Annotated in this window: 56 protein-coding genes and 1 pseudogene (1 of these 57 cut by a window edge); 37 read left to right on the top strand and 20 right to left on the bottom strand. The window is 71.0% G+C overall.

All coding sequences use genetic code 11. The features are described from left to right. Window positions 1-88: pseudogene (locus tag ACFTXQ_RS13545) on the top strand (lytic transglycosylase domain-containing protein); the annotation flags it as partial. Window positions 89-180: 92 nt separating this feature from the next. Here ACFTXQ_RS13545 and ACFTXQ_RS13540 read toward each other — a convergent pair. Next, window positions 181-1,299, bottom strand: coding sequence for a nucleotide disphospho-sugar-binding domain-containing protein (locus ACFTXQ_RS13540; RefSeq protein WP_382639747.1), 1,119 nt, complete (start codon window positions 1,297-1,299; stop codon window positions 181-183). Window positions 1,300-1,922: 623 nt separating this feature from the next. Between ACFTXQ_RS13540 and ACFTXQ_RS13535 the strand changes: the two genes are divergently transcribed. From ACFTXQ_RS13535 to ACFTXQ_RS13505, 7 genes are all read left to right on the top strand, one after another. Then, complete coding sequence (locus ACFTXQ_RS13535) at window positions 1,923-3,410, top strand: xanthine dehydrogenase small subunit (protein ID WP_382639744.1); 1,488 nt, start codon at window positions 1,923-1,925, stop codon at window positions 3,408-3,410. Further along, window positions 3,407-5,818 carry a xanthine dehydrogenase molybdopterin binding subunit gene (gene xdhB / locus ACFTXQ_RS13530; RefSeq protein ID WP_382639741.1) on the top strand — a complete coding sequence of 804 codons (2,412 nt, stop codon included), beginning with the start codon at window positions 3,407-3,409 and terminating at the stop codon, window positions 5,816-5,818. Before ACFTXQ_RS13535 ends, xdhB begins: the two co-directional genes overlap by 4 nt. A 1-nt stretch (window position 5,819) precedes the next feature. Then, complete coding sequence (gene xdhC / locus ACFTXQ_RS13525) at window positions 5,820-6,629, top strand: xanthine dehydrogenase accessory protein XdhC (protein WP_382639738.1); 810 nt, start codon at window positions 5,820-5,822, stop codon at window positions 6,627-6,629. Window positions 6,630-6,797: 168 nt separating this feature from the next. Beyond that, on the top strand, window positions 6,798-7,856 hold the full coding sequence (locus ACFTXQ_RS13520; protein ID WP_382639735.1) for a VWA domain-containing protein: 1,059 nt from the start codon (window positions 6,798-6,800) through the stop codon (window positions 7,854-7,856). 193 nt (window positions 7,857-8,049) lie between these two features. Then, entirely contained in the window at window positions 8,050-10,395 is a 2,346-nt protein-coding gene (locus ACFTXQ_RS13515; protein WP_382639733.1) for a PA14 domain-containing protein, read from the top strand. 284 nt (window positions 10,396-10,679) lie between these two features. Further along, window positions 10,680-12,014, top strand: a complete 1,335-nt coding sequence (locus tag ACFTXQ_RS13510) for an NAD(P)/FAD-dependent oxidoreductase (RefSeq protein ID WP_382639730.1) — start codon at window positions 10,680-10,682, stop codon at window positions 12,012-12,014. Window positions 12,015-12,116: 102 nt separating this feature from the next. After that, on the top strand, window positions 12,117-12,665 hold the full coding sequence (locus ACFTXQ_RS13505; RefSeq protein WP_382639728.1) for a hypothetical protein: 549 nt from the start codon (window positions 12,117-12,119) through the stop codon (window positions 12,663-12,665). Between the two features lie 50 nt (window positions 12,666-12,715). Here ACFTXQ_RS13505 and ACFTXQ_RS13500 read toward each other — a convergent pair whose 3' ends face one another. Beyond that, a complete protein-coding gene (locus tag ACFTXQ_RS13500; RefSeq protein ID WP_382639725.1) occupies window positions 12,716-13,363 on the bottom strand; it encodes a hypothetical protein in 648 nt (215 codons plus the stop codon). A 161-nt stretch (window positions 13,364-13,524) separates the two neighbouring features. Then, the gene (locus ACFTXQ_RS13495; protein WP_382639722.1) at window positions 13,525-13,992 is read right to left on the bottom strand and encodes an RICIN domain-containing protein; all 468 of its coding nucleotides are present in this window, start codon (window positions 13,990-13,992) and stop codon (window positions 13,525-13,527) included. 149 nt (window positions 13,993-14,141) lie between these two features. On the opposite strand from ACFTXQ_RS13495, the gene ACFTXQ_RS13490 reads away from it, so the two are divergent. After that, window positions 14,142-17,942, top strand: coding sequence for a hypothetical protein (locus ACFTXQ_RS13490; protein ID WP_382639713.1), 3,801 nt, complete (start codon window positions 14,142-14,144; stop codon window positions 17,940-17,942). A gap of 107 nt (window positions 17,943-18,049) precedes the next feature. Further along, the gene (locus ACFTXQ_RS13485) at window positions 18,050-18,556 is read left to right on the top strand and encodes a DinB family protein (RefSeq protein ID WP_382639710.1); all 507 of its coding nucleotides are present in this window, start codon (window positions 18,050-18,052) and stop codon (window positions 18,554-18,556) included. Here ACFTXQ_RS13485 and puuE read toward each other — a convergent pair. Then, the gene (gene puuE, locus ACFTXQ_RS13480) at window positions 18,553-19,470 is read right to left on the bottom strand and encodes an allantoinase PuuE (protein ID WP_382639708.1); all 918 of its coding nucleotides are present in this window, start codon (window positions 19,468-19,470) and stop codon (window positions 18,553-18,555) included. The two genes, ACFTXQ_RS13485 and puuE, sit on opposite strands and share 4 nt — an antisense overlap. A gap of 44 nt (window positions 19,471-19,514) precedes the next feature. After that, complete coding sequence (locus tag ACFTXQ_RS13475) at window positions 19,515-19,943, bottom strand: VOC family protein (protein WP_382639706.1); 429 nt, start codon at window positions 19,941-19,943, stop codon at window positions 19,515-19,517. A gap of 278 nt (window positions 19,944-20,221) precedes the next feature. Between ACFTXQ_RS13475 and ACFTXQ_RS13470 the strand changes: the two genes are divergently transcribed. After that, the gene (locus tag ACFTXQ_RS13470) at window positions 20,222-21,160 is read left to right on the top strand and encodes an NAD-dependent epimerase/dehydratase family protein (protein ID WP_382639704.1); all 939 of its coding nucleotides are present in this window, start codon (window positions 20,222-20,224) and stop codon (window positions 21,158-21,160) included. Window positions 21,161-21,173: 13 nt separating this feature from the next. Further along, window positions 21,174-22,049 carry an aldo/keto reductase gene (locus ACFTXQ_RS13465; protein WP_382639702.1) on the top strand — a complete coding sequence of 292 codons (876 nt, stop codon included), beginning with the start codon at window positions 21,174-21,176 and terminating at the stop codon, window positions 22,047-22,049. Window positions 22,050-22,191: 142 nt separating this feature from the next. On the opposite strand, the gene ACFTXQ_RS13460 is transcribed toward ACFTXQ_RS13465, so the two are convergent. Further along, complete coding sequence (locus ACFTXQ_RS13460; RefSeq protein ID WP_382639699.1) at window positions 22,192-22,593, bottom strand: RidA family protein; 402 nt, start codon at window positions 22,591-22,593, stop codon at window positions 22,192-22,194. Between the two features lie 97 nt (window positions 22,594-22,690). Between ACFTXQ_RS13460 and ACFTXQ_RS13455 the strand changes: the two genes are divergently transcribed. Continuing rightward, window positions 22,691-23,689, top strand: coding sequence for a helix-turn-helix transcriptional regulator (locus tag ACFTXQ_RS13455; RefSeq protein WP_382639698.1), 999 nt, complete (start codon window positions 22,691-22,693; stop codon window positions 23,687-23,689). Window positions 23,690-23,713: 24 nt separating this feature from the next. On the opposite strand, the gene ACFTXQ_RS13450 is transcribed toward ACFTXQ_RS13455, so the two are convergent. The 3 genes from ACFTXQ_RS13450 to ACFTXQ_RS13440 form a co-directional block, all read right to left on the bottom strand. Next, the gene (locus tag ACFTXQ_RS13450) at window positions 23,714-24,181 is read right to left on the bottom strand and encodes a MarR family winged helix-turn-helix transcriptional regulator (protein ID WP_382639695.1); all 468 of its coding nucleotides are present in this window, start codon (window positions 24,179-24,181) and stop codon (window positions 23,714-23,716) included. Between the two features lie 123 nt (window positions 24,182-24,304). Further along, the gene (locus tag ACFTXQ_RS13445; RefSeq protein ID WP_382639761.1) at window positions 24,305-25,006 is read right to left on the bottom strand and encodes a 2-phosphosulfolactate phosphatase; all 702 of its coding nucleotides are present in this window, start codon (window positions 25,004-25,006) and stop codon (window positions 24,305-24,307) included. Between the two features lie 46 nt (window positions 25,007-25,052). Beyond that, a complete protein-coding gene (locus tag ACFTXQ_RS13440) occupies window positions 25,053-25,535 on the bottom strand; it encodes a MarR family winged helix-turn-helix transcriptional regulator (RefSeq protein ID WP_382639693.1) in 483 nt (160 codons plus the stop codon). A 112-nt stretch (window positions 25,536-25,647) separates the two neighbouring features. On the opposite strand from ACFTXQ_RS13440, the gene ACFTXQ_RS13435 reads away from it, so the two are divergent. Genes ACFTXQ_RS13435 through ACFTXQ_RS13425 form a run of 3 tightly spaced genes read left to right on the top strand, consistent with a single transcriptional unit; the run spans window position 25,648 to window position 27,336 of the window. Continuing rightward, entirely contained in the window at window positions 25,648-26,379 is a 732-nt protein-coding gene (locus ACFTXQ_RS13435) for a dienelactone hydrolase family protein (RefSeq protein WP_382639691.1), read from the top strand. Between the two features lie 58 nt (window positions 26,380-26,437). Further along, entirely contained in the window at window positions 26,438-26,740 is a 303-nt protein-coding gene (locus tag ACFTXQ_RS13430; RefSeq protein WP_382639689.1) for a hypothetical protein, read from the top strand. Further along, a complete protein-coding gene (locus ACFTXQ_RS13425) occupies window positions 26,737-27,336 on the top strand; it encodes a hypothetical protein (protein WP_382639686.1) in 600 nt (199 codons plus the stop codon). Before ACFTXQ_RS13430 ends, ACFTXQ_RS13425 begins: the two co-directional genes overlap by 4 nt. Window positions 27,337-27,357: 21 nt before the next feature. Here ACFTXQ_RS13425 and ACFTXQ_RS13420 read toward each other — a convergent pair whose 3' ends face one another. Continuing rightward, the gene (locus tag ACFTXQ_RS13420; RefSeq protein WP_382639683.1) at window positions 27,358-28,263 is read right to left on the bottom strand and encodes an NAD-dependent protein deacetylase; all 906 of its coding nucleotides are present in this window, start codon (window positions 28,261-28,263) and stop codon (window positions 27,358-27,360) included. A gap of 21 nt (window positions 28,264-28,284) precedes the next feature. Further along, window positions 28,285-29,841 (bottom strand): class I adenylate-forming enzyme family protein, encoded by a 1,557-nt coding sequence (locus ACFTXQ_RS13415; RefSeq protein ID WP_382639681.1) that lies wholly within the window; start codon window positions 29,839-29,841, stop codon window positions 28,285-28,287. 109 nt (window positions 29,842-29,950) lie between these two features. Between ACFTXQ_RS13415 and ACFTXQ_RS13410 the strand changes: the two genes are divergently transcribed. Beyond that, window positions 29,951-30,286: a YnfA family protein gene (locus tag ACFTXQ_RS13410; protein ID WP_382639678.1), complete on the top strand. Its 336-nt coding sequence runs from the start codon at window positions 29,951-29,953 to the stop codon at window positions 30,284-30,286. Here ACFTXQ_RS13410 and ACFTXQ_RS13405 read toward each other — a convergent pair. Then, a complete protein-coding gene (locus ACFTXQ_RS13405; protein WP_382639675.1) occupies window positions 30,280-31,470 on the bottom strand; it encodes an alpha/beta fold hydrolase in 1,191 nt (396 codons plus the stop codon). The two genes, ACFTXQ_RS13410 and ACFTXQ_RS13405, sit on opposite strands and share 7 nt — an antisense overlap. An 84-nt stretch (window positions 31,471-31,554) precedes the next feature. Here ACFTXQ_RS13405 and ACFTXQ_RS13400 point away from each other — a divergent pair, with 84 nt between their 5' ends. The 9 genes from ACFTXQ_RS13400 to ACFTXQ_RS13360 all read left to right on the top strand — a co-directional run bounded on the left by ACFTXQ_RS13400 (window position 31,555) and on the right by ACFTXQ_RS13360 (window position 37,102). Continuing rightward, complete coding sequence (locus tag ACFTXQ_RS13400; protein WP_382639672.1) at window positions 31,555-32,532, top strand: ArsR/SmtB family transcription factor; 978 nt, start codon at window positions 31,555-31,557, stop codon at window positions 32,530-32,532. A 65-nt stretch (window positions 32,533-32,597) separates the two neighbouring features. Next, window positions 32,598-33,239 carry a class I SAM-dependent methyltransferase gene (locus ACFTXQ_RS13395; protein ID WP_382639669.1) on the top strand — a complete coding sequence of 214 codons (642 nt, stop codon included), beginning with the start codon at window positions 32,598-32,600 and terminating at the stop codon, window positions 33,237-33,239. A gap of 292 nt (window positions 33,240-33,531) precedes the next feature. After that, window positions 33,532-33,960 (top strand): hypothetical protein, encoded by a 429-nt coding sequence (locus ACFTXQ_RS13390; protein WP_382639667.1) that lies wholly within the window; start codon window positions 33,532-33,534, stop codon window positions 33,958-33,960. Next, complete coding sequence (locus ACFTXQ_RS13385) at window positions 33,957-35,186, top strand: NRAMP family divalent metal transporter (protein WP_382639664.1); 1,230 nt, start codon at window positions 33,957-33,959, stop codon at window positions 35,184-35,186. Before ACFTXQ_RS13390 ends, ACFTXQ_RS13385 begins: the two co-directional genes overlap by 4 nt. Further along, entirely contained in the window at window positions 35,186-35,614 is a 429-nt protein-coding gene (locus tag ACFTXQ_RS13380) for a hypothetical protein (RefSeq protein WP_382639662.1), read from the top strand. The genes ACFTXQ_RS13385 and ACFTXQ_RS13380 overlap by 1 nt, the downstream gene beginning before the upstream one ends. Next, window positions 35,601-35,978 carry a PRC-barrel domain-containing protein gene (locus ACFTXQ_RS13375; protein WP_382639659.1) on the top strand — a complete coding sequence of 126 codons (378 nt, stop codon included), beginning with the start codon at window positions 35,601-35,603 and terminating at the stop codon, window positions 35,976-35,978. Before ACFTXQ_RS13380 ends, ACFTXQ_RS13375 begins: the two co-directional genes overlap by 14 nt. Before the next feature lie 53 nt (window positions 35,979-36,031). Beyond that, complete coding sequence (locus ACFTXQ_RS13370) at window positions 36,032-36,574, top strand: nucleotidyltransferase domain-containing protein (RefSeq protein WP_382639657.1); 543 nt, start codon at window positions 36,032-36,034, stop codon at window positions 36,572-36,574. Next, window positions 36,571-36,717, top strand: coding sequence for a hypothetical protein (locus ACFTXQ_RS13365; RefSeq protein WP_382639654.1), 147 nt, complete (start codon window positions 36,571-36,573; stop codon window positions 36,715-36,717). Before ACFTXQ_RS13370 ends, ACFTXQ_RS13365 begins: the two co-directional genes overlap by 4 nt. Before the next feature lie 43 nt (window positions 36,718-36,760). After that, the gene (locus ACFTXQ_RS13360) at window positions 36,761-37,102 is read left to right on the top strand and encodes a hypothetical protein (RefSeq protein WP_382639651.1); all 342 of its coding nucleotides are present in this window, start codon (window positions 36,761-36,763) and stop codon (window positions 37,100-37,102) included. Window positions 37,103-37,950: 848 nt separating this feature from the next. Here the strand turns inward: ACFTXQ_RS13360 and ACFTXQ_RS13355 are convergent. Further along, window positions 37,951-40,308: a macro domain-containing protein gene (locus tag ACFTXQ_RS13355; RefSeq protein WP_382639648.1), complete on the bottom strand. Its 2,358-nt coding sequence runs from the start codon at window positions 40,306-40,308 to the stop codon at window positions 37,951-37,953. Between the two features lie 366 nt (window positions 40,309-40,674). Between ACFTXQ_RS13355 and ACFTXQ_RS13350 the strand changes: the two genes are divergently transcribed. The 3 genes from ACFTXQ_RS13350 (at window position 40,675) to ACFTXQ_RS13340 (ending at window position 41,794) form a co-directional block, all read left to right on the top strand. Next, on the top strand, window positions 40,675-41,007 hold the full coding sequence (locus ACFTXQ_RS13350; protein ID WP_382639645.1) for a hypothetical protein: 333 nt from the start codon (window positions 40,675-40,677) through the stop codon (window positions 41,005-41,007). A gap of 80 nt (window positions 41,008-41,087) precedes the next feature. Further along, complete coding sequence (locus ACFTXQ_RS13345) at window positions 41,088-41,573, top strand: DUF2975 domain-containing protein (protein WP_382639643.1); 486 nt, start codon at window positions 41,088-41,090, stop codon at window positions 41,571-41,573. Continuing rightward, window positions 41,573-41,794 carry a helix-turn-helix transcriptional regulator gene (locus ACFTXQ_RS13340; RefSeq protein ID WP_351719112.1) on the top strand — a complete coding sequence of 74 codons (222 nt, stop codon included), beginning with the start codon at window positions 41,573-41,575 and terminating at the stop codon, window positions 41,792-41,794. Before ACFTXQ_RS13345 ends, ACFTXQ_RS13340 begins: the two co-directional genes overlap by 1 nt. A 115-nt stretch (window positions 41,795-41,909) precedes the next feature. Here the strand turns inward: ACFTXQ_RS13340 and ACFTXQ_RS13335 are convergent, their stop codons facing one another. Next, window positions 41,910-42,251 carry a PRC-barrel domain containing protein gene (locus ACFTXQ_RS13335; RefSeq protein ID WP_382639639.1) on the bottom strand — a complete coding sequence of 114 codons (342 nt, stop codon included), beginning with the start codon at window positions 42,249-42,251 and terminating at the stop codon, window positions 41,910-41,912. Between the two features lie 131 nt (window positions 42,252-42,382). Between ACFTXQ_RS13335 and ACFTXQ_RS13330 the strand changes: the two genes are divergently transcribed. From ACFTXQ_RS13330 to ACFTXQ_RS13320, 3 genes are all read left to right on the top strand, one after another. Next, window positions 42,383-43,294 carry a YihY/virulence factor BrkB family protein gene (locus tag ACFTXQ_RS13330; protein ID WP_382639637.1) on the top strand — a complete coding sequence of 304 codons (912 nt, stop codon included), beginning with the start codon at window positions 42,383-42,385 and terminating at the stop codon, window positions 43,292-43,294. An 84-nt stretch (window positions 43,295-43,378) separates the two neighbouring features. Continuing rightward, window positions 43,379-43,888 carry a hypothetical protein gene (locus ACFTXQ_RS13325; protein ID WP_382639634.1) on the top strand — a complete coding sequence of 170 codons (510 nt, stop codon included), beginning with the start codon at window positions 43,379-43,381 and terminating at the stop codon, window positions 43,886-43,888. A gap of 108 nt (window positions 43,889-43,996) precedes the next feature. Next, window positions 43,997-45,094: a MerR family transcriptional regulator gene (locus tag ACFTXQ_RS13320; protein WP_382639758.1), complete on the top strand. Its 1,098-nt coding sequence runs from the start codon at window positions 43,997-43,999 to the stop codon at window positions 45,092-45,094. Between the two features lie 101 nt (window positions 45,095-45,195). Here the strand turns inward: ACFTXQ_RS13320 and ACFTXQ_RS13315 are convergent, their stop codons facing one another. The 3 genes from ACFTXQ_RS13315 to ACFTXQ_RS13305 all read right to left on the bottom strand — a co-directional run bounded on the left by ACFTXQ_RS13315 (window position 45,196) and on the right by ACFTXQ_RS13305 (window position 48,331). Then, window positions 45,196-46,749, bottom strand: a complete 1,554-nt coding sequence (locus ACFTXQ_RS13315) for a carboxylesterase/lipase family protein (protein WP_382639632.1) — start codon at window positions 46,747-46,749, stop codon at window positions 45,196-45,198. 89 nt (window positions 46,750-46,838) lie between these two features. Beyond that, window positions 46,839-47,192 carry a VOC family protein gene (locus tag ACFTXQ_RS13310; RefSeq protein ID WP_382639630.1) on the bottom strand — a complete coding sequence of 118 codons (354 nt, stop codon included), beginning with the start codon at window positions 47,190-47,192 and terminating at the stop codon, window positions 46,839-46,841. Next, complete coding sequence (locus ACFTXQ_RS13305) at window positions 47,189-48,331, bottom strand: Glu/Leu/Phe/Val dehydrogenase dimerization domain-containing protein (RefSeq protein ID WP_382639627.1); 1,143 nt, start codon at window positions 48,329-48,331, stop codon at window positions 47,189-47,191. Before ACFTXQ_RS13305 ends, ACFTXQ_RS13310 begins: the two co-directional genes overlap by 4 nt. Window positions 48,332-48,408: 77 nt before the next feature. Here ACFTXQ_RS13305 and ACFTXQ_RS13300 point away from each other — a divergent pair, with 77 nt between their 5' ends. Continuing rightward, window positions 48,409-48,867, top strand: coding sequence for an Lrp/AsnC family transcriptional regulator (locus tag ACFTXQ_RS13300; protein ID WP_382639624.1), 459 nt, complete (start codon window positions 48,409-48,411; stop codon window positions 48,865-48,867). A gap of 223 nt (window positions 48,868-49,090) precedes the next feature. Then, window positions 49,091-50,410, top strand: a complete 1,320-nt coding sequence (locus tag ACFTXQ_RS13295; protein WP_382639622.1) for a hypothetical protein — start codon at window positions 49,091-49,093, stop codon at window positions 50,408-50,410. An 88-nt stretch (window positions 50,411-50,498) separates the two neighbouring features. Here the strand turns inward: ACFTXQ_RS13295 and ACFTXQ_RS13290 are convergent, their stop codons facing one another. After that, window positions 50,499-51,020, bottom strand: a complete 522-nt coding sequence (locus tag ACFTXQ_RS13290) for a MarR family winged helix-turn-helix transcriptional regulator (RefSeq protein WP_382639619.1) — start codon at window positions 51,018-51,020, stop codon at window positions 50,499-50,501. Between the two features lie 35 nt (window positions 51,021-51,055). On the opposite strand from ACFTXQ_RS13290, the gene ACFTXQ_RS13285 reads away from it, so the two are divergent. Then, window positions 51,056-51,469 (top strand): carboxymuconolactone decarboxylase family protein, encoded by a 414-nt coding sequence (locus ACFTXQ_RS13285; RefSeq protein WP_382639616.1) that lies wholly within the window; start codon window positions 51,056-51,058, stop codon window positions 51,467-51,469. Between the two features lie 46 nt (window positions 51,470-51,515). Here the strand turns inward: ACFTXQ_RS13285 and ACFTXQ_RS13280 are convergent, their stop codons facing one another. Then, window positions 51,516-51,929 carry a hypothetical protein gene (locus ACFTXQ_RS13280; protein ID WP_382639613.1) on the bottom strand — a complete coding sequence of 138 codons (414 nt, stop codon included), beginning with the start codon at window positions 51,927-51,929 and terminating at the stop codon, window positions 51,516-51,518. A gap of 402 nt (window positions 51,930-52,331) precedes the next feature. Between ACFTXQ_RS13280 and ACFTXQ_RS13275 the strand changes: the two genes are divergently transcribed. Continuing rightward, complete coding sequence (locus ACFTXQ_RS13275) at window positions 52,332-52,535, top strand: hypothetical protein (protein WP_382639610.1); 204 nt, start codon at window positions 52,332-52,334, stop codon at window positions 52,533-52,535. A 301-nt stretch (window positions 52,536-52,836) separates the two neighbouring features. Here ACFTXQ_RS13275 and ACFTXQ_RS13270 read toward each other — a convergent pair whose 3' ends face one another. Further along, the gene (locus ACFTXQ_RS13270; protein ID WP_382639607.1) at window positions 52,837-53,427 is read right to left on the bottom strand and encodes a TetR family transcriptional regulator; all 591 of its coding nucleotides are present in this window, start codon (window positions 53,425-53,427) and stop codon (window positions 52,837-52,839) included. 106 nt (window positions 53,428-53,533) lie between these two features. Between ACFTXQ_RS13270 and ACFTXQ_RS13265 the strand changes: the two genes are divergently transcribed. Further along, window positions 53,534-54,460: the 5' portion of an aldo/keto reductase gene (locus ACFTXQ_RS13265; RefSeq protein ID WP_382639605.1), read on the top strand. It continues 69 nt past the right edge of the window; 927 of the gene's 996 nt are visible here — the first part of the coding sequence; its start codon is at window positions 53,534-53,536; its stop codon lies beyond the right edge, outside the window.

Below are 54,460 nucleotides of genomic sequence, written 5' to 3'. Positions count from 1 at the left end.
GATCAAGTGGGGCCTGGACTACATGAACGAGCGCTACGGCAGCCCCGTCGACGCCTGGAACTTCTGGTCCGCCAACCACTGGTACTAAACCGCCGACAGGCACAGCAGCAGACGAACGGAAACGCTCGGCCGGGAAACCCCGGCCGAGCGTTTTTGCGTATGCGGCCCTGTTGCCCCGTGTTACCGGAGGGTCTCGAACGAAGCGACGAGGTCGGTGGGGGAGGGGAGGGCGTTGATGTCGGCCTGGGTGGCGGCGGCGCCCTTGCGGAGGTCCTCGTCGGTGACGAGGCGGCTGAGCAGGGCGGCGTCCACGCTGTCGCCGCTCGCGCGGAGGGCGAAGCCGAGGCCCGTCGCGGCGTCGACGTTGATGAAGTGGTCGGCGCCCTGCGGGAGGATCAGCTGCGGGACGCCCCGGGCGGCAGCGGTGAGCATGGTGCCGGAGCCGCCGTGGTGCACGATCGCGTCAGCGGTGTCCAGCAGCTGGGCCAGCGGCACCCACGGCAGCGCGCGGACATTGGCCGGAAGAGTGCCGAGCGGGCTCAGGTCGGTGTCGCCGACGGCGAGCAGGAAGTCGGCGTCCACGGAAGCGGCCTCCGCGATCACGCGGCTGACCGGGTCGACACCCGCGTAGGCCGTCACCACCGTGCCGAGGGTGACGGCGATCCGCGGCCGGGAGCCGCGGGCTATGAGATCGCGGGGCACCGTGCCGCCACCGTTGTACGGCACGTACCGGACCCGCCAGCCGGTGCCGTCACCGCCGAGGGAGGCGGGTACGACGTCGAGGACGGTGTGGGTGGCCGGGCCCTCGACCTCGCGAGCCTGGTACTCGTCCGCCAGGAAGCCGGCGAGCCTGCCGATCATGTCGAAGCCGGACATCACGCCGAAGTTGTGCACGACGGCGGGTATCCCGAGGGCCGCCGAGACCAGTGGCGCGGCGGCCTGGAACGCGGCGTGGACGATCACGTCCGGCCGCCAGGCCTTGGCGACCGCGAGCAGGTCGTCGATGGTGCCCCGGCTGTGCTCGGCGAAACCGGCCGCGGCCAGCTGCCACATGTCCTCCGGGCTGTTGCCGTCCGTGACGAACTCCGGATCGGTGCCGTTCGAGGCGCGCCGGAACGCCTCCATCAGCGACGAGCCGTCTCCGATCTCGACGGTGGGCAGGCCGGTCTGCCGCAACTGGTCGAGCGGGGCCGAGCCGGCGAACAGCACCTGGTGCCCGGCGGCCTGCAGGGCCTGGGCGGTCGGCACCATGGGGAACAGGTGACCCGCGGCGGCGGGGCCGGTGAACAGTACGCGCATGGCGCTACTCCTTGGATGGAGCTCCTTGATTCCTCTGACAGATCATCGAACGTATCTGCGGTTTCGTCAGTTTCCTTCGGTGGGGTCGAATTTCGGCCATCCTGAACGGGCGCGAGGGTGTTCCGTCCGGTGCGTCAACCGTGCGCCGGGGAACCCGGCCGGCTCAGGGGACTTCGACCGGCTCTCGAAGGACCGGGGCCATCCCCTTGACCTGCGCGGATCCAGCCGCTAATTTGCGGTAGACGTTGACCCGAAACAGCGAAAGGAGGCGACCGGCAGATGTACACCTGCTCTGATCTGAGTCGCCTCGCCCACCTCACGGTCTGGGTTCCGGGTCGCATCGCACACGGCTGCTGAGCAGGCCGTTCGCACACGGCTGCCGAGCACGCCGTTCCAGACGCCCGTCCGTGGCGCATTCCGTAACCGCTGCTGAGCATGCCGCTCTGATCCGATGTGCCCGTCCGCGGCACTCTCCGGGTTTTTCCTCACCACTTTCCGGCACGTCGCTGTTGCGTGCCGTTTTGCGCCCACTCCTCTAACGTGGCGCGTCTGAACACAGAAAGCTGTCTGAAATTGGCGAACATGATGCATCGACCGCTCACGCACCGAAACGAAGGCCCGTCATGGTAGCGGCACGGATCACGGTCAACGGGAAAGAGACACCGATTTCGCCGGCTGCGCCGCACACCACAGTGCTCGACTTCCTGCGCGAGCGTGGCCTCACCGGCACCAAGGAGGGCTGCGCCGAGGGTGAATGCGGCGCCTGTTCGGTCCTCGTCGCCCGCCCCGGGGTGAACAAGCCCACCGACTGGGTCGCGGTCAACGCCTGCCTGGTTCCGGCCGCGGCGCTCGACGGACAGGAAGTCATCACCTCCGAAGGACTCGCCACCGCCGGCGAAGCCGGCACACCGCCCACCCTGCACCCGGTGCAGGAGGAGATGGCGGTCCGTGGCGGCTCCCAATGCGGTTACTGCACACCGGGATTCATCTGCAGCATGGCCGCCGAGTACTACCGGCCCGGCCGCTGCGCCCACGCGGACCAGGACCAGGACCAGGACCCGGACCCGGCCCACAGCACCGACCCCGAGCACGGTCCGAACGGTTTCGATCTGCACGCGCTGAGCGGAAACCTCTGCCGCTGCACCGGCTACCGACCGATCCGCGATGCCGCGTTCGCCGTCGGTCAGCCCACCGATGAGGACCCGCTCGCCCAGCGACGCGAGCAGTCCCCGCCCGAACCCGTCGCCACCGAATACACCCAGGACGACAGCGCGTTCCTGCGCAAGAACACCCTCGCGGAAACCCTGGAGTTGCTCCGGGAGCGGCCCGACGCGGTGGTGGTGGCCGGCTCCACCGACTGGGGCGTCGAGGTCAACATCCGCTCCCGCCGGGCGGATTGCGTGGTCGCCATCGACCGGCTGCCCGAACTGCGGGAACTGCGCGTCGAATCCGATCACATCGAGATCGGCGCCGCGCTGACGCTCACCGAGATCGAACGCCGCCTGGACGGCGCGGTCCCGCTCCTCGCGGAGCTGTTCCCGCAGTTCGCCTCCCGGCTCATCCGCAACGGGGCCACCCTCGGCGGCAACCTCGGTACCGGTTCCCCCATCGGCGACAGCCCGCCGGTGCTGCTCGCGCTGGAGGCCTCGGTGCTGCTCGCCGGCGCCGACGGTGAGCGCGAGGTCCCCCTGGCGGACTACTTCACCGGCTACCGCCAGAGCGTGCGCCGTCCCGGCGAGCTGATCCGCGCGGTGCGCGTCCCGCTGCCGCTGTCCCCGGTCGCGGCCTTCCACAAGATCGCCAAGCGCCGTTTCGACGACATCTCCAGCGTGGCCGTCGCCTTCGCGCTCGACGTCGAGGACGGGATCGTCCGCAAGGCACGCATCGGCCTGGGCGGCGTGGCCGCCACCCCGATCCGCGCCCTCGCCACCGAGGCGGCCCTGGAGGGCAAGCCGTGGTCGGCGCAGACCGTCGAGGCCGCGGCGCGGGTGCTGCGGGCCGAGGGCACGCCGATGAACGACCACCGCGCCAGCGCCGAGTACCGCTCCGCGATGCTCGGCCAGAGCCTGCCGAAGCTGTACGCACGAACCACCGAGGCGGTGTCGTCATGAGCCATCTGTCCGAGCGTCCCGAGAAGCCCGTAGTCGGCGTTTCGATGCCGCACGAGAGCGCGGTCCTGCACGTCACCGGCACCGCGCTCTACACCGACGACCTGGTCCACCGCACCAAGGACGCGCTGCACGCCCACCCGGTCCAGGTCATGAAGGCCCGCGGCAGGATCACCGCACTGCGCACCGAGCCCGCGCTGGCCGTGCCCGGCGTGGTCCGCGTACTGACCGGTGCGGACGTGCCCGGCGTCAACGATGCCGGGATGAAGCACGACGAGCCCCTCTTCCCCGACGAGGTCATGTTCTACGGCCACGCGGTCGCCTGGGTGCTCGGCGAGACCCTCGAAGCGGCCCGGCTCGGCGCAGCGGCCGTCGAGGTGGAACTCGACGAACAGCCGGCCCTGATCACGCTGCAGGAGGCGATCGCGGCCGACAGCTTCCACGGCGCACGGCCCGTGATGCTGACCGGCGACGTCGAAGCCGGCTTCGACGACTCCGCGCACGTGTTCACCGGCGAGTTCCAGTTCTCCGATCAGGAGCACTTCTACCTCGAGACGCACGCGGCGCTGGCCTACATCGACGAAGCCGAGCAGGTGTTCGTCCAGAGCAGCACCCAGCATCCCTCGGAGACCCAGGAAATCGTCGCGCACGTGCTCGGTCTGCACAGCCACGAGGTGACCGTGCAGTGCCTGCGGATGGGCGGCGGTTTCGGCGGCAAGGAGATGCAGCCCCACGGGTTCGCGGCCGTCGCCGCGCTCGGCGCCAAGCTGACCGGCCGGCCGGTCCGGCTGCGGCTCAACCGCACCCAGGACCTGACCATGTCCGGCAAGCGGCACGGGTTCCACGCCGCGTGGAAGATCGGCTTCGACGCCGACGGCCGCATCCGGGCCCTGGACGCCACCCTGACCGCGGACGGCGGCTGGAGCCTGGACCTGTCCGAGCCGGTCGTGGCCCGTGCGCTGTGCCACATCGACAACACGTACTGGATTCCCAACGCGCGCATCGCCGGTCGCATCGCCAAGACCAACAAGGTCTCCAACACCGCCTTCCGCGGCTTCGGCGGACCGCAGGGCATGCTGGTCATCGAGGACATCATGGGCCGGTGCGCGCCGCTGCTCGGCCTGGACCCGATGGAGCTCCGGGAGCGCAACTTCTACCAGCGGGGCCAGTCGACCCCGTACGGCCAGCAGGTCGTCCAGCCCGAGCGCATCTCCGCCGTCTGGCAGCAGGTCCAGGACAACGGCGGCGTCGCCGAGCGCAAGCGCGAGATCGCCGCGTTCAACGCCGCGCACCCGAACACCAAGCGGGCGCTCGCGATCACCGGCATCAAGTTCGGAATCTCGTTCAACCTCACCGCCTTCAACCAGGGCGGCGCGCTGGTGCTGATCTACAAGGACGGCTCGGTCCTGATCAACCACGGCGGCACCGAGATGGGACAGGGCCTGCACACGAAGATGCTGCAGGTGGCCGCGACCACGCTGGGCATCCCGCTGCACAAGGTGCGGCTGGCCCCGACGCGAACCGACAAGGTTCCCAACACCTCCGCCACCGCCGCCAGCGCCGGGGCGGACCTCAACGGCGCGGCGGTGAAGAACGCGTGCGAGCAACTGCGTGAGCGGCTGCTGCAGGTGGCCGCCACCCAGCTCGGCTCGAACGCCTCGGACGTGCGCATCGTCGAGGGCGTCGCGCGCAGCCTGGGCAGCGACAAGGAGCTGGCCTGGGACGACCTGGTGCGCACCGCGTACTTCCAGCGGGTTCAGCTGTCCGCGGCCGGTTTCTACCGCACCGAGGGTCTGCACTGGGACGCGAAGTCCTTCCGGGGCTCGCCGTTCAAGTACTTCTCCCACGGCGCCGCCGCGGCCGAGGTGGAGGTGGACGGCTTCACCGGCGCCTACCGCATCCGGCGGGTGGACATCGTGCACGACGTCGGCGACAGCCTGTCCCCGATGATCGACATCGGTCAGGTGGAGGGCGGTTTCGTACAGGGCGCGGGCTGGCTGACGCTGGAGGACCTGCGCTGGGACGCGAGCGACGGGCCCCACCGCGGCCGGCTGCTGACCCAGGCCGCGAGCACCTACAAGCTGCCGAGCTTCTCGGAGATGCCCGAGGAGTTCAACGTCACGCTCCTGCAGAACGCCACCGAGGAGGGCGCGGTATACGGGTCCAAGGCGGTGGGTGAGCCTCCGCTGATGCTGGCGTTCTCGGTGCGCGAAGCGCTGCGGCAGGCCGCCGCCGCGTTCGGCCCGAGCGGGATCAGCGTCGAGCTGGCCTCGCCGGCCACGCCGGAGGCGGTGTACTGGGCGATCCAGGCGGCCCGCAAGGGCGGCGCCTCCCGGGACGGCCACGCCGGAAACGGGCAGGCAGCCGGCGACGGGATCCGAACCGACGCAGAAGCGCTGAGCAGTGCCTGACATGACGTGGGTCGCCGCGGTCGCACGGTTGCGAGCACGCCGGGCTTCCGGCGTGCTGGTGACCGTCGCGGCCGTGCGCGGCCATGCCCCGCGCGATGCCGGTGCGAAGCTCGTCGTCGGGCAGACCGAGACATGGGGTTCGATCGGCGGCGGCAACGTCGAGGCCGTCGCGATCGACCGGGCCCGGCAGATGATGGCCGAGCCCAGCCCGGAGCCGGAACTGATCGACTTCGCCCTGAACGACAAGGTCACCAATCGGCACGGTGTGCAGTGCTGCGGCGGCGAAGTCGCGGTACTGCTCGAACCGCTGCCGGTCGTACGGGCGGTGGCGATCTTCGGCGTCGGGCACGTCGGGCTGGAACTGGCGCGCATCCTGGCACGTCAGGACCTCGACCTCCATCTGATCGACAGCCGCTCCGACATCCTCGCGAAGGAACGGCTCGACGTACTGGCGGACGCGGTCGCGCAGGTGCACGTACACCACACGCCGCTGCTGCCCGAGGAGGTCCTGGCGGAGCTGCCGCGCGGCACCCACGTCCTGATCATGACCCATGACCACGCCGAGGACGCCGCTCTGTGCGACGCCGCCCTGCGCACGACCCACCTCGGGTCCATCGGGCTGATCGGATCGGCGGCCAAATGGGTGCGCTTCCGCAAACGCCTCGAGACCGAGGGCGGCCACGACAAGGCCACCATCGATCGGATCAAGACCCCGATCGGGCTGGCCGACATCACCGGCAAGGAACCGGCGACCATCGCCGTGAGCGTCGCAGCCGATCTGCTGCGCACCTTCGAAGCCGAGGGGAACTGACCCTCCGACCGGACCGCAGCCAGTCGCCGGCGGCGCCCCCGCCGGCGACTGCTTCCCGAGGCCCGGCTTGCGCGCGGCAGCCAGGTGATCCTCCGTCAAGCTCCGTTGTCAGTGCCTCCCCATAGTGTCGAGACATCACTCGGGGAGCCTCGGAGAAGGAGCACAGACGTGTCCGCAAACAAGATCCAGCACAAGGTGAACCACGTCGCGCTGGTAGTGGACTGCTCGGGTTCCATGCACCAGCACCAGAGCCAACTCATCCGCGTCGTCGACGAGTTCGTGGCCGGCCTGAAGGCCGAGTCGGACAACCTCGGGCATGAGACCCGGATCAGCCTCTACTCCTTCGACCACAAGGTGGAGAACCTGGTCTGGGACATGGATGTGAAGCACCTGCCGTCCATGCGGGGCCTCTACAAGGTCAACAACGGCGCCACGGCCCTGATCGAGGCATCTCTGAAGTCCCTGGACGACCTGGGCCACATCTGGGAGGAGTACGGCGAGCACAGCTTCCTCCAGATCGTCGTGACGGACGGCGAGGAGAACGCCTCCGGCGGCGACCGCCGGCACGACGGCGACATGACCATCCTCGGCCCCTGGCTCGACAGGATCGCGGCGAGGATGGGCGCACTCCCGGGCCACTGGACCTCCGCGATCCTCGTTCCGAACTCCCTGGCCAAGCGGACCGCCCAGAACTACGGCTTCCCGGCCGGAAACATCGCCATCTGGGACGCGGACTCCCACAAGGGCGTCGAGGAGGCGATCGGCACGGTGCGCGCGGCCGCCACCAGCTTCCTCCGAGGCCGCGAGCAGGGCGTGCGCGGCACGAAGAACCTCTTCGCGGTCGGCCAGGACATCTCGGTCGACGACGTACGGGCGAACCTCGAACCGATCCCGGCCGACAAGTACCGCCTCCTGAAGGTCGACACGGAGATCGAGATCCGCCCCTTCGTCGATTCGCATCCGGGCGTGACGTACGAGCGCGGGTCGTGCTACTACCAGCTGGGCACCCGGGTCCAGGTCCAGCCCGACAAGGAAGTCATCGTGGTCGAGAAGGACACCGACCGCGCCTACACGGGCGACGCGGCACGCAGGATGCTGTTCGGCACGGGCATCCAGGGCACCGTCTCCGTGAAGGCGGGGCACAATCCCAAGCTGGAGGTCTACGTGCAGAGCCGCTCGGTGAACCGAAAGCTCAAGCCGAAGACGCGCCTGCTCATCATGCTCTGACCCGGCACGCGAGGGAGGCGCCGCGGCGCACGTCAGTGGCGGCGCCGCCGCGGCTCCCCGCGGCCCGGGTGCGAGGCCCGCTTCCGCCCTCGCCTTACCGGGGCAAGGGCAAGGGCAAGTAGAGTCCGTCCGGCGGAAGATCAGCCCCACCTGACCCGCCCGTCCTTCTTCCTCCTCGGACAGGCCTCACACCTTGACCACAACTCCTCCGCCACCGCGCGGCATAGCCGCGCTGGCCGCCGTCGCCACCCTCTCCGGCCTGGTCACCGCCGCCGGCGCCACTTCCGCCGCCGCGGCCGTGAACTGCCCGTCGCCCCGGTTCACCCGCGAGTTCTACCCGAACACCACGTTCACCGGGACGCCCGTACGGACCGACTGCGACACCGCGATCGACGAGAACTGGGGCACCGGTGCCCCGGCCGCCGGCCTGCCGGCCGACAACTTCGGCGTCCGTTGGACCCTGGCACGGGACTTCGGATCGGGCGGCCCGTTCACGCTGACCGCCACCGGCCAGGACGGCATGCGCGTCTACCTCGACGGCGTCCGCCAGATCGACATGTGGAAGAACGTCTCGGCAGACGGGACGCAGAGCGTGAACGTGACGATCCCGCCGGGCACCCACACCCTGCGCGTCAACGCCGTCAACTGGAGCGGCGCCGCCAACTTCAAGTTCGGCTACACGCCCCGGACCTCGGCGGCCGACGACAAGGTCAAGCCCCTCGCCCCGACCGGCGTCACGTCGCAGCTCGACAACACCACCGCGCAGGCGAAGGTGTCGTGGGCCGCGAACAAGGAGATGGACCTCGGCGGCTACCGCATCTACCGGCGACTCGAGGGGACCACCGCCTGGACCCTGGTCCGCAGCACGAAGGCGACCTCCTTCGCCGAGCTGCCGCCCGAAGGCGCCGGCCGTACGTACCAGTACCAGGTACGCGCCTACGACCTGGCCGGCAACGTCTCCGGGGCGACCACCGGACAGCCGGTGACCACCTCCACGGCCGCCACCCCCGGCGTCCCGAAGGCCACCGCCGCCGACCCCGGCGTCGCCCTGACATGGCCGGCTTCCCCGGGAGCCACCGGCTACCTGGTCAGGCGCACCGGCGACCCCGCGGTCCACCAGACCGCCACTGCGAGCTTCACCGACACCGATGCCCCACGCTCGGTCGTCTCCGAGTACCAGGTCGCGGCCCTGGATTCAGCCGGCCGAGCCTCCCGTTACAGCGTCCCGGCCACCGCCCGCCGCCCGGTCGCGCCGCCCCACGAGCTCACCGCGACCCCGGTGTCGGGCCGCTACGTCGACCTGACCTGGAAGGTCCGCCCCGGAACGGACGGCACCTACGAGGGCTTCACCGTCTACCGGTCCACGACCCTCCCGGTGGACACCCGGACGGCGGAGGTGTTCTGCGGCAGCCGCACATCGAAGACGCTGCCCGACGGGCAGGTCCAGTGGACCTGCCAGGACAACGGGACCGCCGCGGACACCAAGTACCACTACGTGGTGGAGGGCTGGGGCACCGACCGGTACGCCGGAAACACCTCCGTGGTCTCCAACACCGCCACCGTCACCACCGGCGTCAAGGACCAGACCCCGCCCCCGGCGGTCACCGGTCTGACCGCGCAGGCAACCGCCTACGGCATCGTCCTGAACTGGAACGCCAACCCGGCGGCCGACCTCCAGCGCTACGAGGTCTACAGCGGAACCCCGCTCGGTGAGGAAAAGATCTGCTCGGCGGGCGTGGCCGCGTACCTCGGCAAAACCGACACGTCATACCTGGTCGAGACGCTGCCGGACGGCGACGAGCGGTGCTTCTTCGTCGATGCCGTCGACACGGCCGGCAACTCCGGCTTCCAGTGGACCGGCGACGCTTCGGTCGCGAACGTGACCGAGTTGAACCTGACGCCCTCCGTCGAGACCCCGGAGAACGGACCGGTCACCCTCAACGCCACCCGTACGGCCACCGGCACCGCCGTGGAACTCGCGTGGAACACGGTCGCGGGCGCGACCGGCTACCTGGCCTACCGGTGGAACCCGGCCACCAAGGCCTACGAGAAACTGACCGCCCAGCCCGTCACGGGCACCGCGTACACGGACTCCGGGCCCGGCCACCGGCACCACGCACTTCTACCGGGTGACCGCCGTGTACGCCGACGGCAAGGAGTCGGCGCCCGGCGGGGACCACGAGATCCTCCCGCCGCCCCACCAGTAGGACAGGCGAGGGCCGCCACCCACAGGGGTGGCGGCCCTTTCGCGTGGGGCAGGGTGCTCTTCGTCTACTTGAGGAGGCCGCCGAGGCCGGTGGAACGGGCGGGCGTCGGCGACAGACCCGTAACGATGCCCGTGAGCTGGCGCTTCGCGTCCTGCACGGTCGGCGTGAGGAAGCGGAGCGACAGCAGGTTGTCCAGGCTGAGGGGGCTGTCCTGGGTGAGGGCGGCCGGGCGCTCGGCAGTGGCGGGTGCTGCCAGGGCGGTGGGGGCGGAGGCAAGCCCGACGGCGACGGCCAGGGCTGCGCCCGATACGACGCGAGTAAAGGTGAGGTGATCCATGACCGCCCCAACGCCGTCCACCACGCCCGGTAATGGGTTGTGGTCCGGCGGGCGGAACTTTCGCCCGACTGGAGCCATCGGTTGGGCGATGTGGGTGATCCGGCAGTCGCGCGGCTGAGCAGGCCGGGCAGGCTCCACGGCGGCAAGTCGCGGCAACATCACCCTAATTACGGAACGTGGTCGACTGCTGACCCTTTTCGGCATACCTGTCGGCCGATCGGGGCAGGGAAGGGGCCCCCGGGCACAGCAGAGGGCTCGGCCGCAGAAGGAGGGAGCAGCATGACCGTGGAGACGGACGTCCGGCACGCGGTGGTGGTGGGGGCGGGCATGGCGGGACTTGCCGCCGCGCGTGTCCTGGCCGACAGCTTCGAGGCCGTCACCGTGATCGAACGCGACACGCTGGCGAGTGCGTCCGTGCCCAGGTCCGGGGTGCCGCAGGGGCACCACGTCCATGGCCTTCTGGCTCTTGGCGCCGAGGTGTTCGAGGGGTACTTCCCCGGGCTGCGGGCCGAGCTGGAACAGGCCGGTGCGCCGGTGTGGGACTGGGGCGAGAAGCTGTGTGCCGTACTGCCGCACGGCACGCCGCCGCCCACCCCGATGGGCATGCCGATCCAGACCTTCTCCCGCCCGCTCCTGGAGCACGTTCTGCGTCGACGGGTGACGGCGCTGGAGCCCGTCACCCTGCGGGACGGACTGACCGTCACCGGCCTGCGCACGGCGGGGCCCGGGAAGGTCACCGGGGTGCGCGTCAAGGACGGCGACGGCGAGGAAGAGATCGCCGCGGACCTCGTGGTCGACGCCTCGGGCCGCTCCTCCCACCTGCCGCAATGGCTGACCGCCCTCGGTCTGCCCAGCCCCCGCACGACGACCGTCGATGCCCAGGTCGGCTACGCCTCCCGCACGTTCTCCTACCCGGAAGGGCAGGCCCCGCCCTCGTGGATGGGCCTGCTGCAACCCCTGCGGGCCCCCGACTTCCACAAGGGCTGCTACGCGATCCAGATCGAGGACGACACGCTCCACGTCACCCTGCACGGAGCGAAGGGAACCCAACTTCCCCACGACGACGAGGACTTCCTCGCCTACGCCAAAACACTGCGAGGTCCCATCGCCGACACCATCGCCTCCCTCACCCCCACATCGCCCGTGCGCCGCTATGCCCGTACCGTCAACAGGAAGATCGCCTACCACCGCCTTGCGCGCTGGCCCGACGGGCTGATCGCCGTGGGGGACTCGGTGTGCACGTTCAACCCCGCCTACGGCCAGGGCATGACCGTCGCCGCCCTGGAAGCCCGCCTCCTGGAGCAGATGCTCGGCAACGGGCGCGCCCGCGCGCCCCTCGACGGGCAGGCCTTCCAGAAGCGGCTGGCCCGCCTCACCGCCTCCTCGTGGCTCATGGCGACCACCCCGGACCGCGCCTGGGCGCAGGCGCGGCCCGCCTGGCCCGTCAAGGCCGGCAACTGGTTCATGAACCGGCTGATCGACACCGTCCCCCACGACCCCCGGCTCTACACCGCCTTCTCCGGGCTCTTCCACATGACCGCCGGTCCGCTGACACTGGCCCACCCGCGCCTGCTGTCGCGCGTCCTCGTCGGCCCGCGCGCCAACACGGCCTAGTCTGTGGAGGGTTCGAGAGGTCCCTCTGATTCACTGGGACACATGGGGACCGGGGCATTCATCACACAGGCGCGACGGCTGGCGGCACACGAGGGGCGGTGGATGACGAGCCTCGGGCTGTGGGTGGCCCGGCGCTCGCACGGGGTGGGGGAGGGGGACCTCGCCGTCGGGTACGCACGTGCCCAGGCACCGACCGCCTACGGGATGGTCTTCGTGTTCGTGGTCGAGACGGTCGGGGTGTCCTTCATGCTCGCCGCGTATCCGGTCGCCCACCTGGTCATGCTGCTCCTCGACCTCTACACGGTGGCTCTGGTCCTGGGGCTCCACGCCGCCGCCGTCACCCGCCCGCACGTCGTGGGGCCGGGCGAGCTGCGGATACGCCGCGGTGCACAGCTCGATCTGCGCATACCTCTGGAACGGATCGCCTCCGCCCGTTACGACGTCCGCTTCCCGGACGCGAACAAGTCCGAGGACGGTGTGCTGGAGGTGGCCATCGCGTCGCAGACCTCGATCACCATCGAGCTGAACCAACCGGTCACCGCGGAAAGCCTGTTGGGGCGGCGCACGGAGGTCCGTACGATCCGCTGCCACGCCGACGATCCGCGGACCGCCGTAGCAGCGATCAAGAAACTACTGCCGGCACACGGCTGACCGCGGCCTACGCCGTTTCCGCGGGCCGGCCTTTCCCCCACCGCAGCCGGTCAGGGTTGCGCCGGCCGGCCCACGAGCATGATGCGGTCGCGGAGTTGACCCTCGGCCCAGTCAAGATCGGTCGAGAGGTCGAGCCACACCCGGTCCTTTCGATCCGGCCTGTCGAGTGGCGCCGACACCCAGGTGAAGGTCCCTGTCAGAATCTCGCGCTTGTGCTCGGGAGCCGTTACCGACAAGGCGAAGGACAGCGCAAGGCCGGCCCTGGTGATGATCATCCGGTTCCCGTTCTCGGGTGGGACCCGGCCGCCGGTGAGATATCGGGGCTCTTCCAGGACCTTGAGCCATTCCAGGACCGCGCCTGGAACCTGCTGGCTCAGGCAATCGGCTATGGAGTCGCGTACGGCTGCCACCGGGTCTCCCAGCCAGCCGAGCCAATGTCCGCTCTCGGTCAGCTTCGCGAAGTCGTCCCTGGGCGCGGGCCCGTAGTTCGGATTCTCCTCGAATACGCCGGTCAGCTTTCCGTCCGCGCCGACGAGCCACACGCCGCGGATGGCCTCTGTGGGGACGAAGCCGTCGGGCCGGCTCACGTATTCGGTGTTGATCTCCGCGACGGATCCCCCCGGATTCTCCGCCGCTGCCGCCACGAGCTCGGGCGAATGCGACACCACCCTGCGTTCGCGCCTGAAGAAGCCCCTCATACCGTCCGTCCTCCCACTCACGGCCGTTGCCAGGTGAAGCCGAATACTCGCACGGCGACGCCGTCGGCAGGCGGTGGTGCGGGCGGGGTGAAGGCGGCGCCGGCCCGGCGCGGCACGTGGTGTGCCGGGCCGGGCCGGGTCGAGCGCGGTAGAGCCGGCGTTCAGAAGTCCCAGCTCTGGCTCCGCGCGCCGTTGCAGCTCCAGCTCACCAGCAGCTGGCCGTTCTCGGGCCGGCCGCCCAGGATGTCCAGACACTTTCCGTTCACCCGGTTGCGGATCTCGCTGCCGTTGCGGAACCACCTCTGGTGGCGACCGCCGTTGCAGTCCCACGTGCTCACCGACCCCTGGTCACCCAGGTGGGGGCCGTAGATCTCCAGGCACTTTCCGTTCATGCTGGAGCGGATCTGCTCGCCGTCCCAGTACCACTGCTGGTTGGTGTCGCCGGTGCAGTCCCACGTCACGGTGGTGGCGCCGTTGTCCTGATGCCACATGAAGATGTCGGCGCACCGTCCGTTCAGGTTGGACTTCAGCAGCGGTGCCGCGGCGAACGCGGGCGTGCCCGTCCAGGTACCGCCGGCCAGCAGCCCGGTGACCGCCGCCAGCAGCATCAGTCGTCGCACAGACCTCATGATTTCTCCTCCTCGTGTCGCCGTTGCGCGGTTGCGCTGGCCCTTGTCTAGCCGCGGGTTGATGTCCGGCGCCGGAACGTGGATTCCGGACATCAAAAGCTGGACAAACACCACCCATCACGGCTGCGGAAAACGCAGAGAGGGAGGCCATGCCACGCCCCGAACGTCCGCTCGACCTGGACAGCGGTCCGCTGACACGCTTCGCGGCCGACCTCCGGAAGCTGCGCGAGGCGGCGGGGCGGCCGTCCTACCGGGCACTGGCCAAAAGGGCGCACTATTCGTCCACGACACTCTCGGACGCCGCGGGCGGGAACACGCTTCCCAGCCTCAACGTCACGCTCGCGTACGTCGAGGCGTGCCACGGCGATCGCCACGCATGGGAATCCCGATGGCACGCCGTCGCCGCCGAGATCGCCGCGAGCGCGCACGGCGACGAGCCCGAGGACGGGGTCGGCGACGGCCGGCACCACGCGCCGTACGCGGGCCTGTCGGCGTTCCAACCGGAAGACGCCGACCGCTTCTTCGGGCGCGACCGGCTGACCGGCGAGGTGCTCGCGAAGGTGCGCGACCACCGGTTCCTGGCGGTCTTCGGGCCGTCCGGATCGGGGAAGTCCTCGCTGCTGCGGGCCGGGCTCGTCGCCCGCGAACAGGCATCGGGCCGCCGGGTGATGCTGTTCACCCCGGGCCCGCATCCCGTGGAGGAGTGCGCGGTCCGCCTGGCCGCGGCGACGGGAGAGGCTCCGGGCGCGCTCGCGGCCGAGCTGCTCGACGACCCCGCGGCGCTGCACCTGCGGATCCGGCAGGCCATGATCGACCGTGCGCCGGACACCGACACGCTGATCGTGGTCGACCAGTTCGAGGAGGTCTTCACACTCTGCCGGGACGCGGACGAACGAGACGCGTTCATCGCCATGCTGATCGCGGCCACCACGGCGCAGACCAGCCGGACCCGGGTGGTCATCGGCGTACGCGCCGATTTCTACGGCCACTGCGTCCAGGACCCCCGGCTCGTCGAGGCGATGCGCGACGCGCAGATCGCGGTAGGTCCGATGAGCAGCCAGGAGCTGCGCGAGGCCATCACCCGGCCGGCGGTCCTCGCCGACTGCACGGTGACCGGAGCGCTGCTGGCGGCCGTGGTCGCGGACGCGGCCGGCCGGCCGGGTGCGCTGCCCCTGGTCTCGCACGCGATGGCCGAGACCTGGCGCCGCCGCAGCGGCAGCCGCCTGACCCTGGACGGGTACCTCGCGGCCGGCGGCATCCAGCACGCACTCGCGCAGACCGCGGAGGCCGCCTACCGGGCACTGTCGCCGGTGCAACAAGACCTCGCCGGATCGCTGTTCCTCCGGCTGACCGCGCTGGGCGACGGTACCGAGGACACCAAGCGCCGGATCACCAGGGACGAGCTGGACCCGAACCCCGACACCGCCTTCGTGCTGGAATCCCTGGCCCGGCACCGGCTGGTGACGCTGGACGAGGACAGCGTCGAGATCACCCACGAGGCGATCATCCGCTGCTGGCCGCGGCTGCGCGGCTGGCTGACCGAAGACCGGGACCGGCTGCTCCTGCACCGGCAGCTGACCGACGCGACCGCCGACTGGGAGGGGCAGGACCGCGACCCGCACGCCCTGTACCGGGGTGCCCGCCTGGCCGCGGCGCTGGACCTGGCCGCCGCCGACGGCAGCCGGCTGACCTCCAGGGAACGGCGGTTCCTCGATGAGAGCCGGGACGCCCAGGCCGGCGAGATGGCGGCGGTCAGGAGGCGGACGGTCCGCCTGCGGCAGCTGGTCACCCTGCTCACTGTGCTGATGGTCATCGCGGCGACCGCGGGCGGCCTGGCCGTCGACTCGCGCGACTCGGCCCTGCGGCAGCGCAACGTGGCCATCGCACGGAAGGCCGCCGCGGACGCGACCGAGCTGCGGCAGCGGAACCCGTCGCTCGCCGCGCAGCTGAACCTGGCCGCGTACCGGCTGGCGGCCACCGGCGACGTCCGCGACCAGCTGATGAGCACGTTCGCGACGCCGTACACGAGCCGGCTCACCGGCCACACCTCCGACGTGGTCTCGCTCTCCTTCGCCCCGAAGGGCACGGTCCTGGCCACCGGCAGCTGGGACCGCACGGTCCGGCTGTGGGACGTCGCCAACGCCCACCACCCCGTACAGCTGGCCCTGTTGAACCAGCCGGAGCGGCTGATGTCGGTGGCGTTCGGTGACGACGGCCACGTCCTGGCCACGGCGAGCGAACGCTCGGTGCGGCTGTGGGACGTAAGGGACCCGCGTGCGCCCGCCGAGTTGAGCACGCTGCCGGAGCAGCCGGCCGCGCCGTCATGGGTGGCGTACCGGCCTGGCGGCGTCATCGCCACCGGCCACACCGACGGCGCGGCGCGGCTGTGGAACGCGAACGACCCCCGCCACCCGCGGCTGCTGGCCACCGTGCCGGGCCACACCGGCACGGTCACCTCGGCGACGTTCAGCCCGGACGGCCGCACCCTGGCGACCACCGGTGACACCACCGCCAGGCTCTGGGACGTCACCGACCCCGCGCGTCCGCTCCTCCTCGACGTCCTGCACGGGCACACCGACACGGTGACCTCGGCCGCCTTCAGCCCTGACGGCCGGACCGTCGCCACCGGGAGCTGGGATCGCACCGCACGGGTCTGGGACATCGGCAGCGGCACCCCGCGGACGCGGCCACCGGCCGTGCTGCTCGGCCATCCCGCGATCGTCTGGTCGGTGGCTTTCAGCCCTGACGGCAGCACGCTCGTCTCGGTGGGTGGGTCCCTCCTGTTCTGGGACGTCGCAGCCCCGGCGAACCCGAAGCGCACCAGCACCGTTCAGGGCGGCTTCTACCAGGCGGCGTTCAGCCCGGACGGCCGCGCGCTCGCCCACTCCGACCGGCTCCTCGACCTGGGGGACCTGTCGCTCGGCACCCACGACGACGTGGTCACGTCCCTGGCGTTCGGCCCCGGCGGCCACCTGCTCGCCAGCGCCAGCTGGGACGGCACGGCACGGCTGTGGCAGGTCACCGGCGGCCGGGCCCTGTGGCCCCTGTCGGTCCTGCACGGGCACACCAGGTTCGTACGGTCCGTGGCGTTCAGCCCGGACGGGCGCAGCCTCGCCACCGCCAGCGAGGACACCACCGTCCGCGTCTGGGACGTGACCGATCCACGAAAACCGCGCCTGACGTCGGTGCTCACCCCCGGCGCCGGCGAAGTCGGCGGGGCCTGCTTCGGCCCGGGCGGCCACCTGCTGGCCGTCTGGACACAGCATGCGGCCGGCCTTTGGGATGTGACCGATCCCGGCGAGCCCCGCCCCCTGAGCCGGATCGCAGAGGACGGCCCGGACGTCACGAGGGCCTCGTTCGGGCCGGACGGCCGCACGCTGGTGACGAGCTCCGGAGAGTCCGGTCCGCTGCGGTTCTGGGACATCGGCGATCCGCGCAACCCTCGGCGGCTGCCGTCGGCCCCGTTGCGATCCGAACCCCTGACCGCCGCCGTGTTCAGCCCCGACAACCGGAGACTGGCCGCCTTCCACCGTACGGACAAGACGGTCTGGCTGATCGACGTCAGCGACATCGACCGCCCGATGAGGGTGGCGCACCTTCCGGCGTCCGGCTCCTGGCTCTACACCCTGACCTTCGACGGCGACGGCCGCCGACTTGCGGCCGGCGCCGCGGACGGCAAGGCCCTGCTCTGGAACGTGGGGGCTGCGGCCACGCCCACTGTCCTCACCGGCCACTCGAACCCCGTACCGGCCGTGGCGTTCAGCCCGGACGGCCACACCCTGGCCACCGGCGGCAACGACTTCACGATCCGGCTGTGGGACACGTCCCTGGACAGGGTCGCCGCCCGCATCTGCGCCAGTGCGCACCCCCGGATCACCAGGGCCCAATGGGAAGAGCAGTTCGCGGCGGTCGACTTCAACCCACCCTGCCCCGCCACAGGCCACTCGTAGGGCCTGCCCGGCGCGCCATGCCGGGGGGAGGGGGGAGGGGGAGCGGGGAGGGGGAGCGTCGAAAAATGTCTCGACACCGGTCGCGGTGATCGGGGAGGCTTCGCGCGATGACCAGAATCGACGACACACCGCCCACGTGGGACGAGCGCACCCAGCTCGCCACCTTCCTCGACTACACGCGTGGCACCGCCCGCGCGAAGTGCGCCGGCGTTTCCGAGGAGAACGCCCGCAAGTCGCTCCTGCCGGACTCACCGCTGATGACCATGAGCGGAGTGATCAACCACCTCCGCTGGGTCGAGTACTACTGGTTCCAGGTCGTCTTCCTCGGCGAGGAAGACCAGGGCCCTTGGACCGATGAGGACCCCGACCGCGAGATGCGCATCGCCGTCGACTTCCCGCTCGCTCAGCTGCTCGACGAGTACGCCGAACAGAGCGCCCGCTACCGCGAACTGGTCGCCGGGCGTGGCCTGGACGACAAGGCTCTGCGAGCCGTCCGCGACGGCCTGCACGTCGACCTGCGGTGGATCCTCCTCCACCTCACCGAGGAGACGGCCCGCCACAACGGCCACCTGGACATCCTGCGCGAGATGCTCGACGGCACGACCGGCTCCTAGACGCGGCCGGGATCACTCGGGTGCGTGGCGAGCCAGTGGCGCGCGATCTGTTCGCGTGTGGCGAGCCACGCACCGCCGCGCTGGGCGACGTGTCTCAAGAAGCCGTCGAGCGCGCGGATGCGGCCAGGCCGGCCGGTGATCCGGCAGTGCAGGCCGACGCTCATCATGCGCGGGCGTTCGGCGCCCTCGGCGTGGAGCGCGTCGAACGTGTCGACGAGGTACGAAAGCATGTCGTCGGCGGTCGTGAAGCCGTGGACGATCAGGAACTTGAAGTCGTTCGCATCGAGGGTGTACGGCACCACGAGGTGCGAGCGGCCGCCCTCCCGGACGTAGAACGGCAGGTCGTCCGAGTAGTCGTCGGAGTCGTAGAGGAAACCTCCCTCCTCGACGACGAGCCGCCGAGTGTTCGGGCTCGTCCGGCCGGTGTACCAGCCGACGGGCCGACGCCCGACGAGCCGCTCGATCGTCGCGATCGAGCGGCCGATGTCGGCGCGCTCGGCCTCCTCGGGCACGTGCCGGTAATCGATCCAGCGCCAGCCGTGGCTTGCCACTTCCCACCCGGCCGCGCCCATCGCCCGCGCCGCCTCCGGGTTGCGCTCCAGCGCCTGCCCGACGGCGTAGACGGTGAGCGGCGCGCCGTGGGCCGCGAGCGTGCGGTGGATGCGCCAGAACCCGGCGCGCGAGCCGTACGCGAACATCGACTCGACGTTCAGCTCGCGCCCGCCCACCACGGGCGGCGCGCCGACGAGCTCGTGGAGGAAGCCCTCGGAGGCGGGGTCGCCTTCGAGGACGTTCCGTTCACCGCCCTCTTCGTAGTTGAGGACGAGGCTGACGGCGACACGTGCGCCGCCGGGCCAGGCGGCGTGCGGCGGCACGGCGCCGTAGCCGACGAGGTCGCGCTGATGCTCGGACACGGGCGGCACCCTACCCCCGATGGGACGCCGTGCCGGGCGACCCGCTAGGGCCGGACGTAGGGCCGGGTCATGATCTCCATGTTGTGGCCGTCCGGATCGTCGAAGTAGGCGCCGCGACCGCCGAACAGCCGGTTGACGTGGCCGGGTTCGGTGTGGGCGGGGTCGGCGTAGTAGGTGACCCCGACGGCCTCCAGACGGGCGATCATGGCGTCGAACTGTGCGTCGGGGACGAGGAAGGCGTAGTGCTGCGACTGGATCGGCTCGTCGCGCATCTCGTAGTAGTCGAGCGTCACGCCGTTGCCGAGGTCGACGGGCAGGAACGGCCCGAACGGGGCGCCGACCTTCAACCCCAGGATCACGGCGAGGAACTCGGCAGACAGCTGCCTGTCCCTGGCGTAGACGGCGGTGTGGTTCAGTTCGACGGCGGCCGTCGGCAGCTCGGATGCGTGCGCGTACTGCTGGTCATGGTGCATCGGTGGTGTGTCTCCGGGTCTTGGGATCCGCTGGATGGGCGCCACAGGCGGGCGCAGGGAGCAAAGACGAGGAGAAGGGGGCGGGCTCCTTGCCCGCCTCGCGCTCACGCCGAGGCCGGGAACCTCACTCGTGCGTGGCCCATGGCCGACCCGGCAGTCACATGACCCACCCTAGTGATCATCGCGGGCCGGGGCAACGGGGCATCAACAGTTTTCCTTAATGCGTGACCAGCAGGTCGGGACTTCTGCTGATGACGGCAGTTCCCGAGCATGGGGGCATGCAAAGGATCTGCGTCATCGGCGGAAGCCGGTACTTCGGAAAGCTCCTGGTGGAGCGGCTGCGGGCCGCGGGCCACCAGGTCACTGTGATCAACCGCGGCTCGACCCCGCCGCCCGCCGGCGTCGAGCACCTCGTCGTCGACCGGAACGACGAGGCGGCCCTGACGGCCGCGCTCGGCTCACGCACCTTCGACGTCGTGGTGGACCAGATCTGCTACACCCCGGTTCAAGCCGCCGTCGCCGCCCGCGCCTTTGCCGGGCGCACGCGGCGCTACGTCATGACCTCCACGATCGAGGTCTACGACCCCGCGACCGCCGCCCTGCCGGCCGTCCCGGCAGGCACGCCGGTGCCGGAGGAGACCGTGGACCCGGGCACCTGGCCGGTGGCCATGGACCTGCCCTGGCACGACGACTCGTACCTGGAAGCGCACTATGCCGAGGGCAAGCGCCAGGCAGAGGCCGTCTTCACGCGCGCCGGCGGCTTCGAGTTCGCCTCCGTACGCAGCGCCCACGTACTGGGCGGCGGCGCGCAGGAGTTCACCGGCCGGCTGGCGCACTACGCCGAGCGCATCGCCAGGGGCGCGCCGATCGCAGTGCACGCGAAGCCGCTGCCCACGGTCTTCACCCACTACGAGGAGCTCGCGGACCTGCTGCTGTGGGCGACGACGGCCGACTTCACCGGCCCGGTCAACGCCTGCTCCGACGGCTCGCTCGACGTACACGACCTCGCGGCGGTCATCGCCGCGCAGGCCGGCCGGGAGCCCGTCTACCGGACCGTCCCGGCGGCTGAGGAGGCTTCGCCGTTCTCCTTCGACCGCCACTACGCCATGAGCAACGCCCGCGCGAAGAAGCTGGGCCGTTCCTTCTCCCGCACCACCGACTGGCTGCCCGGCGCCGTCGCCGAAGCCCTCACCACCGAGCCGTCACCCACCCCCTGAGGACCGTCCCGCCATGAAGTACCGCACCATCGCGGACACCGCCGTCAGCGCCATCGGCCTGGGAGCCATGCCGCTGTCCATCGAGCACCGCCCGGACGAGGCGCGGGCCATCGCCACCGTCCGCGCGGCCCTCGACGCCGGCGTCACGCTCATCGACACCGCCGACAGCTACCACTGGCACGCCGACGAGGTGGGCCACAACGAGCTCCTGATCGCTCGCGCCCTGGCCCGCTACGGCGGCGACACCTCCGGCGTCCTCGTCGCCACCAAGGGCGGACGCGGCCGCCCCGGCGACGGCAGCTGGACGGTCACCGGTACTCCTGCCCACCTCAAGCGGGCCGCCGGGGCCTCCGCGAAGCGGCTGGGCGTCGAGGCCATCGGCCTGTACCAGTTGCACAAGCCGGACCCGGCCGTGCCGTGGGCGGAGTCCGTCGGCGCCCTGCGCGAGCTGCTCGACGCCGGCACGATCCGCGCCGCCGGGATCTCCAACGTCACCACCGCCCAGATCCGCCAGGCACACGCCATCCTCGGCGACGGCCTCGTCTCCGTACAGAACCGGTACTCGCCCGCCGTCCGCGCCGGCGAGCCCGAGCTGCAGCTGAGCACACGCCTGGGCCTGGCCTTCCTGCCCTGGAGCCCGCTGGCCGGCATCTCCCGCAGCTCCCTCGACGGCCCGTCCGGCCCGACCTCGGAGGGCACGGCCTTCCACCGCGTCGCAGCCGAGCGCGGCGTCAGCCCGCAGCAGATCGCGCTGGCCTGGCTGCTCGCCCGCTCCCCGGCACTGATCCCGGTGCCGGGAGCCAGCCGCCCCACCTCCATCACCGACTCGGCACGCGCCACGGAGCTCACCCTGAGCGCGGAGGAGCTGACGCAGCTCGAGGAGGCCTGACACCGCGGGTGCCGATGGCACGCCGGAGCCTTGCCCACAGCGAGCCCGGCAGGGCGTCGCCGGTCGACGCCTCGTAGGCGAGCCTCATGCGCTCGCCTACGAGGCGGCGGCCCCTCACCAGGCGGGCCGACTACGTGACGGGTCAGGGCCGGGCGGCGAGCGCCTCGACCTCGAACAGCACGTCGGGCGTGGCCAGGCTCGCGACACCGATGAGGGATTGCGTGGGCGGCTTCGTGCCCCAGCCCTCCTGAACGGCCCCGGCGATCGGCCCGAGCTTGCTGACATCATGGTTCACCACGTACGTCCTGAGCTGGACGACGTGACCGAGGTCGAGCCCGTGCGCGGCAAGAGCGACGCCGACGTTGCGGAACGTCTGCTTCACCTGCTCGGTGAAATCGGTCGAGACGACCGCGCCGTCCGGCCCCGAACCGTACTGCCCCGAGACGAGCACGAGTTCCGTACCGGCGGGGACGGTGGCGGTGTGGCTGTAGCCGAACGGGACCGGGTCGTGCAAACCGTCCGGATTGACAAGGGCATGTGCCATGCGGGTCACCTCTCGTGTGCAATGTGCCTGTGTGCCGTGCTGAAGCCTCGCAACGAATCACGACACCGCCTGTCATGTATTCCGGTAGCGTTTTCGGATGCGCGCCGATCGGTTGGTCTCGCTGGTACTGCTGCTGCGACAGCACGGCCGGCTGTCCGCGGCCGCGCTGGCCCGCGAGCTGGAGGTGTCCACCCGCACCGTGCTGCGCGACATCGAGGCGCTGTCCGCGGCCGGTGTCCCGGTCTACGCCGAACGCGGTCGGCACGGCGGTTTCGCGTTGCTGCCCGGTTTCCGGACCGAGCTCACCGGACTGAACCACGACGAGGCACTTGCCCTGCTGATCGCCGGATCGCGGCGCGGCGCGCAGACGTTCGGCCTCGGCCCCGCGCTCGCTTCCGCCATGCGCAAGGTGGTCGACGCGCTGCCCGAGAGCTACCGGGCCGTCGCGGCCGGCGCGACCCAGCGGCTGCTCATCGACCCGGAGACCGACCTCCTCGCGCGCCGACGGGACATCGAGGAGGTTCCCGACACCGTCGTGACCGAGATCCGTCGTGCGGTGTTCGCCGGACACAAGCTGCGCATCAACTACGCCGCCGCGGGCCGGGCCCCGAAGTGGCGCACGGTGGACCCGATCGGCCTGGTCACCGTGCGCGAGCAGGCGTACTTGCTGGCCACGAGGGCCGGCGCGGACCGCACCTACCGGCTGTCCCGGGTCTTGGCCGCCGAGGAACTCGACGAACCGGCACAGCGCCCGGAGCGGGTCGACCTGGACCGGGCCTGGCAGGAACGCAGCACGCAGTTTCGGACGGGCGGCGATCAAGTCACCGTGCTCGTACGGGTGGAACCGGCGCGGCGCGAGGAGCTGGTGGGCACCGCACTGGCCATCCTCGCCGAGGAAGCCGACCCGGACGGCCGGCTACGCCTGGAAGTGACCTTCCAGGATCGGAGACACGCCGAATGGGCGCTGTGGCACCTCGGCACGAACGCGGAAGCCCTGGCCCCGCAGTGGTTGCGCAACTCCCTGCAGGAACGCGCCACCGCGCTCGCCACCAGCTATCGACGGGTCGCCGCAGCCACGGATCGACCCTCGGGATAGGGCCCGCGGTCGGTTGAGAGGGGGTCAGGCGACCGTCCCGCCCGCGTTGCGGATCAGCTGCCGGAGGACCTTCAACGTGGTGACGTAGTCCGCGTCGTCGATGCCCTCGTGGAGGGCGGCGCGGATCGCGGGGGAGTTGCGTGCCAGGTCGACGCGGGCCTGTTCGCCCTCGTCGGTGAGCCACAGCCGGTCCTCGGGGTCCCGGGCCAGCCAGCCTCGCTCGACGAGTATCGCGGCCTCCGCCGCCAGGTCGTCCTCGGGCCGGATGTAGGAGGACATGGCCTGCCGGAGCTCCGGGATGGTCATTCCCTCGCCGTCGGGCGAGATGTCGTTCTTCGACAGGTTCCGCAGGAGCCAGAACTGGGGCTGGGTGTAGCCCTTTTCGGCCTGCCGGGCCCGGGTGAAGGCGATGAGGGCCTCGTAGGCGAGACCGGTCCAGTACGCGGCGGGCTGTCCGGCGAGTTCGGCGCCGGAGATCTGCTGGTTCGTCACGGGATGTTCCTCACTTGGCACTTCGGTGCGGAACCTGCCTGTCGTGCAGGTCATGCGGCAACCGTAAGACCTCAAGTGTGGTTGAGGGCAAGTAATTGATCTTCTGGGGCTGGGGAGCCTCACTCAGACCGGGTCCTCGTCGGTCAGCGGAGGCATCGCGCCTGGACGCAGGACCATCAGGGAGTCTTCCAAGGTCGCCACCATGGCGAAGGGAAACCGGTCGACCTCGAGACACAGCGCAACGTCATCAGGATGGACGCCTTGGCGCACCCCCTCCGCCAGTTCGGTCGCGGCGCGCGATGCCGCAGCGCGGTGGACGAACTCGGCAGCATCCGCCCCGGCCTCGGTGACCCTCCGGGCGATGTACTGGGCACACGCCAGGTCTTCATCGGCCTGCCCGTCCTCGCCGGTGACCACGAACGTGACGCTGTCACTCCTGTGTATCCGCAGGAGTCGAGCGGTTGCCTCCGCCACCACGAAGCCGGCGCACAGGACCAGGGGTGAGTCCTTGACCGCAAGGGCGCCGACCGTTCCGGCCGTGGTCTTCTGCACAACGGTCCGTCCGCCGAGGTCAAGAGACCTCAGCAGGCCCGGCGAGTTGACGGTGTCGAACCCGGGCGCGGCCGGTCCGTCCTTGAGCGCCACCCAATCCGGGTGGCGAGCCTTGAGCGCCAGGGCTTCGTCCAGCGACCCGGCAAGAACGATCTTTTCGGCGCCCTGGGCAAAGGCCCAGGCGGCCACGGTGAAAGCGCGCATGACGTCGACCACGACCGCCACGGACGGAGCTTCGGCCAGATCGCCGATACCAAGGAAACGAGCGTCCATTCCGGTCATGCGCAACAACTCCAACTACTGCGTCGAGTAAGTCCACTCAGGAGGTACGGGTGTGGTGGTCCAGCAGGCGGCTGAGCAACTGTACGAGCTGGTCACGCTCGGCCGGACTCAGCGGTGCGAGCAGTTCGTCGTGGAGGTCGTCCAGGACCTTGTCGAGGCGGCGCAGCCGGTGGCGGCCTCGGGCGGAGATCGTGATGATGTTGCGGCGCCGGTCGTCGGGATCCGGCGCCCGCTCGACGAGGTCGCGCTCGGCCAGTTCGTTGAGCACGCCGACCATGTCGCTGCGGTAGATGCCGGACCGCCTGCTCAACTCCGCCTGGCTGCCCGGCCCGTACTGCTGCAGGGACGCGAGCACGGCGTAGTGCCAATTGCGGGCGTCGACCCGGGCGAGCCCCTCGGTGATCAGCCGGTCCGACCGCGTGGTCAGCTGCGACAGCAGTCGGCTCGCCCGCCGGCGCAGCCTGTCGGGGGTCCTGGGTGCGCCGGCGTCGGGTCTGTCCGCGGCTTCGTCTCTGATCACGGCGCCACCCTACCCGTTGCGTTAGTCCGACTAACGATATACGTTCAGTCGTGCCGAAACCGTTAGTGCAATAAACGTTTATCGAGCAAACGAACGCCGAGGAAGGAAGAACTTGCCCACCAGGACAGTGCAGATTCCCACCGCCGACGGCCAGGCCGACGCCTTCGCCGCCTTTCCCGACCACGGCGAGCGGCACCCAGGGGTGCTGATGTACGCGGACGCCTTCGGCATCCGGCCCGCGCTGCGCGAGATGGCCCGCGAGCTGGCCCGGAACGGGTACTACGTGCTCGTCCCCAACTTCTTCTACAGGCACGGCCCGACACCGGTGATCGAACTGCCCGAGCACATCGGTGAGGAGGTCCGGCCCGGGCTCGTCGCCCAGGTGATGCCCTTGATCGAGGCGCACACCGCCGAACGCGTCCTGAGCGACGCCGACGCCTACCTCGGATTCCTCGCCGCCCAGCCCGAGGTTGCTGCCGGACCGGTCGCGGTGACGGGCTACTGCATAGGCGGCCTCCTGGCGACGCGTACCGCCGCGGCTCACCCCGGCCGGGTGGCCGCCGTCGCCGGATTCCACGGCCCCGTGGGCGCCGACGGCCCAGGCAGCCTCTCCAAGCTCACCGCTCAGGTCCACTTCGGCCACGCCGCAACCGACATCACGCCCGAGGCGCTGGGAGAGCTCAACAGGGCGCTGGACGCCGCAGGTGTCGACTACACCTCCGAGATCTACCCCGGCACCGTCCACGGCTTCACCATGTCGGACACCGATGCCTTCGACCCCGCCGCACTGCAGCACCACTGGGACCGCCTGCTGTCCCTCCTCGGCCGTTCCCTCGGGGTGTGAAGCCCGGCGGTGTCAAGAAATCCTTGACATCGCGATCATGTCAAGGTTTCCTTGACGCATGCCGATCTTGAAGCCGAAGGCGTCCCACGAGACCGCCGCCACCCCCGCAACCCACTCCTTCACCGCCCTGCTGCCGGTGATCGCCATCCTGCCGGCACTGACCGCGATGTTCGCCGACCGGCTCAGCACGGCCGCCTGGGTCGTGCTGATGGTGACGGAGCTCGCGCTCATCGCCACCACGGGCGCACTGGCCGCCCGCGCCGCCGCCCGTACGGCCGCCGATCGTACGGCCGCAGACCGGGCGCGCCGCGACGCAGAGGTGCTCGACGCACTGGAGCCCCTCTCCGGCGCACGGCGATGAGCGGCGAGCCGCTGCTCGGCCCCCGGGAAACCGCCCGTATCCGCGAGGGGATCGCGGCCGCCGTCCTCGGTGCCCGCGAGGGGTTGGCCGCCTCGCTGGAACACGACGCCGACGGGTACCTGCGCCTCGTGGACGCCTCGCGGGTCGGCGCCGAGGAGGCGAGCCGGCTGCTGCGCGAGGCCGTACAGGGCGCCAGAGCGGCCGGGCACAGCTGGGACACCGTCGGCCGCGTCCTGGGAGTCAGCCGCCAGGCCGCCCAGCAGCGCTTCGCGGGCAAGGCCGAGGATGCCGTGGCCTCCGAACCGCCCGCAGCGGGGCCGGGCGCGGCCGAGCGCCGCATCCTCAGTCCGCTGTCCGCGTTCAACGAGATGGCCGCCCTGGCGGAGGCCGGACGCGAAGGCTGGCACCTGGTCGGCTACGGGGCGCTGTTCCACGAGGTGGAGGCGTCCGACCGCCCGTGGGAGCACTGCCGGGTGACGCTGGCCTCGGGCGGCCGGCACCGGCGCATGGAGGCCGAGGGCTGGATCCCCGTAGGCGCGGGCTGGTTCCCCTGGCGGTACTACAAGCGGCCGCTCGGGCCGGCCGAGAAGCACTGACCACGAACGCCGGTACCCGGTTCAGATCACCGTCCGGCCGTCGACGGGGAGGTCGACGTCCAGGCTGTGGGCCAGGGTCGTGAGGGTCGCCCCCAGCGGAAGCGCGACCCGGGTGACGGCGTGCTTGTCGCCGCGGGTCACGTCCCGGTTGATGATCAGCACGGGCTTTCCGGCCTGGGCTGCCTGGCGGATGAACCGGAGCCCGGACATCACCGTCAGCGATGAGCCCAGAACCAGGAGCGAGGTCGCCCCGCCGACCAACTCGCGACAGTGGTCGACCCGCCGCGGCGGAACGGCTTCGCCGAAGAACACCACGTCCGGTTTGAGGACGCCGCCACACCCCGAACAGGCCACCACGCGGAAGTCGCCGACCTGTGCGTCGGTGAGGTCGGCATCGCCGTCCGGGTTCAGTCCGGCGGCCGTCGGTTCGAAGCCCGCATTGGCCTCCTCCAGCCGCCGGGCGAGTTCGCGGCGGGAGCTGAACGCGCCGCAGGACAGGCACACGACCCGACCCAGACTCCCGTGGAGTTCCACCACGTCCTCGCTGCCGGCAGCCTGATGTAGGCCGTCGACGTTCTGGGTGATCACACCCGAGAGCAACCCGTGCCGCCCGAACGCAGCCACGGCCCGGTGCCCGGCGTTGGGCAGGGCGCGGCCGAACGTACGCCAGCCGAGGTGACTGCGCGCCCAGTACCGGCGGCGGGCCTGAGCACTGGCGGTGAATTCCTGGTAGGTCATCGGTGTATGCCGCCTCAGGCTCCCGCCCTCGCCCCGGTAGTCGGGGATGCCCGACTCCGTGGACATGCCCGCGCCACTGAGCACCAGCACACCGCCGGTCCTCAGGGCATCGGCGACCGGCTCCGGATCCGTGGTGCCAGGCCGTAGATCATCGGTGGGCGTCCAGCTCAGCGTGGGGCGCATGCGCATGCCACCAAGCGTACGGAACCGTCAGGACACCGGCCCGGGGCGGTCATGGCCGCCGGCCGGCCCACACCGGGCAGCGCGCTGACGCAGAAGTCGTTTGGCCGGCTTGCCCCCGGGTGTTCGGGGGACCCGGTCCGTCCAGAAGACGGCGGTCGGGCGGTGGAGCGGGGGCAGGGTCTCCTCCACCAGGGCGCAGGCTTCCTCGGCCAGCCGCCCGCCCGGTGACCAGCCCGGTGCCGGGACGAGGAAGGCGCAGACCTCCTCGCCCGTGAGCCCGCTGTACCGGCCGACCACCGCTGCCTCGGCCACCCCCGGGTGGCGGGACAGGGCCGCCTCGACCGGCAGGCAGTACACGTTGTCCCCGTCGACCATCACCACGTCGGCGCCCCGGTCGTCGAGGTAGAGGTACCCGCCCGCGTCGAAGTGGCCCACGTCCCCGGTGCGCAGCCAGCCGTCGCGCAGCACCTCGCCGGTGAGGGCGGGCTGCCTCCAGTAGCCCGTCATCGTCGCCGCGGACCGCGTCCACACCTCACCCGTACGGCCGGCGGGCAGGTCGCGGCCCCCTCCGTCGCGTACGCGGACCTCCACCCCCGGAGCGGGCCGGCCGACCGAGGCCAGCAGGCCGGGGCTGCGGCCCGTCACCGCGTCCAGGTGGTCGGCGGGGGTGAGCCGGCAGATCACGGAGGCCTCGTTCGTGGCGTAGCCCTGCTGCCAGCGGCCGCCCCAACGGGTGACGGCCTGCCGCAGCCGCTCCGGGAGGATCGGCGAGGCGCCGTACGAGATCACGCTCAGCCCGGGGATGGCCCCGGCGGTGGCCGGATCGTCGAGCAGGCGGTACACCATCGACACCATCAGGTACGTGGACACCGGGCCCAGGCGGCGGCAGGCAGCCGCGAACGCGCGGGGGCTGAACGGCGCGAGGACCTCGACCCGGCCGCCGGCGCGGAGCTGCTCCAGACAGCGGCCACCCGCGCGCTGGGCGAGGGAGGTGACGGACAGGAAGACCGGTTCCGGGCCGCCGTCCGACGCGCCGCGGCTCCTGCTGGCGCGGCCGTCGACGCGGGCGGCCAGAGCGCCGAAGGTGGACGCCACCCCTTTGGGACGTCCGGTGGTCCCGCTGGTGTACGTCACCCGGGCGACGTCGTCCTCGCGGGCCCGTACGGTGACGGGCTCCGGATCGCGGGCGGCGGCGCGGGAGAACAGTGCGGCCAGGTCGAGCCGCGGTGTGCCGTCGGCGGCGGGGAGCGGGGTGTCGTGGACGATCAGCCCGGGTTCGCAGTCCCGCAGGATAAAGTCCAGCCCGTGGACGGAGGCATCGTCGACGACGTGGGTCAGCCGGGCGCCCAGCACGTGCGCGGCCAGACGGACCAGCAGCGCCTCGGGCCGGTTCCCGGCCGTGACGACGGCCAGCCCTTGACCCCGCTCCAGGCCCGCGTCGGCGAGCGCCCCGGCCAGCCGGTATACGTCGGCCAGGACCGTGGCGAAGTCCCTGACCGCAGGGCCGGCGCCGAGCGCGGGACGCGGACCGTAGCGCTCCAGCGCACCGACCAGCTCCGTCACGTACCGCGCACTCGCCGCCATGCCGTCCCCGCCTTCACCACCGCGCCGACCCCGAGACCCGCGGGAAGACGCTATCCGAGCCGGGTCCATCTCCCCACACGGGCACGGGCCGCCGGTAGGGTCCGGCGGTATGACCGTCGCTCGTTCCGTTGCCCTGTTCGTCGTCGCCGCCCTCTTCGAGATCGGCGGCGCCTGGCTGGTGTGGCAGGGCATCCGCGAGCACAGGGGCTGGATCTGGATCGGCGCCGGCGTCATCGCCCTCGGCCTCTACGGGGTGGTGGCGACCTTCCAGTCCGACGACGACTTCGGGCGCATCCTCGCCGCGTACGGCGGGGTCTTCGTGGCCGGGTCGATCGCCTGGGGCGTGGTCGCCGACGGCTATCGCCCCGACCGCTACGACGTGATCGGTGCCCTGGTCTGCCTGGCGGGGATGGCCGTGATCATGTACGCGCCCCGCAGTCACTGAGCCACGCCGAAACGGCCTCCACCGAGCGGCGAACCGGCAAAGAACGATCGGACCAGAGCGCGAACGGCGGGCACCGTGACGCGCGGATCAGCCCGGCCGACCATGGCGGCGCGTCCGGCGGTGGTCGTCAGGCCGGCGTCGTGGAGCTGGGGGACGAGGGCCGCGTAGTCGGTGAACACCCAGTGCTGGGCGTCGTCGAGCTGCCGCCGCGTGACGGGGCCCGCGTGTGCGAGGAGCGCGGCCCAGGACCGGTCCAGCCGGAGGTTGCGGAAGCCGTCGGTGCCGGCCAGGAGCAGCGGACGGTCCGTCCCTTCGCGGGCCACGGGCAGGAGTTCGCCGTCCATCCGGTCGAGGTAGCCCTCCAGGTTCACGGCGGCGGCGATCCGCCGGTCCTCGTACAGCGCCTGCGCGGCCGCCGTGCCGCCCGCGGAGTGTCCGTAGACCCCGACGCGCCGCAGGCCGAGCGCGTCGAGGACGAAGCGGAGGTCGGCGACCCGGGTGTCGATCATGGTGCGGAAGACGGCCGCGTCGGGCGGGCCCAGGAGCGTGGTGGTCCGGACGCGTTCGCGGCCCGGCCGCTCGTGGGGGAACGCGACCTCGCTCGCCTCCCCGGGGTGGTCGACGGTGACGACCGTCCAACCGTGTGAGGCGAGGTCCACCGCGAGGGCGCTGCCCATCGTACGGGCGTCGCCGCCCCCGGGGCTGTAGAGGAGCACGGGACGTCGGCCGGGCAGGGGCGGGGCGTCGATCCTGGCACGGGTGAGGGTGGCCGCCCAGTCGACTCCGGATGCGGGGAGTTCCCGGTGCATCAGCGGGCCGTACGCGGTGAAGCTCGCGGCGGCCTCCGGGGTCAGCTGGGGCGCGCACGGGAAGTCCCCGCCGGGGACGGCCGGTTGCAGGAGGGTGACCATGAGTTCGCGTACGCCGATTCGGGGTTCCCACGGGTCGTTGCGGGAGCTGTCGACGAGGTGGAGCGTCTTGGCGCCGACGTGATACGGGCCGCTGGGCGCCGGCAGGTGCAGACGCAGGAGCGGCGCGGCGCCGCGGACGGCGGCGGAGGCCGGGGTGGCGGCGGAGGTCGGGGTGGCGGCGGAGGCCGGGGCGGCGCCGAACAGCAGGGCGGCCGCCCCGGCGAGGGCCCCCTTGGCCACGGAGCGGCGACCGGGCGAGAAGGAAGAGATCATGGACGGCATCCTGGGGGCAGGTGCCGTGTCGGGGCCAAGCTTGTGGCCAGGTCCGAAATGCTGGCGCGGAGCGGGGGGATGTGCATGATCCGGATCCATTTCACGGCGGACGATTTCGCCAGGGTGCGGTTCGCCCCGCGGCCCTCGCCCGTGCCCGAATTGCACGCGGCCTTGATGATGCTGGCCGCCCCGCACGAGGAGTTGCTGTTCGGGCGCTGGCGCCGCCGCCTGCTGCGGAACCTGCCGGGCGCCGTCGAGCCGCTCGCGGACCTGGCGCCGGACGGGGCGGACGGGGCGGCCCCCGCCTTCCTCGACGTTCTCGGGGACACGCCGGACGAGGGGTTCGCGCTGATCCGGGCGGGCCGCCCGGAGCTCGTACGGGACGGCATCGAGCAGCTGTACGCACGACGGCCGGCCCCGCCATGGATCCGCGCCCTGCACGCCGGGGACGCCGATGCCTGGCGGATCCTCGGCAGGGCCCAGCGAGCGGCCCACGAGACGCTCCTCGCACCCGTGTGGCCCCAGGTCCAGGACCTGCACCGGGAGGAGTTCACCCGCCACGCCTTGGCCGTGGCCGAACGGGGCCTGGGCGCCGCCCTGCTCCACCTGGCCCCGGGGTCGCGGCTGCGCGACGGAGTCTGGGAATGGCCCCGACCGGGCGGGCGCGACGTGCGGGAGATCCGGCTCGGTGGACGCGGGTTGGTCCTGCGGCCGACCTTCCACTGGCGGCGCGGCCCGCTCGTCCAGGACCTGCCCGACCGTCCGGTGGCGCTGGCCTACGACGCCGGCCCGGGACTGCCGCTCGTCCCGGACGGGGGCGGCGTACGGGACGAGGCCCTGGCGGGAGTCCTGGGGAGCACCCGGCTGGCACTCCTGCACTCCTTGGACCGGGCGCGGACGACCACCGAGCTGGCACGCCTCATCGGCGTCAGCAATGCGACGGCCTCCGCCCAGGCCTCGGCCCTGCGCGCCGCCGGACTCGTCACCACCACCCGCACGGGCCGCTCCGTGCACCACATGCGCACGGCGCTGGCGGAGCTGCTGCTCAACGGCACGGGCTGACCGCCGCCGGCCGCCCCCTTCGCCGGCATCTCCACACGCGACGCGCGGATGTTAGCTTCCTGCCCGTGATGGAGCACCAGAAGGAGACCAGGGCGGCCTACGACGGGGTCGTGGATCTGTACGCGTCGATGTTCGCCGATCGGCACATGGAGGCGTGGCCGTTCACGCGGGCCATGGTCGGCACGTTCGCGGAGCTGGTGCGCGGGACAGGGAACCTGCGGGCGGCCGACGTCGGTTGCGGGCCCGGACATCTGACGGCCATGCTGCACGAGCTGGGGCTGGACGCCTTCGGCCTCGACCTCTCCCCGGGCATGGTCGACCACGCCAGGCGGGCCCATCCGGCACTGCACTTCGACGAGGCGCGGATGGAGGCCCTGCCGGTCGAGGACGGCGCGCTCGGCGGCGTGCTGGCCCACTACTCGATGATCCACACCCCGCCCGGGGAACTGCCCGCGGTGCTCGCCGAGCAGGTGCGCGTCCTGGCGCCGGGGGGCCTGCTCCTGGTCTCGTTCTTCGCGACCGACGGACCCTCCGGCGCGGAGCCGGTCCGCTTCGACCACAAGGTGACGCCCGCCTACAGCTGGCCGGTGGACCGTTTCGCCGAGTTGCTGGCCGGGGCCGGGCTCGTCCCCTTCGCCCGCCTCCTCCACGACCCGGCCTCCGAGCGGGGCTTCCTCGACGCCCACTTGCTGGCCCGCCTCCAGTAGGCGGCCCCCGAAGACGCCAATGGTGGCGTTCCCGTCAGCCGTACGGAGACGCGCGAGGACGAGCACCGGCGCGGTACGCAGCCAGGTCCGACGCGGCGGTGTTGACTGCGGAGCGTTCTCGGGGGCAGACGTGCCTCCTGGAGACCGGGAAAGGCGGGAGGCTGTGAGTGGACCAGGGATTGGTGCTGCTGGCGGGCTGGGGTCAGATGATCGTGCTGGTGGCACTGGCCGTGTACTTCATCGCCCGCCGCCGCTGAGCAGGCAGAGCCGCGTACTGCGGCCGGTCGCGGTCGTGCTGCTGCTGGCGGCGTGCTGCTTGCCGGCGACCGGCTGCGCCGGCTCCTCCCGTACGGACGAGGACTACCAGCTCAAGGCCGCGAACACGGCGGAGGCCGCCGCGTCCGCGGTCGGCACGGCCCGCCTGGCCGTTCTGGCCGCGGGCCGGGGGAACGCCTCCGGTTCCTACCTGTCCGTCCTGCTCGGCGAGGCGGAGAAGGACCTCGCCGGAGCCGAGCAGGCCTTCACTTCCCGCCAGCCGCCCAGCGAGGCGGCCGACCGGGTACGCGACCAGGTGAGCGAGGCCCTGACCGAGGCGGGCGACGCGCTGGCGGCTGCGAGGATCTCCGCCCGCCGGGGCGAGGCGTCCGAACTGGGCGGCCACGCGGCAGACCTGTCGCGTGCCAAAGCGCGACTGGAGCGACTGGAGGAGCAGCTGTCGTGAAGCGCGCCCTGGCCGTCACCCTCGGCATCCTGACCGCCATCGGCGGGTTCGTCGACATCGGCGACCTCGTGGCCTCCTCCCTGGTGGGCGCCCGTTTCGGCTTCGGCCTCGTGTGGGTACTGCTGCTGGGCGTGGTGGGGATCTGCGTGTACGCCGAGATGGCCGGCCGGGTCGCGGCCGTATCGGGGCGCCCGACCTTCGACATCGTCCGTGAACGCCTCGGCCCCCGCGTCGCGTTCGCCAACCTCACCGGATCGTTCCTCGTCACGCTCCTGACCCTCGCCGCCGAGCTGGCCGGCGTGGCGCTGGCCCTGGAACTCCTCACCTCGGCGTCCTACCTCCTGTGGATCCCCGCCGTGGCCTTCGCCGTGTGGATCGTGATCTGGCGCACCAAGTTCGAGACGATGGAACGCGTCTTCGGCCTGGCCGGCCTCGCTCTGATCGTCTTCATCGTCGCCGTACTGCACCTGGACCCGAGGTGGGGCGACATGTGGCAGCAGGTCACCCACCCCCGGGTACCCGCCGGCGACGGCCTGCCGACGTACCTGTACTACGGCATCGCCCTGTTCGCCAGCGCCATGACCCCGTACGAGGTGTTCTTCTTCTCCTCCGGCGGCATCGAAGAACGCTGGAGCCGCAAAGACCTCATCACGGAACGGATGAACGTCTTCGTCGGCTTTCCGCTCGGAGGCCTGCTGGCGCTGTCCATCATGAGCTCCGCCGCGCTCGTGCTCCACCCCGAGGGCATCGGCGTCGACCACCTCTCGCAGGTGACACTGCCCGTCGTCGTCTCCCTCGGCAAAGTCGGCCTCGCCTTCGCGCTCCTCGGAGTCTTCGCCGCGACCTTCGGAGCCGCTCTGGAAACCGCCCTGTCCTGCGGCTACACGGTGGCCCAGTACTTTGGCTGGACCTGGGGCAAGACCAAGGCGCCGCGCACGGCCGCCCGCTTCCACCTGGTCGTCCTCGTCTCGATGATCGCGGGCTCCATGCTCGTGCTGACCGGCATCGATCCGATCAAGGTCACCGAGTACTCACTGGTCTTCGCAGCCGTCGCCCTGCCCCTGACCTACCTGCCGATCCTCGTCGTCGCCAACGACCACGAGTACATGGGCGAAGCCGTCAACGGCCGCCTCTCGAACAGCCTCGGCGTGGTCTACCTGGTGCTCCTGGTGGTCGCGTCCCTCGCCGCCCTCCCGTTGATGTTCGCCACGAAAGCAGGCCTGTGATGCCCCAGCACCCTCCGCCCAGGCCGCAGGACGAGCGCCGACCGGGACGGGCCTACAGCGCCCGCTTCCACCTCCTGGACCGCCAGGTCATCAGCGAGGACGGCTCCCCCCTCGCCAAGGTCGACGACCTCGAACTCGCCCCCGACGGCGACGGAAACCTGTACGTGAGCGCCGTCCTCATCGGCCCCACCGCCCTCGCACCCCGCCTGTCCGGACGGCCCGCCCGCCTGCTGAACGCCCTCGCACGCCGCCTCACCACGGGCGGACCGGAGGGCCACGCCCGCATCCCCACGGATCGCATCATCCGGATCGGCGCCGCCCTGACGGCCACGACCACGCCCGACGACGAGGCCGTACACCCCCTGGAGGACTGGATCCGTGACAACGTCATCACCCCCCTCCCCGGATCCGGCCATGCGCCTGGCTGACCTCATGGGAGCCCGCGTCATCGACGCGACCGGCCGCGACATCGGACACGTCAGCGACGCCCGCCTCGCCGAAACCGCCCCCCGGGCCGGCGGCGGTACGGGCGGGATGCGCCTGGAGGGAATCGTGATCGCCACCCGCCGCCGCAGCCGCATGCTCGGCTACGACCACCGCCCCGTCACCGCCCCCTGGCCCCTCACCGCCCTCGCGCACCTCGCCACCCGCCACGCCATGTGGGCACCCTGGTCCGCCGTTGCCGACCACCGGCCGCCGCCGCGTCTCGGCGAGGACGGCACCATCACCCTCAACCAGGCAGCTGACAGCCTCAGCAGCCTGGACACGATGCACGCGCACTGGAGTGACTGAGGACCGCTTAATCGAGCTGCGGCGGCCGGGGGCCCCGCGTAGCCTCCACGGCTGTGGACACGGAACGCACTGCTCGGCAGCTTGAACTGATCGGCGAGACGGTGGAGATCGCGAAGGCCCTCGGTGTGGAGGTGTGGCTCCGCGGCGGCTGGGCCATGGACTTCTTCATCGGCGAGCCCACACGGGACCACGAGGACATCGACTGGTTCGCCTGGGCGGATGACGCCTCCGCTCTGACCGACGCACTGCTGCGGGCCGGCCACGAACCCCTGCCCGGCCCGCCCTCCGACCTGCAGCTCGACTTCTGCAAGGACGGCATGGAGAGCAGTTTCGCCTTGCTGCGCAAGGACAGGCTCGGACGCGTCGTGGTCGCCGGCGGCCCCTGGGCGGGGGAGCCGTGGCCTGAGCACATGCTCGAAGCCGCTCCCGGCCGGATCGGCCCACTGCAATGCCGGATCATCAGTCCCCGCGCCCAGATCGAGATCAAGCAGATGATGCCGGTCTGGGTTCCGGGCCGCCCTCGCCGCAGGAAGGACGCCGAGGACATCACCCGGCTGCAGGCAGCCCTACGAGAGCGCCGCACACGCCCGGCATGAGTGAGCCCGACCGCACTTCGGCCCAGCGCGAAGCCCTCGCGCTCGCCGTCACCACCCCGGGCGTGGAAGCCGACAGCCGGATGGCGAGCCGTGCCAGGAGCGTCGTCGGCGGTCTGAGTACATTGCGCACCTGCGGTGAGTAGCTGAGCCGCTGCGCAGGGGTCGGCGACTGCGTTGGATCGAGGCATGAACGCAACCGACTCCTCTCCGGCTACCTCGGCCCAAGTGGCCGGGGCAAGGGACCGTTCCCGGTTCCGGGCCGTTCTGTCCGCCGTCCTGTTCGTGCCCGCGGCCCTCGCGGCCGGGGTGCTGGTTCTGGCGTCCGAGGAGGCCTCGCGCTGTGTGACGTACGGCGAGCAGTGCGCCGCAGGGCTGCCCGGGTGGTTGTTCGGCTGGGGGGCCGGCATCGGTGCCGTGGCGTTCGTCGTCGCCCTGGCCGCGCCGGCCAAGGGGGTACGGCAGGTGTCCCTCGCCGTTCAGGTCTTCGCGGAGTGCACGGCACTGCTCGTGATCCTCAGCTACGGGTGAGAGCGGTGCCGGGGGTCCGCCCAGGGCGATGGTCCGGGTGACCGAGGGCGGGCCGCTGCGTTTGAAGATCCAGGTGAGCCAGCGGTCGCCGGGGGTGCGTATCTCGATCTCGGCCACGACACTGAGCCGGACGTTACCGGAGGGGTTCCGGGGCGTGCCAGGACCCCGAGCAGCCCGTCGGTGGTCAGCGGTATCTCGCGGGAGCTGGTCACGGTGAGGCGCCACCCGGCTTCGGGGGTGCCGGTTCCGAAACTCTCCAGGGACACCTCGGTCCTGGTGAGCCTGGACTCCTCCGTGCGGGGTGTCAGCTCGGCGCTCACCACGGCGAACAGCGGATCGGAGAGGGAAGCGCCCAGCGCCGCCCTCGCCCTGGTCACGTCGATCGTGTCGCTGCGTTCGGAGGGCTCCAGGCGGAGGAACAGCGCTTCACGCATACCTTCCTCCGAGCCTTCCTCCGGGCCCTCCTCCACCGTCAGGACGAGGTCGGCGGAGACGAAACGGCAGTCGCGGTCCGGGAGCAGGGTGAGGGCCAGCGGGAGGAAGGACAGCGTGTGCTCCGGCGGCGGATAGGCGCGTTCGAGCGCGGTCGCCGTCGTGGGGTCGAGGCGCGCGGCGGGGTCGGCGAGGGGCGCGCGGCCGATGGAGATGCGGTTGCGCCGAGTTGCTCCAGGAGGAATCCGACCTGCCCCAGAGTGACCGGATTCTCGACTTCACGGGCCGCCCCTCGCCCGCCAGTTCCGCAATCCGCTCGACACGCGACTGCCCCATGCCACCAATCCAGGCGCGGGCGGCAGCGTTGTGGATGCCTACGGGGCAAGGCACCTGCGGGCGACCGGCCGTAGGACGGGTCAGGACACCATCGGAGCGGCGTCGACTTCGGTGAGCCTGACCGTGCACAGCCCGCCGCGCTCGCTCTTCACGTCCGTCACCTTGAGCTGTGTTCCCGGCGTGAGGATGTACTCCTCCTCCCCGGTGAAGGCGGAGAAGCTCCTGATCCCGACCGCCTGCGCGGGCGTTATCTCGAAGAGCGTCCGCTTGCCGCGGCTGCCGAGGAAGGCCCGGGCCACGCTCAGTTCGGAGGTGCACGAGGAGACGCCCCACCAGGTGACCGTCCGACCCACCGGGTACTGCGCCCGCAGGTCCAGCGACACGCCGCGCCACAGCGGCTGCGTGTGGGTGGGCAGACCCGAGACCGCCGAGAACAGCAGCCGCAGGTAGGGCAGGTAGGGCGTGACCCTGGTGCGGTCCGGGGAGCGCAGAACGGCGTTGATCTCGCGGTAGAAGGCGGACTCACAGGTGTAGAGATAGAGCGCGGCGATCGCGTCGGCGGACAGGCTGCCGGACACCTCGTCCGCCCGCCGCTTGCCGAAGTCGCGTGACCGCTCGATGTGCCGGGCGAGCCCGGACAGCGTCTCGGTGACCGGGGCGACGGCGTCGTGGAAGTCCATCAGCGGGGTATCGAACACGCCGGTGATCGCGGGGAGGACAAGGCCCTCGTCCTTGACGCTGGTGAGCCGCTCCAGGTACAGCTGGTGCAGGTTCATGGTCGACTCGATGAAGGCGCCCATGCGTGCCGCGACATCCGCACCTCCCGCGCCGGCCGCCCCGTCGTTCCACCCCTTGCTGGGCAGCCAGTCGATGCCCTCGGCACCCAGCGAAGCGAGAGCTTCGTTCACCATGGCGAAATGGTCGCCCTCGCAGAAGATGTCGCCCTGCGCGGCCGGGTTCGCGTGGTCGATGTGCCGGACCTCGACGTCCGGGTACTTCTTCTGGAGCCGCAGGACGACCCTCTTCAGATTGCGGGCGTGCGCCCCCCACCAGGCGAACACGACCCCGCGGTCCTCCTCGGCGGCCTCCTGCTTGGCCTTGAGGATCTCCTCGACGATCCGTTCGGCGACCGGCCGCCAGAACGCCGTGTGCTGCTCGGCGCCCATCGCTCCGTCGCCGCTCGCGGTGAGCGAGGCGTTCAGCAACAGCACGCCCTGCGTGAGCATCGCCTGGAACCACTCGGGCGGCTGGACCGTTTCCCGCTCCTTCAACAGCGCGCGGACGTCGGCGATGGGCGTCTTCTTGGCGATGCCGTACTTCCACATCGCCGCCGCTTTGATGATGCAGCGGATGCTGACGACCCTGCCGAACTGGCTGTCCTTCCAGTCGCTGAAGGTGTTGTCGAACATGGCTATGCCGGTCGCGCTCTCCGGCCGCGGATAGGGGTTCTGGCCGAAGGCGACGACCTTCCACTTGTGCGGCGGGTTGGGCTTGAGAGCCTGGAAGGTGAGCTCACGGACCGGGACGACCTCAGGGCTGCGGCCCTTCCCGATGAACCGGGCGGCGTCCGGCAGCGCCTCGATGACGGGCTTCAGCAGCGGAAGCCAGGGCTCACCGCCGCCGTTGAAGAGTTCGGTGAGGCCGAGGGAGTCGCTCGCGTCGGGCTGGGTCGGCGCCGCGCCGCTGTTCGCGTCAGTCACGGGGGAGGGGCCTTCGCTCGTGGTGGTCGGGGGATGGATGTGGCCCGCCGCGTGGCCGGCGGGACCAGTCGGCGCAACGGGCTTCGGTGGCACGATGCGTACCCGCTCCTCGACGGGGGCGTTCTCAATGCCGTTGAGCTGCGTGACGACCGTGGTGCGCAGCTCGTCGTCATCCTCGAACCAGTGGTCGTGGAAGAGCGTGTAGCCGGTCCACATCAGGTTGGCGCACACCCTCGCCGGGACCCGGCCGGTCTGCGCACCCATCCCGACCAGAGCCACGGAGCGGATGCTGCCCGGCGCCTTCCGGTTCTGCCGGTGAATGGCCTGGAATGCGGCGGCGCAGGCCAGAGCCACGTTCAGCGTGGCGCTCACGTTCTGCGAGGACTGCACCATGGTCGGCGTCGAGATCAGGTACCGGGGGACGGTCGCACCCGAGGGGACGCAGACCGCGCTGCCCACGGGGAGGGTTCCGGCGAACCGATCGCGGATCGCCCGCCGCACCCGCAGCTGGATGCCGGATCCGAGATACCGCTTGATGACGGCGTCCACCCCGCCGTCCATCCGGCCCTGGGAGTTCGTCGGCGTGACCCAGGCATCGACGTCCTCGTCGAGGATCGAGCCCTTGCGGATCTCGATGCCGGGGGTGTCCGCGAACGCGGCCCGCCACGCCTCCACCACGCGCTCGTTGACGTCTGTCAGCACCACCCGGAGCGCGGGCTGAACACTGCTCTCGGTCATCGTCCACTCCTGTCGGGAAACGTCCTTCGCAACACCTCGAACGTAACCGCGACCACTGACAACGCCGCTCCGGCAAGCGGACGATGACCTGCCGTCACGCCTCCGCAAACGCCCCGTCGGCCAGACGAGGCCGGGGAGGCTTCACCGCAAGATCCACCTGAGCGGCGACGGCCGCTGCCGGCCACTGTCCCTGACTGCCACCCCTGACAAGCACGGCCAGCGCACCGTTTGTTCTCAGCCGAGCAACCCCAGGGGCCAGGCAAATCTGCCTCGTCATCGGCCGGGCAGCTCCTCCCAGGGGGCCCGCTGTGAAAATGGATCTGTCTTGGCGATGATCGCAGTGACGCGAGGGGATGAAGGACCGCAATGAGGCAAGAGCCGGAGGCGTGGTACGGCGCCAGAACCTTCTACAGATGGCTGACCTGGGAAGACCGCCCCTACGAGGAGCGCGTCGTGCTGTTCCGGGCCCGCTCCCTCGACGAGGCCGTCGAACTGGCCGAGCGGGAGTCGGCCGAGTATGCGGGGGAGGGTGACCTCGAAGTCCTCGACATGGTGCAGGCATACCGGATCTCCGACGGCGACGAGGAGGTGGGCTCGGGTACGGAGGTGTTCTCCAGACTCCATGCGCTCGACCTCCCGGCGAACGCGTTCCTCGACCGCTACGACTCGGGACCGGCACACACTCAGATCACCGAGTGAGGCCGCGCAGGGGTCCCAGCCCTTGCTCCATCTATCGAAACTCGATAGATTCCCATCGTAACTCGATGGAAGGATCGGTCGTGGGGAAGCTGACAGTGCGTGCGCTGCGCGCCGTGCTCGCGGTGGTGCTCGCGGGCACCGTGTTCGTACAGGTGATGATGGTGTGGGCGTTGGCCACCGACCCGGAGGACGGTTCGCTCCCGCTCACCCCCCTGCGCCTGATCACGATGCTGGGCATGGTCTCGGCGCAGGTCGCCCTGGTCTGCGTATGGCGACTGGTGACGATGGTGCGCCGCGGAACCGTGTTCTCCCACGCAGCCTTCCGGTACGTGGACGGCGTGATCGGCGCGATCGTGGCGGCCGCCCTCCTGTGGTTCGCGGTCACGGCCGTCAACGCACCGGGCCAGCGGGAGGACCCGGGCGTCACCGTCATCATGGCCGGGATTGGGGTGGCCATCCTCGGGGTCGCTCTCATCGTGCTCGTACTGCGGATGCTGCTCGCCCAGGCCGTTGCGCGCGACGTAGAAGCGGCGGAGATGCGGGCCGAGTTGGACGAGGTGATCTGATGCCGATCGCCGTCGACATCGACGTGATGCTGGCCAGGCGGAAGATGTCCGTGGGCGAGCTCGCGGACCGGGTGGGGATCACGCCCGCCAACCTGGCGGTACTCAAGAACGGCCGCGCCAAGGCGGTGCGCTTCGCGACGCTCGCCGCCCTCTGCGAGGTACTCGAGTGTCAGCCGGGCGACCTGCTGCGCTGGGAGACCGAGGACGCCCCCGGCGGATGACGGGTACCGTCTCCGGCGAGCGTCGCCACCCGCGAACGCGCCCGCACCGCCCGAGCCCCCGTCCTTCCGGCGCGGAAGGGCGGGGGCTCGTCGTCGGGCGGGCAGCCGGGGCTGCTCATCCGCCGTAGTAGTTGCTGATCACCTGGCGGTAGTCGGGATCCCGCAGGTGGTTGTCGCGGTGGAACTCCGGAGCCGCCTTGATCTGGTCCTTGGTGCGGTCCACATGGACCGTCTTGTTCTCCGCGTCCACCCGGATGATCGTCCCGGCCGGCAGCAGGACCTCCTTGCCGAAGATCCACACGCCGGTGTCGACCACGAGGTAGGCGTCGGAGACCTCGTCGGAGTGTTTGTCGACCTTGCCGATATGGCCGTCGACGGCTTCAACGCCGTAGCCCGTCAGGTCCTCGCCCGTCGGGTGGATGATGCCGGAGCGGTAGGCCCACATGTCGTCGGTCATGTCTCAACTCCTTCGTAGAACCTGCGTTGTCTCGCTGCGTCGCAGCTGTGTCCCGCCTGCCCCGGAAGCCGGACCTCACACGTCCGCTTCCCGGGGAGGATGAGGGCGGTCGCCACGGGCAGGAGCGCATCGTGGCATCGAACTCGCTCCGCACTTTCCGGCGCACCTCCGCAACCGGCCTCCGCGCCGCCGCGCAACGGACTCGGACGGCTCTGACCAGCACCGCGCTACGGCTCTGGGAGGACAACGTCGCCGACTGCGCCGCGGCGCTCACCTACTACGCGGTCCTCGCGCTGGTGCCCGCCCTCCTCGTCGCCGTCTCCCTGGTGGGCCTCGCCGGCGCCGGCACCCGCGAGCGCCTGATCCTCGACCTCACCTCCTACGCCCCTCCACAGTCCGCGCAGGTACTCCGCGAGGCACTGAACGGCCTCACCTCCGAGCCGTCGTCCCTGTGGGTCCTGCTCTGCAGCGGCGTCCTCAGCGCACTGTGGTCGGCCTCCAGCTACCTGGCGGTCTTCCGCCGCGCCCTCCACGCGATGCACCGGCTGCCGGACAAGCGCCCGCCCCTGCGCTCGGCACACGTGCTCGTCCTCACTGCCGGCACGCTGCTCGCCCTGCTGGTGGCGGGCGCCGCGACCCTCGTCGCGACCGGCCCGGTGATCCGCCGGCTCGCCTCGGCCACCGGCGACGCGGGCAGCGAAGCGACGGCCCTACTGCGATGGCCGGTGCTCCTCCTGATCGTCACGTCCCTGATCCTCATCCTCTTCCGGACCGGACCCCGTCAGGCCCGCGGAACGCGCCGGAGCCTGCCCGGCGGAGTACTGGCGGCACTGCTGTGGCTCGGAGCCTCGGGACTGTTCACGCTCTACGCCGAGTCCGGCACCTACAGCAGGCTCTACGGTTCACTGGCCGGCACCGTGGTCTTCCTGGTGTGGCTGTGGTTCACCAACCTCGCACTGCTCACGGGGGCACAGTTCAACGCCGTGCTCGCCCGGCGGGCGGGGCGGAGCGAAACGGGACCGTCGTCTGGCGTACGCGCGTAGACGTAGGGCACGATCAGCGTGCTCGCTCCACCTGCACAGCACGCCCAGCACCCACGCCAGCGGTCACCTGCAGGAGGCACTTCCGTGAAGACCCGTTCCGTCCTCACCGTTCTCTTACTCGTCCTCGGCGCACTCTTCGCGCCCGGCTTCGGAGCCCTGGTCACGACGACCGATGCCCACGCCGCCGGCAAGATCAGCCACGCCACCGCGACCTCGATGTTCCGCCAGGTGGGCATCACCTGGTCGTCGTCGGGCAACTGCTCCGACCGCAACAACCCCACCTGTACGTCGTTCGAACAACTCAACCTCGCCACGGCTCAGGGCGCCCAGACGCTCAAGCGCGCCACCGGCTGCGCCCTGAACATCACCGGCGGCACCGAGACGGGCCACGCTTCCGGCACCTATTCACACTGGAACGGCTACAAGCTCGACTACGCCAAGGGCACCTGCGTCACCAACTACATCAAGGGCACCTTCACCTACATCGGTCTGCGCGGTGACGGCGCACCCCAGTGGAAGTCGGGCTCCGGCAACATCTACGCCGACGAGGGCAACCACTGGGACGTCCTGTACTACAACTGCGGCGGCTGCTGACCACCCCCGCCACAGCTCCGCTCGCGGGAAGCCGCCCGCCGCTCCGGGGCGCTTGACCCTCACGTGGCGTCAGGCTGCATAGTCGGTCGCGTGGAAGAGTACTGGACGGTGGGACGCGTGGCGGAGCTGGGCGGGGTGAGCGTCCGCACGCTGCATCACTACGACGAGATCGGGCTCGTGCGGCCGTCGGCACGGACCGGGGCCGGGTACCGGGCCTATTCGGCGGCTGACGTGGAGCGGCTGCGGGAGGTACTCGCCTACCGTCGGCTGGGGTTCGGGCTGCGGGAGGTCGCGGACCTGGTCGGCGACCGGTCCACCGACGCGGTCGCGCACCTGCACCGACTGCGCGGCCTGCTCCTGGAACAGCGCGACCGCGCCGACGCCATGGTGGCGGCCATCGACAGGGAACTCGAGGCACGGGCGAAGGGAATGACGGTGACGCCGGAGGACCAGATGCGGATGCTGGGCGCACGGCTGTACGACGCCATCGGCGGCGCCTACACCGCGACACGGCGCACCGAGCCGCGGATCGCCGCGCAGATCTGGGACGCACTCGGGGACGCACGGTCGGTGCTGAACGTCGGGGCCGGCACCGGCTCCTACGAACCCCACGACCGCGACGTGACCGCGGTGGAGCCGTCGGCGGTCATGCGCGCGCAGCGACCCGCCGGCGCGGCGCCGTGCGCGGCCGCGGCCGCGGAGAGCCTGCCGTTCGAGGACCGGTCGTTCGATGCCGCGATGGCCGTCTCCACCGTCCACCACTGGCAGGACCCGATCGCCGGACTGCGCGAGATGCGGCGCGTGGCCCGCCGCGTGGTGGTGCTCACCTTCGACACCGACGAGCCCGGCTGGCAGGACCGGTTCTGGCTGACCCGCGACTACCTGCCCGAGTTCACCGGCATCCTCGCGGAATTTCCCTCGCTTGCCGCAATGGCAGATGCGATCGGCGCCCGCGCGGAGCCGGTTCCCATTCCCTGGGACTGCACCGACGGCCTGTTCGAGGCGTATTGGCGCCGACCGGGGGCGTACCTGCAGGACCACGTGCGCCGAGCGATGTCGGTGTGGACGAGGGTCGGGAAGGAGGCCGAGCACCGGGCGGTGCGAAGCCTCGGCGACGACCTCGCCTCCGGCCGGTGGGCCGAACGCAACCGAGACGTCGCCGATCTCGACGCGGCAGATCTCGGCCTCCGCCTGCTCGTGGCCTGAACCGCGTCGCAGCGTCGCGGAGCGCTTCACCACCACCTGACGGGGTGACGGACGGCCCCCCACCCCGGGTCCCCCCTCACGGCCCGGACGGCCGCGATGGCCTAGCGGTCGAGCAGCGGCAGTGCGGGGAACGTGTGGTCCTGCCAGATCAGGCGGGAGGCCTCTTCCGGGTAGGGGGCGAGGGTCGGCGGGGTGGTGAAGAGCCGCACGGAGCGCTGTCCGGTGTCGTACGCCGGCCAGCCCGGGTCGCCGTGGGTGGCGAACGCCGTCCACGCGGCCCGCATGCGCGCGGACAGGTCCTCGGCCTCCGGGGACGGGTCTTGTCCGATGAGCATCGCGGGCTGGCCGCGGTCCAGGTTGCCGAAGACCAGCGGCCCGTCGAGGCCGTGGCAGGCGCCCAGGGCACCGCCCATGCCCGGGGCGGACCAGGTCAGCTCGTAGACGTAGGCGCGGCCGCCGGCGGCGGTCTGGGCCTGGGCGAGGTGGAGGGACGGCATGCGGAACAACCAGTCCGAGCTGACGAGTTCGTAGAGCTCGTCCGGACCCGCGGCGGGGAACGCCTCACGGTAGCGGTGTGCGGCGTCCCGGCCGGGGCCGAAGACCTGCAGGGCGGTGTCCGCCTGCTCCGGTGTGACCTGGCCGAGCACACCGTCGAGCGCTGCCAGCAGCCGCGTTTCGTCGCGGGTGTGGCCGACGAGGAGTTCGATGTCCCGGCCGGCGCCGTCCGCCAGGGCCTGCCACGGGGTGACCGGCAGGCTGTCGCTGTCGCCGTCGACGACCGGCGAGAACGGGATCGCCCGGTGCGCGACCGGACCCCAGCGATCCGCCCACCTGTCCGACTTGGCGCCGACCGCGTCACCGGCGGCGGCCAACCGGGCCGGGTCCACAGCGGACAGGTCGGCCACCGTGGCCCGCAGCCCCAGTTCGGCAGCGCAGGCGGCGGCGATGTCCGCGGCCAGCTCCGGCGAGAAGAACGTGCCCTGCACGCTCTGTGCCACGGCCCTGCCGAAGAGCCCGACCGCCCTCGGCGCGGCGAGCAGGGCGGCGACCGACCCGGCTCCCGCCGACTGGCCGAAGACCGTGACGCGCTCCGGGTCACCGCCGAAGGCCCGGATGTTGTCGCGGACCCACTCCAGGGCGGCGATCTGGTCCAGCAGGCCCCGGTTGGCGGGAGCCCCTTCGATCTGCCCGTAACCCTCCAGGCCCACCCGGTAGTTGAACGTCACCACGACGACGCCCTCACGCGCCAGGCGACCGCCGTCGTACTCGGGAAGTCCCGACATGCCGATCGAGTAGGCGCCGCCCTGGATCCACACCATCACCGGCAGACCTGCGCCCGGGCCCGGCTCGGGCGACCAGACGTTGACGGTGAGCCAGTCGTCGTCCGCCGCGTCCCGCGCCAGCGCGTCCATGCCGAAGTGACCGCCCTGCGGGGGCGGTGGGCCGTACGACACGGCCGACCGCACCCCGTCCCATCCCCGTACGGGCCGCGGCGCGGCGAAACGCAGCGGGCCGACCGGCGGCTCGGCGAACGGGATGCCACGGAAGACCGCCACCCCCGCCTCGCGGCTGCCGCGCAGCACCCCACCCGTCACACGTACCTCGGGCCGGGGCCCGGACGGTTCGGACTGCTCCGACTGCTCGGCAACGGTCACCACAGCTCCCTCAGTGGGCGGCTTGGACATGTCCGGGATCATCCCCGTGTCGCCACGAAGCGCGCCAGTCATTTAGGGAGACGCTCGGGTCAGTAGTACTGGACCAGGCAGAATTCGTTCTCTTCGGGATCGGCCATCACGACGACCACACCCTCGTCGTAGTCGTGCCGTTCGCCGGTGAACCGACCGCCGAGGGCGATGACCTGGGTGATGCCCTGGTCGATGTCGTCGACCCCGACGTCGAGGTGCAGGCGTGCCTTGCCGTGCTTCGGCTCGGTCACGGGCTGGAAGTTGAGACGGGGCTGCGGGTCGCCGGGATGGCCGCGGTAGACCCAGCCGGGCCGGGAGGGCAGTTGCGGACGGTCCAGCAGCGCGCCCCAGAAGGTCGCGACCCGTTCCACGTCGACGCAGTCGATGGTCATTCCGATCCAGCGGTTCGTCATCTCGTCAGCGCTCCTGTGGCGTCCACACCGCGAACCGGGTGCGAGGGTCCTTGACGGATCCCTTGGCGGACTCCTTCACGGACTCGTCGGCCGGCGAGTTCCGCGGCCGCGTCCGTGGGTGTGGTCCCGTGAGTCCGGGCCGTGTGGAAGACCTGCTGGAGCGTGCCGCTGATGCGCGAGAGCCGCTCGGTCAGCTGTTCCTCAGATTCCCGGCGCAGTTCGACACCGGTGGCGTGGATGACTCCTCCCGCGCTGACCACCACGTCCGGCGCCCAGAGGATGCCCCGTTCGGCGAGAAGGCGGGCGGTGTGCGGTTCGTCGAGTTGATTGTTGGCCGGGCCGGCGACGGCGGCGCACCGCAGCAGCGGCACCGTGCGGGCAGTCAGCAGACCGCCGAGCGCGGCCGGCACGAGGACGTCGACCTCAGCCGCAAGGATTTCGTCCGGTTCCAGCCAGGTCGCGCCCAACTCGGCGGCCAGGCTGCGGGCGGCCGGGTCGATGTCGGTCACGACGAGCCGCGCGCCGCTCCGGTCCAGGAGCCGGGCCACGTGGGCGCCGACCGCGCCGAGGCCGATCACCCCGAAGGTCCGCCCGGTGAGGTCCGGTGAGCCGAAGGCTTCGCCGGCCACCGCGCCCAGCGCCGCGAGGGTGCCGCGCGCGGTGTGGAGGGAGGAGTCGCCGCTGCCGCCGTCCTCGACGGGCCGGCAGACGACGTGCGCGGTGCGTTGGCCGATCACGGACAAGTCGGCCGGGCTGCTCCCCACGTCCGGGCCCGCGATGTAGCGGCCGCCGAGCGACTCGATCGCGTCACCGAGGTCGTGGAGCAAGGCCGTACGTTCCGCGCCGGCCGGCCGACTCGGGGTCGGCAGGGCGACGACCGCTTTCGCTCCTCCGTGGTCCAGACCGGCCAGCGCATTCTTCTCGGTCATCGCCGCCGCCAGCCGCAACGCGTCCGCGACGGCGGCCCGGGGGTCGGGGTAATGAGCGATCCGGCACCCGCCGGCGGCCGGGCCGAGAGCGGTCGAGTGGATCGCGACACAGATCGCGAGCCCGCTGCGGCGGCCGCGTACGACCTGCACCAACTCGTGTGAAGGATTCGGGATGTTGGGGGACAGGGCTTCCTCAAGTACGGCTGTCATGCCGTGAAGCTAGCTCTTCCGCCAACCACCACGACGATCCCCCGAACATGATTCGGCACGGAGGCCATAATCGCCGTATGGACGAACTTGATTCGGCGATCATCCGGCATCTGCAGCGCGATGCGCGGCAGACCAACCGGGACCTCGCCCGTACCCTCGGCATCGCCCCGTCGACCTGCCTCGAACGCATCCGCGCACTGCGAGCCCGTGGAGCCATCACCGGCTACCACGCCGCAGTCGACCCGGCCGCCCTGAACCGGCACGTCCAGGCGCTCATCCACTTCCAGATCCGCCCCCTCAGCCGGGCGGTCATCGAGGCGTTCAAGACCTATGCCGCCGGCCTGCCCGAGGTCAGCACGGTCTACGTGGTCACCGGCGGCGACGACATGATCGTGCACGTCTCCGCGCCCAGCGTGGACTACCTCCACGGCTTCCTCATGGACAAGTTCACGGAGCGCCGCGAAGTCGTCGGCTTCCGCACCTCGGTGATCTACCAACACGCCCACAACCAGGTCCTCGCCCCCCTCACGCCGTGATCGCCCCATCCCCCGTGAATGCGCGTGAGAGAATGGATGGTCAGGTCACCAGGCAGAAGGGTTCCTCGCCGTGTCTGACGCTACGCCGCCGCCGGTCCATCTCGACAAGGTGGTGCAGGGGCTGGCGGGGAACCCAACCCTCCCGTCCGCGCTCGTGCGTCGCCTCCTTGCCTATCGCAAGGGGCTGGGCGGGGTGGCCTAGCGGCCAGACCTGAGCGATGACGTGATCGCCGAGATCATTGCCGCCGATGATCACTGGCTCACACACTCTCTCGCCCTCAACCGGAGCCTCCCGCACAACTTCCGGATGATGCTCGCCGCCCACCCGGATCCCGCGATACGCAGAGCTGTGGCGATTGCTGCAGACGCCGCACCGCGAGAGCTGTTCGAGCAGCTCCTCGGCGACGCAGACACCCAGGTACGGGAACACCTGGCGGAGAGCGGTCACATACCGCCGGATCTGCGGGCCCGGCTGGCGGCCGACCCGGAGCCGAAGGTCCGAGCGACGCTCGCCCAATGGTGGACGCATGCTCCCGAACCGGTGCGCCGCCTCCTGCTGACGGATCCCGACGACTCGGTACGCGCAGCAGCCTGTTCGACCTACTACCGTCGGATTCCTCATCCCGTTCCGCCGGCCGACCTGCTGCCGGTGCTGCTGGCTGACCCGGTCACGCGCGCTGGGGCGGTGCGCCACTGCACGCTGGACGCCCACACCGCCCGTTGGCTGGCCGATGATCCGGACGGCGAAGTACGCAGGGAACTCGCGGCGCACGCCGACCTCCCGCCGGCGCTGCGCGACAAGCTCGCCGCGGACGCCAATCCGCGGGTCACGCTCCGCATCTTCGCCCGGCAGGACACCCTGGAGTCAACCCGCGCTGCGATCCATGCACAGATCCTGACGGACGTGCCCGTGCCGGGCTGGCTCGCGAACCACCAGGTAATGGACGACGACGCGCTCGAACGGGAGTTCATGGGGGAGATAGCGCGTGCGGAGCTTCGGACACTGGGTCTGCCGTGGGTGACGGCTGATCCTCTGCCCTACGTGGACTCGCCGTATGTGTGCTTCCGTGCATCGGCCGCGATGGCCGACGACCTCCCGGCACCAGTCGGAGCCCGGCTGCTTGACGACGAGGAGAGCAGCGTCCGCACGACCATGGCTCTGCACGCCCGTGACCAGATCGATTCCGCCACCGCCGAGCGCATCGACCGCAGTTACCGCCCGGACAAGATGGTCCGGTGGCGTCCGGCGGACGACCTTCCCCTCCCGGTGGACGTCCTTCGGCGTCTGGCCACCGATCACGACCCGAGAATGAGGCAACTGGCCCTCCGGGACCCGGACTTGCCGATCGAATCCGTGCGTCGCCTTGCGGCCGATCCCGATCACGCGGTGCGTCGCGCGACGGCGGCCCATCCCAGTCTCCCGGCGGAGGACTTGACGCGGCTGCTGGCCGATCCATCGGAGTCGGTCGCGAGCGCCGCAGCCGGTAACCCCAGCCTGCCATCCGCAGCCATGCACAGGATCCTTGCCCTGGCAGGCTTGTGATACTTCGTTGAGTGTTGCCAAGGGCCGGTGAGGCCGTGACCGTCGGCAACTTGCGAGGGCTCGCCAGGAGTCAGCCGTGGTCCGGTCGTTACGCCCCGCCGAGCCAGCTCGTGGCGTCCAGCCGGTAGGCCGTCTCCGCCGGTACGACGGTGCGCAGCGCGGCCTCGATGTCCCGGACGCGATCCGCGCCGAGCGTCGTGGCCCACTCCGCGCGCAGTTCGTCGAAGATCGCGGCTGAGCGGGCCAGGGCGTCGTAGCCGTGCGGGGTCAGGCGGACGAGCTTGCGGCGGGCGTCGGCGGGGTCGTCGGTGCGCTCCGCGTAGCCGACGGCGAGGAGGCGGTCCACGGTCTTGCCCGCGGCCTGCTTCGACACGCCGAGCCGGCGCCCGATGTCGCTGGCGGTCGCCCCCCGCGCGCCGATGGCTTGCATGGCGAAGCCGTACGCCGGGCGCAGGTCGGGGTGGCCCTCGGCGGCGAGGCGGGCGTGGAGCCGATCGATCAGGGTGCGGAATCCGCCGAAGAGGAGAAGCGGCAGCTCGTATCCCGGCTCATACCCCTTGCCGCTATCGACAACCTGGTTTACGTTTTCTGCATCGAGATGGCCAACCATGTTGTCCATCCTAGTCCACTTCGTCTGGAGCTGCCTTGCGCAACGACCTGTCCGCCCGCACCGCAAACGCCGTCGCCCTCCTGAAGGAGTCACCGCACATCCTGGACGGCTTCCTGAAGCTCACCGAGATCTTCGAGTCCACGACATTGGACCCGCACTCCCGCGAGACCGTCATCCTCACCGTCGCGGCCCGCAACCAGTGCCACCTGTGCGTGGACATGCACGAGGCGAAGCTCGCCTCCCTGGGGCCGGCGTCGGACCCTGAACGCCTCGAGGCCGTACGGCAGTTCACCCTCCAGGTCCTCGCCTCGTCGGGTGCCGTGAGCGACGAGGAGCTGGAGCGGTTCCAGAGCTTCGGCTACACGCGCCAGAACGCCCTGGAGGTGGTCCTGGGCATCGGCGCGTACACGGTCTCGACGTTTGCGAACCGGCTCACACGAGCCGTGTGACGGATCGGCTTCGGTACGCGCCTGGCAGAGCTCGTGACGGGGGGCGTCAGGCGTCGGGTCGAAGGCTCGTGGCGGGAACACCTTCATTGCCCAGGGGGCCGGTGACGATGTAGAACCAGCCGTCGCCGTCACTGCCGGGGCGTGCCTCGACGATCTTGCCCGTGAGCCATTGATCGGGGGTTTGGGCCGGCTGGAGTCCCAGGCTGCCGACGGGCTGGTACGTCACAGTGTCACCGGGCTGGAAGACGCGTGACCTGACGAGCTTTTCGGGAACCGTGACGGTGGAGCCATCTGTGCGGGTGACGGCGTAGGCCATGCCGTTGTCGCCGCTCCTGACGGAGGTGATGCGTCCTACCTCCGGCGGGACGGGGTTTGTGAGGGAAGCGGTGGCCGAGATCGGGACGTAGGTGGCGGGTGTCGGGGGGAAGAACTCGATGTGGTCGCCGATTTGGTAGGCCATGGTGTGCTCTCCTCCGGTTCCAAGCGTGGCCCCCTCCGTCCTGTAGCGGGCTGTGGACGAGGCGCACCGGGCTACGGACAACGTGTCCGCAGTCCACGAGAGCACGTACGGCACCGCGCCGGGTCAGCATGATCGATTCAGCGGTGAAGACGGTCACCCCCTTGGGGGAGCACCTCGGCGGGTGACCATCGTGATCGGGCGTGCTGGAGACCGCCGGTCAGCGCTGCCGGCGCGTCGTCCGTCTCCCTGAAGGGGAGGCTCACCCCCTCGCCGGGCACGCCGAACCGAGCGCGTCCGAGCTGTCCACCACCGGCCTGCTCACCTGGCCCCACCAGATCAACAGCGGTCTCTGCGACCGCCTCCTGCCCGCCCCGTTGCCGCGGCGACATGAGCGGCGATGGCGTGCACGCTGTCGGCGGTGGCATCGGCATCACCGTCGAATCCGCACCCGGCCACCAGCCGCCCGGTCTGCGCATGATCCCCCTCACCGGCCCTTCGACCACCGCCGACCAGGTCGTCCTCACCCCCCTCCGAGCCGTCGGACACGGCCACGGCACTGCGCGATCTGCTGCTGCACGCCTCGTCGGCGTAGTCGCCCCCACGTGAAGCGGTTCAGCCGCATCGCGCGCGGCGGCCGGCCACCGCCCGTGCTTGGGTGCAGTCCCCAGGCATTCGAGGCGGACGACCTGGTCGCCGCCGAACTCCACGCCGACGACTTCTCCCGGTGTCTCGTGATGCTCGAGGCGTTCGACAGCGGGACGTGGACGGTGGCCGCCCCACCCGAAACGCCCGACCAGCACGACATCGTGAAGGCAGTCCGGACGCGATACGCCCGTTCGGAAAGCGACCTCCCCAGGGCGTTCCGAGAGCGAGCCGTGACGGGCCGGAACCGTTTGTAAGGCCCGGGTTACAGGGCGGCGGAGTCCCGGGGCGCGCTGAGCCGGGCGACCGCCTCGACCACCGCCGCGCGGTGCCGGGCCCGGCGCTGCGGTGTCCACCCGGAACCGCCCTCGCCGCCCAGCGCACCGCCCGCCATCGTGAACCACGACTGCGCCAGGGCCAGCACCAGAGCCAGGATGTCGTCCGGCAGGTAGGCGGGGTCCACCAGCCCGTCCTGCTGCGCTGTGGAGAGCGCGGCGACCTTGCGGTCGTAGGCCTCGGCCTCGAGTGCCGTTGCCTCCGGCCGCTCCAGCAGCTTCCACGTCACCAGCCGGATGAGCCGCGGGTCCGCCACGAGGTGGTCGAAGATCGCCCCGGCGTACCCGGGCAGGTCCTCCGCGTCGAAGGGCACGGACTCCGCGCCCTTCTCCAGCGCTTGCTGGATGACCGTGTCGAAGAGCTGCTCTTTGTTCCCGTAGTAGGCGTAGATCATCCGCTTGTTCGCGCCGGCCGCCTCCGCGATGCGGTCGACCCGGGCTCCGGCGATGCCGTAGCGGGCGAACTCGTCGAACCCGGCCTCCAGGATCCGGGCCCTCGTTGCTTGGGAATCGCGTGCCATGTCGCTCAGGCTAGCAAGTAACTATCTAGTTATTGACAAACGGGCGAGGTCACTCCACTCTGGAACTAACCAGTTAGTTACTAACCCCCCAGAGAGGACATCGATCATGGAACTGCGTGCACTCGGCAGCCAGGGCCTCCACGTCGGCGCCGAAGGCCTCGGCTGCATGGGCATGACCGCCTTCTACGGCGCGACCGACGAGGCCGAATCGCTGGCGACCATCGACCGCGCCCTTGAGCTCGGCGTCACCCTGCTCGACACCGCCGAGGGCTACGGCCCCTTCCGCAACGAGCAGCTGATCGGCAAGGCCCTCGGGGCCCTCGCCGGCCACCGCCGCGACCAGGTCGTCATCGCCACCAAGACCGGCCTCGAGTTCGACGACGACGGCGCAATGCACGGCTTCAACGGCCGCCCGGAGTACATCCACCGCGCCGCGGACCGCTCCCTGCGCCACCTGGGCACCGACCACATCGACCTGTACTACCTGCACCGCATCGACCCGAACGTGCCCGTGGAGGAGAGCATCGGCGCCATGTCCGAGCTCGTCACGGCCGGCAAGGTCCGCTACGTCGGCGTCAGCGAAGCCGCCGCGGACACGATCCGGCGCGCCCACGCCGTCCACCCCCTCACGGCCGTCCAGACGGAGTACTCCCTCTTCGAGCGGGGCATCGAGACCGACGGGGTGAAGGCCACCCTCGACGAGCTCGGCATCGGCCTCGTCGCCTACGCCCCGCTGGGCCGCGGCTTCCTCTCCGGCGCCATCACCACTCCCGACGACTTCGCGGCCGACGACTTCCGCCGCACGGACCCCCGCTTCCAGGGCGAGAACTTCGCCCGCAACCTCGCCGTCGTCGACGCCGTCCGGCGCCTGGCAGAAGGGAAGTCCGCCACCCCGTCCCAGCTCGCCCTCGCCTGGGTCCTGCACCAGGGCGCCGTCGCCATCCCGGGCACCAAGCGCCGCCGGTACCTGGAGGAGAACGTCGCCGCCATGGACATCACGGTGACCGCGCAGGACATCGCCGCGATCGAGGCG

Source organism: Streptomyces sp. NPDC057010 (genome assembly GCF_042673805.1).
Classification (GTDB): Bacteria; Actinomycetota; Actinomycetes; order Streptomycetales; family Streptomycetaceae; genus Streptomyces.
The sequence above is the reverse complement of the archived record's forward strand: the minus strand, read 5'-3'. Positions and strand labels throughout refer to the sequence as shown.

Excerpts from the sequence above, each read along its gene's own strand:
- ACFTXQ_RS13540 (WP_382639747.1), bottom strand. The coding sequence starts at position 1,299 with ATGCGCGTACTGTTCACCGGCCCCGCCGCCGCGGGTCACCTGTTCCCC.
- ACFTXQ_RS13535 (WP_382639744.1), top strand. The coding sequence starts at position 1,923 with ATGGTAGCGGCACGGATCACGGTCAACGGGAAAGAGACACCGATTTCG.
- xdhB (WP_382639741.1), top strand. The coding sequence starts at position 3,407 with ATGAGCCATCTGTCCGAGCGTCCCGAGAAGCCCGTAGTCGGCGTTTCG.
- xdhC (WP_382639738.1), top strand. The coding sequence starts at position 5,820 with ATGACGTGGGTCGCCGCGGTCGCACGGTTGCGAGCACGCCGGGCTTCC.
- ACFTXQ_RS13510 (WP_382639730.1), top strand. The coding sequence starts at position 10,680 with ATGACCGTGGAGACGGACGTCCGGCACGCGGTGGTGGTGGGGGCGGGC.
- ACFTXQ_RS13505 (WP_382639728.1), top strand. The coding sequence starts at position 12,117 with ATGACGAGCCTCGGGCTGTGGGTGGCCCGGCGCTCGCACGGGGTGGGG.
- ACFTXQ_RS13500 (WP_382639725.1), bottom strand. The coding sequence starts at position 13,363 with ATGAGGGGCTTCTTCAGGCGCGAACGCAGGGTGGTGTCGCATTCGCCC.
- ACFTXQ_RS13495 (WP_382639722.1), bottom strand. The coding sequence starts at position 13,992 with ATGAGGTCTGTGCGACGACTGATGCTGCTGGCGGCGGTCACCGGGCTG.
- ACFTXQ_RS13490 (WP_382639713.1), top strand. The coding sequence starts at position 14,142 with ATGCCACGCCCCGAACGTCCGCTCGACCTGGACAGCGGTCCGCTGACA.
- ACFTXQ_RS13485 (WP_382639710.1), top strand. The coding sequence starts at position 18,050 with ATGACCAGAATCGACGACACACCGCCCACGTGGGACGAGCGCACCCAG.
- ACFTXQ_RS13475 (WP_382639706.1), bottom strand. The coding sequence starts at position 19,943 with ATGCACCATGACCAGCAGTACGCGCACGCATCCGAGCTGCCGACGGCC.
- ACFTXQ_RS13470 (WP_382639704.1), top strand. The coding sequence starts at position 20,222 with ATGCAAAGGATCTGCGTCATCGGCGGAAGCCGGTACTTCGGAAAGCTC.
- ACFTXQ_RS13465 (WP_382639702.1), top strand. The coding sequence starts at position 21,174 with ATGAAGTACCGCACCATCGCGGACACCGCCGTCAGCGCCATCGGCCTG.
- ACFTXQ_RS13460 (WP_382639699.1), bottom strand. The coding sequence starts at position 22,593 with ATGGCACATGCCCTTGTCAATCCGGACGGTTTGCACGACCCGGTCCCG.
- ACFTXQ_RS13455 (WP_382639698.1), top strand. The coding sequence starts at position 22,691 with ATGCGCGCCGATCGGTTGGTCTCGCTGGTACTGCTGCTGCGACAGCAC.
- ACFTXQ_RS13445 (WP_382639761.1), bottom strand. The coding sequence starts at position 25,006 with ATGGACGCTCGTTTCCTTGGTATCGGCGATCTGGCCGAAGCTCCGTCC.
- ACFTXQ_RS13430 (WP_382639689.1), top strand. The coding sequence starts at position 26,438 with ATGCCGATCTTGAAGCCGAAGGCGTCCCACGAGACCGCCGCCACCCCC.
- ACFTXQ_RS13425 (WP_382639686.1), top strand. The coding sequence starts at position 26,737 with ATGAGCGGCGAGCCGCTGCTCGGCCCCCGGGAAACCGCCCGTATCCGC.
- ACFTXQ_RS13420 (WP_382639683.1), bottom strand. The coding sequence starts at position 28,263 with ATGCGCATGCGCCCCACGCTGAGCTGGACGCCCACCGATGATCTACGG.
- ACFTXQ_RS13415 (WP_382639681.1), bottom strand. The coding sequence starts at position 29,841 with ATGGCGGCGAGTGCGCGGTACGTGACGGAGCTGGTCGGTGCGCTGGAG.
- ACFTXQ_RS13410 (WP_382639678.1), top strand. The coding sequence starts at position 29,951 with ATGACCGTCGCTCGTTCCGTTGCCCTGTTCGTCGTCGCCGCCCTCTTC.
- ACFTXQ_RS13405 (WP_382639675.1), bottom strand. The coding sequence starts at position 31,470 with ATGATCTCTTCCTTCTCGCCCGGTCGCCGCTCCGTGGCCAAGGGGGCC.
- ACFTXQ_RS13400 (WP_382639672.1), top strand. The coding sequence starts at position 31,555 with ATGATCCGGATCCATTTCACGGCGGACGATTTCGCCAGGGTGCGGTTC.
- ACFTXQ_RS13380 (WP_382639662.1), top strand. The coding sequence starts at position 35,186 with ATGCCCCAGCACCCTCCGCCCAGGCCGCAGGACGAGCGCCGACCGGGA.
- ACFTXQ_RS13375 (WP_382639659.1), top strand. The coding sequence starts at position 35,601 with ATGCGCCTGGCTGACCTCATGGGAGCCCGCGTCATCGACGCGACCGGC.
- ACFTXQ_RS13365 (WP_382639654.1), top strand. The coding sequence starts at position 36,571 with ATGAGTGAGCCCGACCGCACTTCGGCCCAGCGCGAAGCCCTCGCGCTC.
- ACFTXQ_RS13360 (WP_382639651.1), top strand. The coding sequence starts at position 36,761 with ATGAACGCAACCGACTCCTCTCCGGCTACCTCGGCCCAAGTGGCCGGG.
- ACFTXQ_RS13355 (WP_382639648.1), bottom strand. The coding sequence starts at position 40,308 with ATGACCGAGAGCAGTGTTCAGCCCGCGCTCCGGGTGGTGCTGACAGAC.
- ACFTXQ_RS13350 (WP_382639645.1), top strand. The coding sequence starts at position 40,675 with ATGAGGCAAGAGCCGGAGGCGTGGTACGGCGCCAGAACCTTCTACAGA.
- ACFTXQ_RS13340 (WP_351719112.1), top strand. The coding sequence starts at position 41,573 with ATGCCGATCGCCGTCGACATCGACGTGATGCTGGCCAGGCGGAAGATG.
- ACFTXQ_RS13335 (WP_382639639.1), bottom strand. The coding sequence starts at position 42,251 with ATGACCGACGACATGTGGGCCTACCGCTCCGGCATCATCCACCCGACG.
- ACFTXQ_RS13310 (WP_382639630.1), bottom strand. The coding sequence starts at position 47,192 with ATGACGAACCGCTGGATCGGAATGACCATCGACTGCGTCGACGTGGAA.
- ACFTXQ_RS13305 (WP_382639627.1), bottom strand. The coding sequence starts at position 48,331 with ATGACAGCCGTACTTGAGGAAGCCCTGTCCCCCAACATCCCGAATCCT.
- ACFTXQ_RS13300 (WP_382639624.1), top strand. The coding sequence starts at position 48,409 with ATGGACGAACTTGATTCGGCGATCATCCGGCATCTGCAGCGCGATGCG.
- ACFTXQ_RS13290 (WP_382639619.1), bottom strand. The coding sequence starts at position 51,020 with ATGGTTGGCCATCTCGATGCAGAAAACGTAAACCAGGTTGTCGATAGC.
- ACFTXQ_RS13280 (WP_382639613.1), bottom strand. The coding sequence starts at position 51,929 with ATGGCCTACCAAATCGGCGACCACATCGAGTTCTTCCCCCCGACACCC.
- ACFTXQ_RS13270 (WP_382639607.1), bottom strand. The coding sequence starts at position 53,427 with ATGGCACGCGATTCCCAAGCAACGAGGGCCCGGATCCTGGAGGCCGGG.